The organism is Microbacterium oleivorans NBRC 103075, from assembly GCF_001552475.1.
Lineage (GTDB): Bacteria > Actinomycetota > Actinomycetes > Actinomycetales > Microbacteriaceae > Microbacterium > Microbacterium oleivorans.
This window is the reverse complement of the sequence record NZ_BCRG01000005.1, coordinates 55987-111699: the sequence shown is the minus strand read 5'-3', so window position 1 is coordinate 111699 and position 55713 is coordinate 55987. Positions and strand designations below refer to the sequence as shown.

Sequence of the window (55713 nt, the reverse complement as noted above, 5' to 3'; positions counted from 1 at the left end):
TCAGCGTCATCTCGCTGGGTGCGGAGAACGGCGATTACGTGACGCTGACCGCCGACGGCGCGAACGCCGAAGAGGTGCTCGATGCCCTCACCGAACTTCTGACCACCGACCACGACGCCTGAGGGACACATGACTGAGCTTCGAGGAGTAGGAATCGGCCTGGGCGTGAGCCACGGCCCCGTCGCACGGATGGCGGAGCCGCTGCCCGCGCCGAAGGACGAGAAGAGCACGCTGAGCGGCGACGAGGAGACCACGCGCGTCCGCGCCGCGATCGAGGCCGTCGCACGCGAGCTCGAGCAGCGCGGCGAGACCGCCGGCGGAGCTGCGCAGGAGGTGCTCGAGGCGCAGGCGATGATGGCGGAGGACCCGGCCCTCGAAGAGGAGGTCACGAACCGCATCGCAGCCGGCAAGACCGCCGAGTTCGCCGTGTTCGACGCGTTCGCCTCGTTCCGCGACACGCTCGCGGCGATGGGCGGCTACCTCGGCGAGCGCGCCGCCGATCTCGACGACGTCGCGCAGCGCGTCATCGCACACCTCCGGGGCGTCGCGGCTCCCGGTGTCCCCGACCCGGGGCATCCGTTCGTCCTGGTCGCGAAGGACCTCGCTCCCGCCGACACCGCGCTCCTCGACCTCGACAAGGTCCTCGCCCTCATCACCACCGAAGGCGGACCGACCTCGCACACCGCGATCCTCGCGCGTGAGAAGTCGATCGTCGCCGTTGTCGGTGTCCGTGGCGCAGCTGACCTGGCCGAGGGCGAGACGGTGATCGTGGATGCCGCCGCCGGCGTCGTCACGACGCAGCCGACGGATGACGACATCGCGCAGGTCGAACGCCGCGAGGCCGACCGCGCCGCCGCCGCTGACGCCCCCGTCACTCCGGGCGCTCTCGCCGACGGCAGTGCCGTTCCGTTGCTGGCCAACCTGGGCAAGCCGCAGGATGCCGCGAAGGCCGTCGAGCTCGGGGCGGAGGGTGTGGGCCTGTTCCGCACCGAATTCCTGTTCCTCAGCTCCGCGCAGGCGCCGACCGTCGACGAGCAGACGAAGGCCTACACCGAGCTCCTCCAGGCGTTCCCCGGCAAGAAGGTCGTCGTCCGCGCACTCGATGCCGGGGCCGACAAGCCGCTCGCGTTCCTCAACGACGCCCACGAGGAGAACCCCGCCCTCGGGCTCCGGGGACTCCGCGCGCTCCGCGCCAGCGAGGACATCCTGCGCGAGCAGCTGACCGCCCTCGCCAACGCGGATGCCGCCACCGAGGCCGACCTCTGGGTCATGGCGCCGATGGTGTCGACGGTCGAGGAGACGGAGTACTTCGTCACCCTGGCGAAGGAGTACGGCATCAAGACCGCAGGGGTCATGGTCGAGGTCCCCTCCTCCGCCCTTCTGGCCGACAAGGTCCTCGCCCACGCCGACTTCGCGTCGATCGGAACGAACGACCTCACGCAGTACACCCTCGCGGCAGACCGCCTCCTCGGTTCGGTCTCCTCGTTCCAGGACCCGTGGCATCCCGCGGTCCTTCAGCTCGTCAAGGCGACGGGCGACGGCGGACGCCTCAACGGCAAGCCGATCGGCATCTGCGGTGAGGCCGCGGCCGATCCGCTGCTCGCGGTCGTCCTCGTCGGCCTCGGCGCGACGACCCTCTCCATGGCACCGACGGCGCTCGCAGATGTGCGCGCCACCCTCTTGCACCACAGCCTCGACGACGCCAAGCGCATCGCCGAAGCAGCCCTCGCCGCATCCGATGCGGCATCCGCCCGAGCCGCGGCCCAGGAAGCCGCAGCACAGCACAAGGAGAACCAGTAACCATGACAACGACGTCTCCGGCACAGACCCGGGGAGGAGCCCGCGTCGCCGTCCAGCGATTCGGCACGTTCCTCTCCGGCATGATCATGCCGCTCATCCCCGCGCTCATCGCGTGGGGCATCTTCACCGCCTTCTTCATCGAGAAGGGATGGACGCCGAACGCGCAGCTCGCGACGATCGTGGGTCCTTTCATCCACTACCTGCTTCCGATCCTCATCGCCTACCTCGGTGGCCACCTTGTGTATGCGGTTCGCGGCGGCGTCGTCGGCGCGATCGCAACCTTCGGCGTGATTGCGGGTTCTGACTTCCTGATCGCCCAGGTGAATGCGACGCTTCCGGCAGACAACCAGCTCGGCGAGGTGAACATGTTCATCGGCGCAATGATCATGGCGCCGCTGGCCGCGTGGACCATGAAGATGCTCGACCGTCTGTGGGAGGGCAAGGTCCGCGCCGGCTTCGAGATGCTCGTGAACATGTTCTCGGCCGGCATCTGGGGCTTCGTGATGGCCATCGTCGGGTTCTACCCGCTCGCGTGGCTGATCAACGGCCTCATGAACGTCCTCAGCACCGCGGTCAACTGGCTCGTCGAGACGAACCTCCTGCCCCTGACGAGCATCATCATCGAACCCGCCAAGGTGTTCTTCCTGAACAACGCCCTGAACCACGGTGTCCTGACTCCGCTCGGCCTCGACCAGGCGGCTTCCAGCGACGCCGGCGGATCGATCCTGTTCCTCCTCGAAGCGAACCCCGGCCCCGGCCTCGGTCTGCTGCTCGCGTTCACCTTCTTCGGCATCGGCGCCGCTCGCGCGTCGGCTCCGGGAGCGGCGATCATCCAGTTCTTCGGCGGCATCCACGAGGTGTACTTCCCGTACGCGCTCATGAAGCCGATCCTGATCGTCGCGCTGATCGCCGGCGGCATGACCGGTGTCACCACGAACATGCTGCTCGGCGGCATGCTGCGCGCACCCGCCGCCCCGGGCAGCATCTTGGCGGTCATGGCGCAGGTCGCGAACAACAGCTACGTAGCCGTCATCCTGTCGGTGGTCCTGTCCGCCGCGGTGACGTTCATCGTCGCGTCGATCATCCTGCGGGCCTCGCGCAAGCGCGACCTCGCCGCCGCTGAACTCGGAACGGACTCCTTCTCCGCCGCGGTCTCGCAGACCGAGGCGAACAAGGGCAAGAAGTCCGACGCGCTGTCGGGCCTCCGCGGCTCGGCATCCGCTCCGGTGGCGGAGTCCGCGGCAACCGGCACCGCGGTCGCCGATCGCGAGATCTCGAACGTCGTGTTCGCGTGCGACGCCGGCATGGGCTCGTCCGCCATGGGCGCCAGCGTCCTCCGCAACAAGTTCAAGAAGGCGGGCGTCGAGGGCGTCACGGTCACCAACAAGGCGATCGCCAACCTCGACCCGTCGGCCGACCTGGTCATCACCCAGCAGCAGCTGACCGACCGGGCCCGTGGAGTCACCCCCGACTCCCTGCACGTCTCGGTCGACAACTTCATGAACTCGCCGAAGTATGACGAGGTCGTCGAGATGGTGCGCCGCCAGCGCGGCGACGCCTGATGCACTCCGCTGCGGGGTCGGGAACAATGGTCCCGACCCCGCAGCATCCTTTTTCACCCCCCTCAGAAGGAGAACGTCATGGCTCGCGAAGTCCTCACCCTCGGCCAGATCCGCATCCACACCGGCTCCGTCAGCCAGGAGCAGGCGATGAAGGAAGCCGCCGACATCCTCGAGGCCGCCGGTGCGGTGACGAGCGCGTATTTCGACGCGATGCAGCAGCGCGAGGTCGCCGTGTCGACCTACATGGGTAACGAGCTGGCCATCCCCCACGGTACGAACGAGACCAAGGAAGCGATCCTCGACTCCGCACTCTCGTTCGTCCGCTACGACGGCGGCGTCGACTGGGCGGGTGAGCGGGTGTCGTTCGTCGTCGGCATCGCCGGCAAGGGCGACGAGCACCTCGAGATCCTGTCGCAGATCGCCCTCCTCTTCTCGGAGGACGAAGAGGTCGCGAAGCTCAAGGCCGCCGAGACCCCCGAGGAGCTCTACCAGCTGCTCGCCACGGTGAACAACGCATGAAGGCCGTCCACTTCGGCGCCGGCAACATCGGTCGCGGGTTCGTCGGTCTGCTTCTCCACGAGGGCGGCTACGACCTCGTCTTCTCGGACGTCGCCCCCACCCTCGTCGAGACGATCAACGCGGCCTCCGAGTACACCGTGCACGAGGTCGGCCCGGGTGGCAGCGACAAGACGGTCACCGGTTTCCGCGCACTCGACAGCCGGGCCGACCCGGATGCCGTCGCGGACGAGGTCGCTGCGGCCGATGTCGTGACGACCGCCGTCGGACCGAACATCCTCCCCTTCGTCGCGCCCCACATCCTCGAGGGGCTCGCCCGGCGTGACGCCGATGCGAAGCCCCTGCAGGTGATGGCGTGCGAGAACGCGATCGGCGCGACCGATACGCTCCGCGCCGAGATCGAAAAGCTCGCCGGCGACTCCTGGGGTGACCTCTCGACCCGCGCCGTGTTCGCCAACACCGCCGTCGATCGCATCGTGCCGGCGCAGCCGGCCGGTGCCGGTGTCGACGTCACCGTCGAGCCGTTCTTCGAGTGGGCCATCGAGCAGGGACCGTTCGGCGGCGACCTGCCGAACATCCCCGGTGCGCACTTCGTCGACGACCTCGGTCCGTACATCGAGCGGAAGCTCTTCACCGTCAACACCGGTCACGCCGCGACCGCCTACTTCGGTGCTGCCGCGGGGATCACCCGCATCTCCGACGCTCTGGCGGACCCCGGCATCCGGGAGAAGGTCGAGCAGGCGCTCGGCGAGACCTCCGCCCTGCTCACCGCCGTGCACGGACTGGACGCGGCCGAACTCGCCGACTACCGCGCGACGATCCTCGACCGGTTCGCGAACGAGGCACTCCCCGACACGGTGCAGCGCGTCGGTCGCCAGCCCCTCCGGAAGCTGTCGCGCCACGAGCGCTTCATCGGCCCCGCAGCCGCTGCCGCTGAACGTGGCCTCGCCGTCGACGGTCTCGCCACGGCGATCGCGTCCGCGCTTCGGTTCGAGGACGCTGCGGACCCGCAGGCTGTCGAGTTGCAGGAGCGGATCCGGACCGAGGATGCCGCGGCCTTCACGGCATCCGTCACCGGTCTCGAGGCGTCTCACCCGCTGTTCGCCCGCGTGCAGGAGGAAGTCGGCCACCGGCAGACCGAGCTCGGCGTCTACAGCGCGTGACCTCACCGAAGCGGCCCCACTCGCGCGCACGGCGGATCATCACGATCACGCTGCTGTCGCTGGTGGGGCTGCTCGTGGTCGGTGGGGTGGGGATCGTGATCTGGAGCCAGGTGGGCGTGATGGATGCCGAGGCCGGCCCTCTCGCCCCGGTGAACCAGGACGACCGCGTGGTCGTTTCCGACGCCGGCGGCAACGTCGTGATGTCGCCGTCATCCGGCGAGAGCACCGTCGGGCTCGTTTTCATCCCCGGGGCGAAGGTCGACGCCGAGGCCTATGAGGCGAAGCTCGCCGGTCTTGTCACGGAGGACGGGATGACGGTCGTCATCACCCGCCCCTGGCTCAACCTTGCGTTCTTCGACCCGCGCCCACTTTCGACGTTCACGGACGCCGTCCCCGGAATCGACACCTGGCTCGTCGGTGGACACTCGCTCGGTGGCGTGCGAGCGTGTCAGCTCGCACCGGATGCCGACGGCCTCGTCCTGTTCGCCTCCTACTGCGCGAACGACCTGTCGGAGTCGGGTCTGCCGACGCTGAGCATCTCGGGCTCGGAAGACGGCTTGTCGACACCGAAGAAGGTTCAGGACGCCCGCAGCCTGCTGCCCGCAGACGCACAGTTCGTCGAGATCCCCGGAGCCTCCCACGCCTCCTTCGGCGACTACGGCCCGCAAGCCGGCGACGGCACCGCCACGATCGACGACGCCGACATGACGGCTGAGATCACGGCATCCGTCGCAGAACTCCTCCCCCGCCTCTAACCGCAGCCGGTAGCCGAGGTCCCACTCGGTCCGGGTACGCGCCCGCGATACCCGGACCGAGTGGGACATCGAGCGTCATGGGGTCCATCCCGTCTCGTGGAGCGCACCCGCGACCATACGAACGGCGGTCTACCCGTCACCGTGCAAGTGATGGCGAAGGATGCGGACCAGCACCCACCCCTGCGCACGGATGTCATGCCACCGGTCGGCGTCCCGCTCGAATTGCGCCCGATCCTCGGCGTGCTGACGCCCGTCGTACTCCACCGCGACCCGCGAGCGTTCGTACGCGAGGTCCAACCGGGCGACGAACCGGCCGTCGGGCGCACGGAGAGTGAGGTTGAGCGCGGGCTCGGGGAGTCCCGCGGCGCAGAGGACGAGCCGCAGCCGGGTTTCTGCTGGCGACTCCGCACCGACCCGCACGTCGGAGAGCGCCGCTTCCAGCGCGGCCTGTCCTCGTCCCGGTCCCCGGGCGACTTCCGCCGCCAGGTCGTCGAGGGTGAGCAGACCGCGTTCCCACACGAGGAAGTCGCCCGCGGCGACCAGGTGCTCGTGATCCCACCAGGACGCCACGTGGCGCCATGCGCGCGCGGGTGCTTCGACCCGCAACCCGCCGACCTCACGAAGGTCAGCCAGGCCCGACGCGAGCCGATGCCCGACGACACCCGCGACCCTCGGTTCACGATCCGGACGATGCGCCGCCACCTGCAGTCGCTGCGAGACGCGATCCGCCGGAAGTGGCGCCCCGTAGAGGGCCAGCGCGGTGCTGTGACTGAAGAACTGCCAGGGCCGCATCCGCTCGGCGAACTGGCGAGCGCGGGCCGCGAGCGACTCGAGGTCGCGCCCCGCGGGCACCCGGACGCCGGAATACGGGATCGCCAGGTCACCGGCATCCAACCGGCCGGCGGTGACCCCGGCCCGCCGGGCGTCGTCGATGTGGAACGCTCGGTCGCGCAGGTTCTCGGGAAGGGGACGCGGTCGCCGCATCCCGGAAGGATGCCGCGCGACGACCGGCGGTCAGTCCCCGATCACATACGCGGCGCAGAATCTGCGCGCGCGACCCGTTGGGGAGAAAAGGTCGAGGTCCTCACCCGCGCCGAATCAGGCCGAGAAGCCCTCGCCGATGAGCTCGATGAGCTCTTCGCGCTCCTCGATCGTGAGGAACGCGGCGGCCGCAGCATTGAGCTGGAACGCTTCGAGGTCGTCGAGCGTGTACTCGAACGCGTCGGCGAGCAGCGACAGCTCCCGCGTCAGCGACGTGCGGCTCATCGTGCGGTTGTCGACGTTCACGGTGACGGCGAAGCCGAGCTGGTAGAGCAGGTCGAACGGGTGGTCCTCCAGCTGCGTCCCCCACGCGGCGACCGCGCCGGTCTGCAGGTTCGACGACGGCGACAGCTCGAGCGGGATCTCCCGATCGCGGACCCAGCGCGCCAGGTCGCCGAAGCGGACCTGCACCTCCTCGCCCTTCTGCTCGACGATGTCGAGGTCTTCGGCGATGCGCACACCATGGCCGAGGCGGAGCGCTCGTCCGTCGACCAGCGCGGAGCGGATCGAGTCGAGCCCGGCAGCCTCACCGGCGTGCACCGTGACGGGGAAGAACGCGGATGCCAGGTGGTCGAACGCGGCGCGGTGGTTCGACGGCGGGAACCCCGCCTCCGGGCCGGCGATGTCGAACCCGACAGCTCCGCGCCCGCGGTGACGGACGGCGAGCTCGGCGATCTCGAGCGACCGGTCAGTGTGTCGCATCGCGGTGATGAGCTGGCCGACGCGGATGTCGCGGCCGCCGGACTCGACGGCATCCTCACCCTCTTCGATGCCCTCCTGGACGGCTTCCACGACCTCGTCGAGGCTGAGGCCGCCGCCGAGGTGCTGCTCGGGCGCCCAGCGCACCTCGCCGTAGATGACGCCGTCTGCCGCGAGGTCCTCGACGAACTCCTTCGCGACGCGACGCAGGCCCTCACGGGTCTGCATGACGGCGATGGTCAGGTCGAACGTCTTCAGGTATTCGACGAGCGAGCCCGAATCCGACTGATCCTCGAACCAGTCGGCGAGGTCGTCCGCCGCGGCCTCGGGAACCTCGACGCCCGCCTCATCGGCGAGCTCGATGATCGTCTGCGGACGCAGCGCGCCGTCGAGGTGGTCGTGCAGCGACACCTTGGGGAGCGAGCGGATCGAGACGCCCTCGAGCTGTGCGTCGCCGTGCTGTTCGATGGCCATAGTCGAGTCCTGTCGTGAGGGGGTCAAGCGGTGATGCGCTCGAGGACGAGTGGGGTGGATGCCGGGGCTTCCGCACCGATCTCCCAGGCGCCCTCGAGCGCCTCGGTGGCCCGCGCGAAGCGCTTCTCATCGTCGGCGAGGAGGGTGAACAACGGCTGACCGGCGGTCACGGTGTCGCCCGGCTTCACGTGCAGGTCGATGCCCGCCGCGTGGATGACGGGGTCCTGCGCGCGAGCGCGTCCGGCGCCGAGACGCCAGGCGGCGATCCCGAACGGCAGCGCTTCGAGGCGCGTGATGACGCCGGACTCGGTCGCGGTCACGGTGTGCGTCTCGCGCGGGGTGGGCAGGGCCGCATCCGGGTCACCGTCCTGAGCGGAGATCATGCGACGCCAGGAATCCATCGCGCGGCCGTCCTTCAGGGCGGCCTCCACATCGGCGTCGGGCTGACCCGCGAGGGCGAGCATTTCGCGAGCCAGTGCGATGGTCAGCTCGACGACGTCGGCGGGGCCGCCGCCGGCGAGCACCTCGACGGATTCGCGGACCTCGTTCGCGTTGCCGATCGCGAGGCCGAGCGGCGTGTTCATGTCGGTCAGGAGCGCGGTGGTCGCCACGCCCGAGTCGGTGCCGAGCGCCACCATCGTGCGAGCGAGCTCGCGCGCCTTGTCGACGTCCTGCATGAAGGCGCCGGAGCCGAACTTCACGTCGAGGACGAGCGAGTCCGTACCCTCGGCGATCTTCTTCGACATGATGCTCGACGCGATGAGCGGGATCGCCTCGACCGTGCCGGTGACGTCGCGGAGCGCGTAGAGACGCTTGTCAGCCGGTGCGAGGCCCGACCCGGCGGCGCAGATCACGGCGCCGACGCCCTGCATCTGCGCGATCATCTCGTCGTTGCTGAGGGCGGCGCGCCAACCGGGGATGGCCTCGAGCTTGTCGAGCGTCCCGCCGGTGTGCCCGAGACCGCGTCCCGAGAGCTGCGGCACCGCGACGCCGAAGGCGGCGACGAGCGGAGCCAGCGGGAGGGTGATCTTGTCGCCCACGCCGCCGGTGGAGTGCTTGTCGACGGTCGGCTTGCCGAGACCGGCGAAGCTCATCCGCTCCCCCGACGCGATCATGGCGTCGGTCATGACGCGGATCTCGTCGCGGTTCATCCCGTTGAGCAGCACGGCCATCGCGAAAGCGGCCATCTGCGAGTCGGCGACGTACTCACGGGTATAAGCGTCGATCATCCAGCGGAGGGCGTCCTCGGGGACCGCACCGCCGTCGCGCTTCGTCCTGATGACGTCGACGGCGTCGAACGCCTCGACCGCGCTCATCGGGCGGCCTCCAGATCGCGGGGACCGAACGCATCGGGCAGGACCTCATCGATGGTGCGGATACCGGACACGGTCTCCAGCAGCATCCCGGGGATCGCGAACTCGTTGAGCAACTGTCGGCACCGGCCGCACGGCATGATCGTCTCGCCGTCGTTGTTGACGCAGACGAACGCAACGAGTTCGCCGCCGCCTGTCATGTGGAGGTTGCCGACGAGGCCGCACTCCGCGCACAGCCCAACGCCGTAGGACGCGTTCTCGACATTGCAGCCGGTCACGATCCGCCCGTCGCTCACGAGCGCCGCGGCGCCCACTCGGTAACGGGAGTACGGCGCGTACGCCTTCTCCATGGCCTCGACGGCTGCGGAGCGCAGCTCGTCCCAATCGATGTCGGTCACGACTTCTTCCTCTGTAGATCGACGGATGCCGCAGGTCGCGGCATCCGTATCAGCCCTTGATGTAGGGCTTGCCGGATGCGGCGGGCCCGCGGATCTGACCGGCGAAACCGGCGACCGCGAGGATCGTCACGACATACGGCAGCATCAGCATGAACTCGCTGGGGATCGGGGTGTCCAGAACCGTCAGCTGGTTCTGCAGGTTCGTCGCGAACCCGAACAGGAGCGCAGCGAGCGTCGCGCGGATCGGGTCCCAGCGGCCGAAGATGACGGCCGCGAGTGCGATGAAGCCGAGACCCGCCGTCATCTCCTTGCCGAACTGCGGCACCGAGACGAGCGTGAAGTAGGCACCACCGATGCCGGCGATCGCACCCGCCAGCGAGACGTTCCAGAACCGGGTCGCGTTGACCTTGATGCCGACGGTGTCCGCGGCCTGGGGGTGCTCGCCGACCGCGCGGAGCCGGAGTCCCCAGCGGGTGCGGTAGAGACCCCACGACACGATGGCGACGGTGATGTACATCAGGTAGACGATGATGGTCTGGTTGAACAGCACCGGTCCGATGATGGGGATCTCGCTCAGGAACGGGATCTCGATGCGGCCGAAGCGCTCGGGACGATTGAGCGTGTCCTCGTTGGGCACGAGTAGCGCGCCGTAGAGGAATCCGGTGAGACCCGTCACGAGGACGTTCAGCACGACGCCGACGATGACCTGATCGACGAGGTATTTGATGGCGAAGGCCGCGAGGACGAACGACACCAGGACGCCGCCGACCATGGCTCCGACGAGGCCGATCAGCGGGTTGCCGGTGATGCTCGAGAGGAGCGCCGCGGAGAACGCACCGAGAAGGAGCTGTCCCTCGATGGCGACGTTGACGACGCCGACGCGTTCGCCGATGACACCGCCGAGCGCGCCGAACACGAGCGGGACCGACAGCGATACGGCGCCGAACAGGAGACTCGTCACGGGGAAGGTGCCGCCGGCAGCGGCCCACACGATGAAGGCGACGACTGCGAGGATTGCGAACACCGTGGTCAGCCAGAGCGGGGTCTTGCGGTAGTTCCAGGCGTTCCACGCCGCGAGGGCCGCGAGGACGACGAGCACGACGACCATCAGCCAGCTCGTCAGGCCCGTGGGCACAGCCAGGTTCGGCACGGCGATCGACGACGTCGCGTCACCGAGGCGGAACGTCGTGGTGCCCCCTCGCGGGACGAGGAGGAACAGCACCGCCATCAGGACGACGACAACGCCGAAGACGACAGGCGTCTTGAGGTGCCGGGTCTTGACGACGCTCAGCTGGATCGTGCCGTCGGACTCGAGCGCGGGAGCAGGAGCGCTCATGCCGCCACCGCCTTCTTCGCGGCCTTGGCTCGCGCCTTGTCCGCCTTCTCGATCTCGGTCTTGGGGAGGAAGAACACGGCGCGCAGGAGCGGCGGTGCCGCGATGAACAACACCACGAGCGACTGCACGACGAGCACGATGTCGACCGGGATGCCCTGCGCCTGCATCGAGAACGATCCGGCCTTGAGAGCGCCGAACAGGATGCCGGCGGCGAACGTCCCCCACGCGCGGCTGCGGCCGAGCAGGGCGACGGTGATCGCGTCGAAGCCGATCCCGGCGTCGATGGTCGCGGCGAAGCCCGTGGTGACGTTGCCCTGGATCTGGTTCATGGCGGCGAGGCCGGCGAGACCACCGGCGAACACCATGGCGTAGATGTAGATGCGCTCTACGTTGATGCCGCCGGCGCGGGCCGCGTGAGGGTTCTCGCCCACGGCGCGCATCCGAAGTCCGAGGCTGGAGCGCTCGATGAGCCACCAGACGAACAGGGTCGCGATGACGACGATGACGAATCCCCAGTCGAGCTGCGGGAACAACGGTCCGAAAAGGTCGGGGAACTGGGCCGACGCGGGCGTCGGCTGCGACTGCGGCTGATTCGTTCCTTCCGCCTGCAGAAGGCCGGGGGTGCGCAGCATCCACAGCAGCAGGTAGTAGGCGACGTAGTTGAGCATGATCGTGAGGATCACCTCGTGTGCGCCCGTCCGCGCCTTCAGGAGACCGACGAGGCCACCCCAGATCGCTCCGCCGAGGATGCCGGCGAGCAGCGTGAGCGGCAGGTGCAGGAAGATCGGCAGATCGAGGTTGAACGCGAAGAACCCGGCGAAAAGTGCGCCGACGAGCATCTGACCGCGGGCGCCGATGTTGAACAGACCCACGCGGAACGCGAGGGCGACACCGAGGCCGGCGGCGATGAGCGGCGCCGCGAACCCGAGCGAGTTCGTGAGAGGACGGATCTGCGTGGCGAAGTCGGTCACCCGCGGGTTGAAGACGGCACCGCGGAAGAGCGCCTCGTACCCGTTGTAGATCGCGGTCCAGGCCGCGCCGAGCATGTCGGTCGGGCGAGCGAAGAAATAGCCGCTCGTACGCTGCACATCGTCGTTGGTCACCGCGATGAGTACACCGCCGATGATGAAGGCGAGGACGACTGCGAGGATCGTGGTGACCGCGCTGCCGCGCAGGAGTTCGCGGAGGAAGACGTCGGTTCGTGACGGTTCCTTCGGAGCGCTCTCCCCCGTCAGCGGTCCGCTTGCAGCGGGCAGCTGGTCGGCGGGTCGCGCCGCGTCGGCGGCGCCGGGCGTCGTGCCGCTCATGCAGCCACCTCCGGGTCGGTTGCGCCGGCCATCATGAGGCCGAGGGTGTCGCGAGGCGTGTCTCCGGGAACGATGCCGACGATGCGTCCGCGGTACATGACGGCGATGCGGTCGGCGAGGGCGGTGACCTCGTCGAGCTCGGTCGACACGACGATCACGGGGATGCCCGCGTCACGGGTCTCGACGATGCGCTTGTGGATGAATTCGATGGACCCGACGTCGACGCCACGGGTGGGCTGAGCGGCGACGAAGAGCTTGAGGTCGCGGCTCATCTCGCGGGCGATGACGACCTTCTGCTGGTTGCCGCCCGAGAGCGTGCCGGCGGGGGTCTCGGGGCCGCGGGTGCGGATGTCGTATTCCTCGATGCGGGCCCGGGCGAACGCGTCGAGCTCCGCGCGGCGGATCGTGCCGCCCCGCGAGAATGCGGGGTCCGTCGAACGATCGAGGATGAGGTTCTCGGCCACGGAGAAGCCGCTGACGAGGCCGTCTTCCTTGCGGTCCTCGGGGACGAAGCCGACACCCGCGTCGAGGATGCTGCGCACGCTCTTGCCGACCAGCTCCGAGCCGTCGAGGCGGATGGAGCCTTCGGTGCGGGCCGCGAGGCCGACGATCGCCTCGACGAGCTCGGTCTGGCCGTTGCCCTGCACACCCGCGACGGCGAGGATCTCGCCCGGGCGGACGTCGAACGACACCTCGTCGACGACGATCGCGCCGCCGGAAGTCAGGACGCGGAGGTCGCGGACCTCGAGCCCGCCGTCGCGGACCTGTGCGGCATCCTTCTGCACCGTGAGTTCCACGGCGCGACCGACCATGAGCGACGCGAGCTCGGCATTGGTCGCCGTGGGCGAGGCCGTGCCGACGATCTTGCCGAGACGGACGACGGTGATGCGATCCGCCACTTCGCGGACCTCACGGAGCTTGTGGGTGATGAAGACGATCGAGGTGCCCTCATCGCGGAGCTGCCGCATGATCCCCATGAGCTCGTCGGTCTCCTGCGGGGTGAGCACGGCGGTCGGCTCGTCGAAGACGAGGACCTTCGCGTCGCGGGAGAGCGCCTTGATGATCTCGACCCGCTGCTGAACGCCGACGGGGAGATCGCCGACGAGCGCGTCGGGGTCGATCTGGAAGCCGAACCGATCCGCGACAGCGCGGACGTGTTCACGGGCCTGCGCCAGGTCGAGTCGGCCGAGACCCTTGGTCTTCTCGTGCCCGAGCATGACGTTCTCGGCGACGGTGAAGACCGGGATGAGCATGAAGTGCTGATGGACCATGCCGATGCCGGCTTCCATCGCGTCGCCGGGACCCCGGAAGTTCTGGACGGCGTCGTCCAGGAGGATCTGGCCTTCGTCGGCACGGTACAGGCCGTACAGGACGTTCATGAGGGTGGATTTGCCGGCGCCGTTCTCACCGAGGAGAGCATGGATCTCCCCCGGCTCGACCACGAGGTCGATGTGATCGTTGGCGACGAGGCTGCCGAATCTCTTGGTGATTCCGCGGAGCTCGAGCTTCATACAAGAACCCTATCCGGCGGGTGTATGGAAGTACCCGCCATAAAAAACGTTGAGCGAACGGCACTCGGGGCGGGCAGCGTCACGCTGCCCGCCCCGAGTGGATGTCGTTCAGATCACGGCGAGTTCTTGGACTCGACCTTGATGTCGCCCGAGACGATCGACTCCTGGAGCGCAGCGAGCTCGTCGGTCAGACCGGCGGGCAGCTTCGACTCGAAGTCGTGGAAGCTCGAGAGCTTCACGCCATCGTTTTCCAGGGTGCCGACGTACGGGGCGGCGTCGAAGTCACCGGTGGACGCTGCAACCGTCGTGTCGTACACGGAGACATCGATTGCCTTCATGATCGAGACGAGGGTGACGTCGGTCACCGAGGTATCGGCGACAGCCAGGTCGCTGTCGACACCGAGGATGAGGGTGTCATCACCGGCATCCTTGATGGCGGCTGCAGCGCTGGTGTAGATCGGGCCACCGACGGGGAGGATGACGTCGACGCCCTGGTCGAGCACGGACTGCGCCGTCTGCTTGGCGGTGTCGTTCGCGTCGAAGCCACCGGTGAAGGCGCCCTTCTGCGCCGCGACGTCCCAGCCGAAGAGCTTGACGTCGGCGCCCTTGTCCTCGTTGTACTTCTCGACGCCGAGCGCGTAACCGTCCATGAAGACGGCGACAGACGGGATCTGGATGCCGCCGAAGGTGCCGACCTTGTTCACGCCGTCCTCAGCCGACCATGCCGCGGCCGCGTAGCCGCCGAGGTAGGCCGCTTCCGCCGTGTTGAACACGAGCGGCTTGATGTTCGGGGCGTCGGTCTTGCCATCCTGATCCGTGTCGGCGAAGTCGTCGATGATCGCGAACTGCAGGTTGGGGTTGGCCTTGGCCGCCTCGACCGTGGCGGCCGCGAGCTTGAAGCCGACGGAGACGATGAGGGTGCAGCCCTCGGAGATCGCCGTGGTCATGTTGGGCGCATAGTCGTTGTCGTTCGTCGACTCGAACTCGAGGGGCTTGATGCCGAGCTCGTCGGCGGCCTTGTCCATGCCGTTCTTGGCGGACTCGTTGAACGACTTGTCGTTCCAGCCACCGGCGTCGGAGATGAGGCAGGGCTTGAAGCCGTCGACGACGGTGCCGGCACCAGCGCCGGCGGAGGACGACGGGTTGGCCTCAGGTGCGGTGCCGCAGCCAGCCAGCGCGGCGATGAGAAGCGCGGCACCGGCGATGCCGGCGAGCTTCTTCGGGTTCGAGATGGTCAAGTGTGCCTCCACGGAAGAGAACCCGCGGACTTCGCGGGTGTGCGCAACCGAAGTTACCTACTGTGACGTCGACCGGGCACCCTGATGAGGCCGTTCCTCCGAATGGTTACAAAGCCGCAATGAACCCGTCACGGGAGCGGCATCCTGCTCAACGCCGAAGAGGTCAGAGGACGTCGCCGCGACCCGTGACCTTCAGGGCGTCGACGACGCTCTTGACGCGCTGCGCGTGCTCGGCGGTCGTGACCAGCAGCGCGTCGTCCGTGTCGACGACGACGATGTCCTTCACGCCGATGATGCTGATGACCCGGCTCGTCTGCGAGACGACGATGCCGCTCGCGGCGTCCGAGAGGACGCGGGCATTCTGCCCCAGGATCGCGAGGTCGGTGCGACCACCGGAGTTGAGCTTCGCGAGGCTCGCGAAATCGCCCACGTCATCCCAGTCGAAGTGGCCGGGGACGACGGCGAGCTTGCCTTTCTCCGCAGCGGGCTCCGCGACGACGTAATCGATCGCGATCTTCTGCAGGGTCGGCCAGATGCGGTCGACGGCGGGGCCGCGACGCTCGCGGTCGTCCCACGCTTCGGCGAGTTCGAGCAGGCCCGCGTGAAGAGTGGGGTTGTTCGCCTCGATCTCGGCGAGGAGGACGTCCGCGCGCGAGATGAACATGCCGGCGTTCCAGAGGTAGGACCGGTCGGCCACGTACGCCTTCGCGGTCTCGAGGTCGGGTTTCTCGACGAACCGCTCGACCAGGGAGGCATCCCGAGCGCCCTCGACGATGAGCTCGCCGCCCCTCTTGATGTACCCGAACCCGACGGCCGGTTCGGACGGAGCGATGCCGATCGTGCAGATGTATCCCTCGCGCGCGACCTCGACGGCGTCGCGCACCGCGAACTCGAAGACGCGCGAGCCGCGGATGACATGGTCTGCGGCGAACGATCCGATGACGACATCCGGATGCCGTCGGTGCAGGATCGCGGCGGCGAGGCCGATGGCGGCAGCCGAGTCGCGGGGCTCGGACTCGAGGATGACGTTCTTGTCCGGGATGCCGGGAAGCTGCGCCTCGACGGCGGCGCGGTGCGCGCGCCCGGTGACGACGGCGATACGGTCCGGACCGGTGAGCGGCTCGAGCCGGTTCCACGTGTCGCGCAGGAGCGAATGACCCGAGCCTGTCAGGTCGTGGAGGAACTTCGGCGCATCGGCACGCGACAGCGGCCACAGGCGCGATCCGACGCCGCCCGCAGGGATGACAGCATAGAAATCCTCGATGTGTTCGACCATGGTCCGAACCCTACCGGCCGACCATGACGCCCCCGTTCCGGACCGATGACGACGAGAGACTCCGATCGACCGCTGCTCGTAAGGTTGCCCTTCCTCGCCCACCCCCTTCAGGGCCGCTTAGGATGGTCGATGCGCCCGCTTGCGACGATGGGCGACATTCCCTGGGATGCCGTGATCTCGCCGCAGGAGCGCCACCCATCTCACCCAAGGGAGGACGACCGTGTCTGCACCAGCACGCGTCACGCCGTCGGTAGCTGAGACCACGTCCAAGACCCCGCGCGGCACGCTGTACCGCGGCAACGAGGGCATGTGGTCGTGGGTTCTGCACCGCATCACCGGTATCGCCATCTTCTTCTTCCTGCTCGTGCATGTCCTCGACACCGCGCTGATCCGGGTCTCCCCCGAGGCGTACAACGCGGTCATCGGCACGTACAAGAACCCGATCATGGGCCTGGGCGAAGTCGCCCTGGTCGCGGCGATCGTCTACCACGCGTTCAACGGCCTCCGCATCATCGCGGTCGACCTGTGGCCGTGGGCCACGCGTCACCAGCGCCAGCTCTGGTGGGGCGTGCTGGCCGTCTGGGCCGTCACCCTCATCGGGTTCGCCGCCCGTCACCTTCCGAACGTCTTCTCGCACATGGGAGGCGAGCACTGATGACCGCCGACACCCTCCTTCCCCCGCGCACCCCGCAGGGCAAGGCCTCCGTTCGCCGGAAGGGCCCGAACCTCGAGCAGTGGGGCTGGGTCTTCATGCGCGTCTCCGGCGTGCTGCTGATCGTCCTCATCTTCGGCCACCTGTTCGTCAACCTCATGGTCGGCGAGGGCATCTCGGCGCTGGACTTCGCGTTCGTCGCGGGCAAGTTCTCGACCCCCTTCTGGCAGGTGTGGGACGTCCTCATGCTGTGGCTGGCGTTCATCCACGGGACGAACGGCATGCGGACGATCGTCAACGACTACGTCACCAACGCGAAGGTCCGCCGAGTCCTCGTCACCAGCCTCTGGGTGGTGGCCGGATTCATGATCATCCTCGGCACCCTCGTCGTCTTCACCTTCGACCCCTGCATCCCCAACCTCAGTGACGGCAGCGTCGTCGCCGAGGTCTGCAAGGCACAGGGCTGAGCCGGCTCGACCGGCACGCAAACGCAGAGAGCAGAGGCAACCGTCACGTGAGCACCCAGACCGCGGACTCCGTCGTCAAGGACGGCGTCCACTACCACCAGTTCGATGTCGTCATCGTCGGCGCCGGTGGCGCCGGCATGCGCGCGGCCATCGAGGCCGGGCCCGGCGCGAAGACCGCCGTCATCACGAAGCTCTACCCGACGCGCAGCCACACCGGCGCGGCGCAGGGCGGCATGGCGGCAGCGCTCGCCAACGTCGAAGAGGACTCCTGGGAATGGCACACCTTCGACACCGTCAAGGGCGGCGACTACCTCGTCGACCAGGACGCGGCGGAGATCCTCGCGAAGGAAGCCATCGACGCGGTCATCGACCTCGAGAACATGGGTCTGCCCTTCAACCGCACGCCCGACGGCAAGATCGACCAGCGCCGTTTCGGCGGTCACACCGCAGAGCACGGCAAGAACCCGGTTCGTCGGGCGTGCTACGCCGCCGACCGCACCGGCCACATGATCCTGCAGACGCTGTTCCAGAACTGCGTCAAGCTCGGCATCAACTTCTTCAACGAGTACTACGCGCTCGACCTGATCACGGTGAAGGATGCCCTGGGTCGCACCGGCATCGCCGGTGTCGTCGCGTACGAGCTCGCCACCGGCGACCTTCACGTCTTCCACGCCAAGGCCGTCATCTTCGCGACCGGCGGTTTCGGGAAGATCTTCAAGACCACCTCGAACGCCCACACCCTCACCGGTGACGGTGTCGGGATCGTCTGGCGGAAGGGCCTGCCTCTCGAGGACATCGAGTTCTTCCAGTTCCACCCGACAGGCCTCGCCGGCCTCGGCATCCTCCTGACCGAGGGCGCCCGCGGTGAGGGCGCCATCCTCCGCAACGCCTCGGGTGAACGCTTCATGGAGCGCTACGCCCCCACGATCAAGGACCTCGCCCCGCGTGACATCGTCGCGCGATGCATGGTCAAGGAGGTGCTCGAAGGCCGCGGTGCCGGTCCGAACAAGGACTACGTCTACCTCGACTGCACGCACCTCGGTGCGGAGGTCCTGGAGACCAAGCTCCCCGATATCACCGAGTTCGCCCGCACCTACCTCGGCGTCGACCCGGTCGTCGAGCCGGTGCCGGTCATGCCGACCGCGCACTACGCGATGGGCGGCATCCCGACCAACATCAAGGGTGAGGTGCTCGCCGACAACGACACCGTCGTTCCCGGTCTCTACGCCGCCGGCGAGTGCGCCTGCGTCTCGGTACACGGCGCCAACCGTCTCGGCACCAACTCGCTCCTCGACATCAACGTCTTCGGCAAGCGGTCGGGCCAGAACGCTGTCGAGTACGTGCAGACGGCCGAGTTCATGCCGCTGCCGGAGGACCCCGCCAAGGAGGTCCGCGAGATGATCGAGGGCCTGCGCAGCAACGCCGGCACCGAGCGCATCTCGACGCTTCGCAAGACGCTCCAGGAGGAGATGGACGCGAACGCCCAGGTCTTCCGCACGGAAGAGACGCTCACGAACGTCATGGGCACGATCAACGATCTGCGCGAGCGTTACAAGAACGTCCACGTCGACGACAAGGGCAAGCGGTACAACACCGACCTGCTCGAGGCCGTCGAGCTCGGATTCCTCCTCGACATCGCCGAGATCGTCGCCTACGCCGCCCGCAACCGGCGCGAGAGCCGCGGCGGTCACATGCGCGAGGACTACCCCGACCGCAACGATGACAAGTACATGCAGCACACGATGGCCTACCTCACGGGTGACCCGCACTCCGCGAACCCTGAGGACCACATCCGTCTGGACTGGAAGCCGGTCGTGTTCACCAAGAACGAGCAGGGCGAGTACAACTACCCGCCGATGGAGAGGAAGTACTGATGACGATCGTCGACAGCGGCGCACCTGCGGACACGCAGGAGGCGAACGACTCCGGCATCCAGTCGTACCTGGTCACTTTCATCATCCGGCGCTTCGATCCCGAGGTGGATGCTGAGCCGCGTTGGGTCGATTATGACGTGGAGATGTACCCCACCGACCGCGTCCTCGACGCGCTGCACCGGATCAAGTGGGACGTCGACGGCACGCTGAGCTTCCGTCGCTCCTGCGCACACGGCATCTGCGGCTCCGACGCCATGCGCATCAACGGCCGCAACCGCCTCGCCTGCAAGACGCTGATCAAGGATCTCGACATCTCGAAGCCGATCTACGTCGAAGCGATCAAGGGTCTTCCGCTCGAGAAGGACCTCATCGTCGACATGGACCCGTTCTTCGAGTCCTTCCGCGACGTGCAGCCCTTCCTGCAGCCCAAGTCCGCTCCGGAGCCCGGCAAGGAGCGCTTCCAGTCGATCAAGGATCGCGCGGTCTACGACGACACCACGAAGTGCATCCTCTGCGCCGCGTGCACGTCCTCGTGCCCCGTGTTCTGGACCGACGGTCAGTACTTCGGCCCTGCTGCGATCGTCAACGCGCACCGCTTCATCTTCGACTCGCGCGACGATGCCGCCGATGTGCGCCTCGACATCCTCAACGACAAGGAAGGCGTGTGGCGCTGCCGCACGACCTTCAACTGCACCGAGGCGTGCCCCCGCGGCATCGAGATCACCAAGGCCATCGCCGAGGTGAAGCAGGCGGTCCTCCGCGGCTGATCTACCCCGATAGCCTCGAGGCGTGACCTCGGACGACACGACGCCTCCCCTGCGCGAGCGGTGGGAGGCGTCTCGTCTGCGTGAGCGCCTCGATCAGCCGTTCGAACGTGCCACGGTGCTGACCCGGAAGACAGTGGCGTCGTTCCCGGTGCGGGTGTGGCGACGATTCCTGAGGCGGAACGGCTTCCTGCTGGCGGCGAGCATCAGTTACCAGTCGCTGTTCGCCATCTTCGCGACGCTCTACACCGCCGTCGCCGTCGTCGGCTTGTGGCTCGGTGGCTCGCGCGCCGCGATCGACGGGCTGATCGCAGTCGTGAACTCCTACCTTCCCGGATTCATCGCTGTCGGCGGCACGCTCGACCCGTCGGACGTCGCCGACATCGCCCGGGACAGCGGCAGCCTTTTCGCCGTGACGGGTGCGATCGCCGTCGCCATTGCGATCTGGACCTCGATCGGATTCGTCACCTTCACCCGTCGCGCCGTACGCGGCATCTTCGGCCTCCCCTTCGATGCCCGCAGCTTCGTCCTCCTGAAGCTGGGCGATCTCCTGGCCGCGCTCCTGTTCGGACTCGCTCTCGTCCTCGGCGCTCTGCTCGGACTCGTGGCCGGCGGCCTCGTCGCCGTCGTCCTGGACTGGGCGGACGTGTCCTACGAATCGACGGTCGTCGACGTGACGAGTCGTATCTCGTCGGTCCTCGTCAGCGTTCTCCTCAACACGGCCGCGCTGGCGTGCCTCATCCGCTTCCTCACCGGGACGTCGTTGCCCTGGCGGTCGATACTTCCCGGAGCGACCGCCGGCGGCGGCGTCCTCGCGCTGCTGCAGCTGGGCGGCGGATTCCTCGCCGTGTACTCACCGACGAACCCCCTCCTCGCGACGTTCTCCGTCGTCATCGGCCTGCTGCTGTGGCTCCGCCTCGCGGGAATCGTGATCCTGGTCGCGGCATCCTGGATCGCCGTCGCGGCGGACGACGCCGACATCCCGCTGGTCGAGACGACCGCGGCAGAGCAGCTCGCGCAGGAGCGGCGGGCACTCCGGGTCGTGGCCGAGGCTGGAGTCCGCGAAGCGCGGCAGGCGCTGGCGGACGCCTCGTGGTGGCAGAAGCCGGGCGCCCGGCGCGATCTGCGTCACGCGGAGGAGCTCCTCGGCCGCGTCCACGGGTGACTCGATGTCGGCGGCCGTCGATACGCTGGAGAGCGTGCCTCGAACGCTCCGCATCGCCTCCGTCAACGTCAACGGCATCCGCGCCGCCGCCCGAAAGGGGATGCACGACTGGCTCGAAACCGCCGATGTCGACATCCTGACTCTGCAGGAGGTGCGGGCCGAGGCATCCGATCTCGCCGCAGCCTTGCCGGGGTGGCACGTCGTCAACGACGAGGCCCTCGCGAAGGGGCGCGCGGGGGTCGCGATCGCCGCGCGTGAACCGCTCGACGTGTGGCGCGTCGACCTTGGCGACGAGGCTCTCGATTCGAAGGGGCGCTGGGTCGAGGCCGACATCGAGGTCGATGGCGAGCTCCTCACCGTCGTGAGCGCGTACGTCTTCACGGGCGAGGTCGGCACCGAGAAGCAGGTGGCGAAATACGCCTTCCTCGACGCGATGGAAGAGCGGATGCCGCACCTCGGCGACCTCGCGCTCATCACCGGCGACCTGAACGTCGGACACCGCGAGTTCGACATCCGGAACTGGAAGGGCAACGTCAAGAAGGCCGGCTTCCTCCCCCGCGAGCGCGCCTACTTCGACCGATTCACCGCACCGCACGGTGAGACGGTCGCGACAATCGACGGCGAGAGCGGGATTGGCCTCGGCTGGGTCGACGTCGGCCGCAGCTTCGCCGGCGAGGTCGACGGTCCGTACACGTGGTGGTCCAACCGCGGCAAAGCGTTCGACAACGACACCGGCTGGCGCATCGACTACCACCTCGCGACCGCGGAACTCGCGACCCGGGCGACCGACTACCGCGTCGTCCGCGCGCCGTCGTGGGACACCCGGTGGAGCGATCACGCGCCGGTCGTGGCGGACTACACGCTCGGCAGCTGAGCACGGGCGGCGGAGGCGCGGCATCCGTTCGCGCCTAGGATCGTAGGGTGAGCAAACCCCGCCTGTACTCCGGAATGCAGCCCTCCGCCGACTCCCTTCAGATCGGTAACTACATCGGGGCGCTCATGCAGTGGCGGGACCTGCAGGAGTCCTACGACGCGTTCTTCTCCGTCGTCGACCTGCACGCTCTCACCCAGCCGAACGATCCGTCGGAGCTTCGTGAGAAGACCCGCCGGACCGCTGCCCAGTACATCGCGGCCGGCATCGAACCCGCCAAGTCGACCCTGTACGTGCAGTCGCACGTCCGCGCGCACGCCGAGCTGGCCTGGGTGCTGTCGACCATCACCGGCTTCGGCGAGGCGGGTCGGATGACCCAGTTCAAGGACAAGTCGGCGCGCTACGGCACGGATGCCACGAACGTCGGCCTGTTCACCTACCCGGTCCTCATGGCCGCCGACATCCTGCTGTACCAGACCGACATCGTGCCCGTCGGCGATGACCAGAAGCAGCACGTCGAGCTGACCCGCGACCTCGCGGAACGCTTCAACAGCCGCTTCGGCGAGGCGTTCCGCGTGCCGAAGCCGGTCATCCAGAAGGACACAGCGCGCATCTACGACCTTCAGAACCCGACGTCGAAGATGTCGAAATCCGCCGAATCGGATGCCGGGGTCCTGTGGCTCCTCGATGACCCGTCGAAGTCGGCGAAGAAGGTCATGCGGGCGGTCACCGACTCGGAGGGCGTGGTCCGCTACGACCGGGACGAGAAGCCCGGCGTCTCGAATCTGCTCGTCATCTACGCAGCCCTCACCGGCCGCGAGATCACGTCCATTGAGGACGAGTACGCAGGACGCGGGTACGGCGACTTCAAGAAGGGGCTGGCCGAGGTCGTCGTCAGCGAGTTCGAGCCCGTGCGCGAGCGTGCGCTCGAACTGCTCGACGACCCCGCCGAACTCGATCGCGTGCTCGCGGCGAACGCCGCGCGTGCCGAGGAGGTCGCCGACCGTACCCTCGGCGACGTCTACGACAAGCTCGGACTGCTGCGTCGTGTCTGATCCCTCCGCCTCGCAGCTCGATCCTGACGCAGCCCTCGTCGCCGCCATCGACGCCGCGGCGGGACCCTCTATGGCGGCGCCCGACGACCGCGAGGCGCAAGAGCGACTGTGGCGAGCGGTCTTCGCTTTAGACAAGTGGATCTTCATCGCGCGCGGAACCGACGACCAGCCCACCCCGTTCGCCGCGGCGACCGAGCAGGGCCCGGCGATCTTCGCGTTCTCGACGCCGCAGCGCGCGCAGGACGCGGCGGCGGGCTTCGGCATCCCGAAGGAAGAGGTCGACCGCCTGCTGGCCGTCCCCCTGCCGGATGCCGCCGGCTGGGTCGCGTCCTACGCGGAGGCGGGCGTCGAGTCGATGGTGTTCGACGTGCCGGTCATCGGTGCGATGGCTCCGCTGGCCAATCTGGCCGCGATGGCCGTCTGGATCCAGCAGCACCCCGAGGGCTGAGCGTTCGGGGTTCAGCCCCGAGGGCTGAGCGTTCGGGGCGACGGGGCCGGTTGCGTGCCGTTCTCCGGATGAACGGTCGGTGACAGAGCCGAGGTGCCGGGGTGGTGGGATCCATCCGGAGAACGGCACGCTGACGGACTCACACCCGACGCCGGGAGCGGAGCAGGCCGCGAACCGCCGAGGCCACCCGCTCGGGTCGCCACATGATGTCGGCGGCTGTCAGCCGCAGGACGGTGTATCCGCGCTCGGCCAACGCGAGGTCTCGGGTGCGATCGAAACGGTATGCCTCCGACCCGAGGTGATGAGCCTCGCTGTCGCATTCGATCACCAGCCACCCGTTCACCAGGAGGTCGACCCTGCCCACCCCATCGATGCGCACCTGCAGGTCGACATCCCTGGTGATGCCGCGTATGAGAAGTCGAGCGAGCGTTTCCGGCCCGGACTCCGCCCGGCCATCAAGTAGTGGCACCAGCGTCGCGAACCGCTTCGGGAGGAGGGCGAACACCTCCGTCACGTCGCTCGGTCGGATCAGCCCTGTGTGCAGCGAACTGTCCAGCGAGGCCACAGCGGCCCGCGGAGGCTGGCAGCGCACCGCGTGCGCGAGCGTGTCGATCGGGTGAGCGCACGCTCGGCGAGGGAGATGGCCGTCCGACGACGGGAGCCAGTGACGCACGATCCGCTCGTCGGCGGAGGGCTTCAGCCGAGTCGAGTGGGGCGGCACGAGGACGTGGAGACCCCCGCCGTCGAGCACGAAGACTCCCAACAGCCGCAACGCGCTCACGCAACTCAGCACTCCTCCTGCCTCGACGGCGGCGACCAGCGCCGGGTCGGTGCCGGCGGCAAGGTAGTTGCCCCGGCGCGCACGAATCAGCCGCCCCTCCCGGATCGCCGCAGCGATCGCGCGCTTGCTCACCCCTTCTGCCCGGAGCTGCGCAGTGCTCACTACCGGGGTTGCAAGGACATCCGCAGCCCGCTGCCGGAACGCCCGACGTTCGCTCTCCCACATGCCGCCCACCCTGGCCGGTGCGCAATCGACCTCCGGCCCTCTCCACAGGTGACGCCAATCCCGAAGTGGCAATCGGCGAGGTGCAGAAAACGCGGACCGTTCTCCGGAGCAGCGCTGCGGGAAGCGACACCTCCGGCTGCGAGGTGCGTTCCCTCCGGAGAACGGCACATGCCGGACCATCCGGCTTGGCGTGTTGCACCGAGGGCCACCGGGCGGGCAGGTCGCCCACCCGCGTCCCGTTCTCCGGAAGACCGAGCCACGGAGGTGGCATTGACGCTCCGTCACCCGGGATGTCCGGAGAACGGCACACGACCGCCGGTAGCGTGAGGGCATGGAACCGGTGACCCTGCGGACGGAGCGGCTCGAACTGTCGGTGCCCACGGCGGCTGATGTCGATGCCATCACGGCGGCGGCGCAGGATTCTGAGGTGCCGCGCTGGACGACGCTCCCCTCGCCCTACGAGCGGACGCACGCCGAAGAATTCATCGACAAGGCCGCGACGTGGTGGGACGAGGAGAGCGAGCTCACCTGGGGCGTTCGCCACGAGGGCCGCTGGATCGGGATGATCGGACTGCACCGGGTCGAGAAGCAGGGCGCCGCCGAGATCGGATTCTGGCTGGATGCCGCCGCTCGAGGCCACGGCTTCCTCACCGAGGCGGCGGCCGCGGTCGTGGACTTCGGGTTCGCCGAGCCGCTCTCGCTGACGCGGATACAGTGGCGGGCGATCGTCGGCAACCACGCGTCGGCCCGCGGCGCACAGAAGCTCGGCTTCCGCTTCGAAGGCACTCTGCGCCAGGGCCTCTCCGGTCCGCGCGGCCGGGACGACGGCTGGATCGCCGCCGTGCTCGCGACCGACGACCGCGCGCCGCAACCCTGGCCGGTCCTCTGACAACCCCCTGACCCGAGTCCTCCGCCGATGGCAGGATGAGCCCATGCCTGAGATGCCCGAGGTGCAGGGACTGGTCGACTTCCTCGGCGAGCGCGCGACCGGACTGACCGTCACGAAGGTGTCCGTCGCGAACATCGCTGCCCTCAAGACGTACGACCCGCCGATCGACGCCATCACCGGCGCACAGGTCACCGGCGCGTTCCGCCACGGCAAATTCATCGACCTCGAGACCGATGCCGGGGCCCACCTGATCTTCCACCTCGCCAAGGCGGGCTGGCTCCGCTGGTACGAGCAGCTGCCCGCGACGGTCATCCGTCCGGGTAGGACACCGATCGCCCTCCGAGTGGGATTCGACGACGGGTCGGGGTTCGACCTGACCGAGGCCGGCTCGAAGAAGTCGCTCGCCTACTACGCCGCCCGATCCCCCGCCGACGTCCCCGGCATCGCACGGCTCGGACCTGACCCGCTCGATCAGTCGTTCACGCGCGAGACTCTCGCCGGGCTCCTCGCCGGCCGACGCACGCAGATCAAGGGCGTCCTCCGCGATCAGTCGATCGTCGCCGGTATCGGGAACGCCTACTCCGACGAGATTCTGCACGCCGCGAAGATGTCGCCCTACGCTTTGGCTGCGGGGCTGACGGATGCCGAGATCGATCGGCTCTACGCCGCGACGCGGCAGACGCTGACGGATGCGGTGGCCGCGGCGTCCGGCAAACCGCCCGCCGACCTCAAGGACGCGAAACGTCGCGGCATGGCCGTGCACGGTCGCCGCGGCGAGATCTGTCCCGTGTGCGGCGACGAAGTGCGATCTGTCTTCTTCGCCGACAACAGCCTGGAGTACTGCCCGACGTGTCAGACGGGCGGCAAGATCCTCGCCGACCGGCGGCTGTCGCGCCTGCTGAAGTAGGTCAGACGGTGCCGGCGAGCACGCGTGCGTCGTCGTCGACCCAGCCCATGGACTTCTCGACGGCCTTCGCCCACAGGCGGCAGCGACGGTCGCGCTCGTCGGGGTCCATCTGCGGCTCGAACCGGCGGTCTTCCTGCCAGTAGCCGCGGAGGGCGTCCTTGTCCGACCAGACGCCGACGGCGAGACCGGCCGCGTAGGCGGCTCCGAGCGCGGTCGTCTCGACCACCTTGGGGCGGATCACGGGGATCCCGAGGATGTCGGCCTGGAACTGCATGAGCATGTCGTTGCGCGTCATGCCGCCGTCGACGCGCAGCTCGTCGAGGTCACGGCCGGTGTCGGAGATGACGGCCGTGATGACGTCGCGCGTCTGGAACGCGGTGGCCTCGAGGGCCGCCCGCGCGATGTGCGCCTTCGTGACGTAGCGGGTGAGGCCGACCAGCGCGCCGCGGGCATCGGGGCGCCAGTAGGGGGCGAAGAGGCCCGAGAAGGCGGGCACGAAGTAGGCGCCGCCGTTGTCCTCGACGCTCCGGGCGAGACGCTCGACCTCGGCGGACTCCGAGATGATCCCGAGGTTGTCGCGCAGCCATTGTACGAGCGAGCCCGTGACGGCGATCGACCCTTCGAGCGCGTAGTGCGCGGGCTCGTCCCCCAGGCGGTAGGCGACCGTCGTGATGAGACCGGCCTGCGAACGGACGAGCTCGGTGCCGGTGCCGACGAGGAGGAAATTGCCGGTGCCGTAGGTGTTCTTGGACTGTCCGGCGTCGAACGCCGCCTGTCCGAAGGTCGCCGCCTGCTGGTCGCCGAGGATGCCGGCGATACGGATGCCGCGGGCGACCCGCGGCTGCACGACCTCGCCGTAGACCTCCGAGGACGAGCGGATCTCGGGGAGCATCTCACGAGGGATGTCCCACACCTGCAGCATGTCGTCCGACCAGTCGAGGGTCTTCAGATCCATCAGCAGGGTGCGGCTCGCGTTGGTGACGTCGGTGATGTGGATGCCGCCGTCGCTCCCGCCCGTGAGGTTCCAGACGATCCAGGTGTCGGGCGTGCCGAAGAGCAGATCACCGGTCTTCGCCGCCTCGCGGGCGCCGTCGACGTTGTCGAGAATCCACGCGATCTTGGAGGCCGAGAAATACGACGCGAGCGGCAGCCCGGTGACGTCGGCGAACGCGTCGACGCCGTGAGCGTCGATGAGCCGGTCGATCGCGGGCTGAGTCCGTGTGTCCTGCCAGACGAGGGCGTTGTGGATGGGTCGACCGGTCCGCCGGTCCCACACGATCGCCGTCTCGCGCTGATTGGTGACGCCGATCGCGGCGACGTCGGCCGCCGACAGCCCGACCTGGTTGAGGGCGCGAGCGAGTACCCACTCCGTGTTCGTCCAGATCTCCACGGGGTCGTGTTCGACCCGCCCGGCGCGGGGGAAGATCTGCTCGTGCTCCCGCTGCGCGGTGGCGATGAGGGCCCCTTCGCCGTCGAACACGATCGCGCGTGTCGAGGTGGTTCCCTGGTCGATGGCGATCACGTGTTCGGCCACGTCTCGTCTCCTCTTCGAGTGCTCGTCGCCAGGTCGCGGCGACGGAAGTGCCGGAGTCAGCGTCAGACGGCGACGGGATCGGCGGCATGTGCCGCGGCGAGCGCCCGATCGATCTCGAAGCGGCGCGCTGCGGCATCCCACCCCATCACATCGGCGATGGCGTCTGCCACTTCTTCGATGACCTCGACCGTCGCCTCACCGCGGAAAGCGATGTTGGTGCGGCGGAGGAGGATGTCGTCGAGGTGGACGATCGACTCGGTGCGGGCGATGTGACGGAACTCGCCCGAGCTGAACCGCGGAAGCGAAGCGAGCGGCGCATCGGCGTCGTCCTCGCGGATCGACGCCGCGACGGCGAGGGCGTGCGTGCCGTAGCGGTGCAGCATCCGGGTTCCGCGCTCGAGGCCGAAGTCGGACAGGTGCTGGTGCACCCACTCGTCGCGGTCGGCGTCGGTGCGGGGGAACCCGACGGCGCCGCCGATGGGCAGTCCCTTGGTCGAGCGGACGCGGTCGCGACCGATCCGTCCCAACAGCTCGTCGGTGAGACGAGCGGCGACAGCACGGAAGGTCGTCCACTTTCCGCCGACGAGGCTCAGCACCGGGACGCGGTCCGACCCGGGAAGCACGGCCTCTTCGATCCGGTAGTCGCGGGAGACGAATCCCGCGGCGATGTCACCGTGGCCGGGAAGGGGACGGACGCCCGAGTAGCGGTGGACGATCTGCGAGCGGTCCACGGGGATCGTCGGGAAGACGTGACCGATGAGGTCGAGGAAGTAGTCGACCTCCTCCTCGGTGCAGACGGCCGGCTCGGACATGTCGTGCTCGAGGTCGCTCGTGCCGACCAGAACGCGGCCGTTGAGCGGGTAGATGAGGACGATGCGACCGTCGGAGTGCTCGAAGAAGAGCTCCCGACCGCCGGTGGCCTGCATCAGCTCGGGGTGATCGAGGACGATGTGCGACCCCTTGGTGCCGCCCATGAAGTGGGTGGCGTCGCCGAGGGCGCGGTTCGCGAGGTCGGTCCACGGGCCTGCCGCATTGAGGACGACGGATGCCGCAAACGGGAACTCCTCACCGGTCACCTCGTCGCGGAGCACGACCTTGCCGTCCTGGACGCCCGCGGCGGAGACGTAGTTGGCGGCGCGGGCACGGCTGCCGCCCACGGCGACGCCGTCGCGCACCAGGTCGAGGCCGAGACGCTCGGGGTCGCGGAGGGAGGCATCCCAGTAGGTGGCCGTGTACTTCACGTCGGGGTTCAGGTCGGGCAGCGCACGGAGCGACCGGCGGCGACCGTGGAACGTGTGGCGGGGAACCTTGCCGCCACCGCGGGAGAACGAGTCGTAGATGATGAGGCCGACCTTGATCAGCAGGGCACCACGCTCGGTCGAGGCCGTCTTGCGGTGGAGTACCATCCGCAGCGGCGCGGAGAGCAGGCCCGAGAACGTCGAGAAGATCGGCACGGTGGTCCGGAGGGGCCGGACGTAGTGGGCCGCCGTGGTGAGGAGGTCGTTGCGCTCGGTGACGGCTTCGTGGACGAGGCGGAGCTCGCCGTTCTCGAGGTAGCGGATGCCGCCGTGGATCATGTGGCTCGACGCCGCTGACGCGCCGGAGAGGAAGTCGTTGCGCTCGACAAGGGCGACGTCGATCCCCTGCAGGGCCAGGTCGCGGAAGGTCGCGACGCCGTTGATGCCGCCGCCGATGATGAGCACGTCAGCCTGGGGCCGCTCGCGCAGCACCGTCGTCGTCCGTCGGATCTCGGAATCCACGTCACACTCCCACTTCTGCCGGGTGTCGACCCGGTCGCCTCAGACCGCCACCGGAGTGGCTGTTGGGACCAATGATGACATTCGTGGACGGGATTGCAGTTCGCTTGCACATACGTGCACACTGTCCTTCGTGGAAGACACACTCGATCCCGAAGACATCCGTCGCGCGCTCACCGCGGCGCACCTGTACTACGTGCAGGACCGCACGATGGAGGCGATCGCGCGCGAGCTGGGGACCTCCCGCTCGACCGTGTCTCGACTGCTCTCGCGGGCCCGGGCGACCGGCATCGTCGACATCCGCATCCGCTCCCCCTTCGCCGCACCTCAGCTGCTCGAGCAGAACCTGGCCGACCGGTACGGCATCACGGCGCACGTCGTCCCGGTGCCCGACGATGCGAGCGACGTCGAGCGGCTCGAGCGCGTGGCGACCGCTGCCGCTCATTTGCTGGGCGACCTCGTGGTGCCCGATGCCACGGTCGGCATCGCCTGGGGGTCGACCACCGCTGCCGTCAGTCGTCGCCTTGTCCCGAAGGCGGTGCACGGGACGACGTTCGTGCAGCTCAACGGCTCGGGGAACACCCGGACGACCGGACTCCTCTACGCCAGCGACATCCTCAGCCGGTTCGCCGTCGCCTATGGCGGCAGCGCGCAGCAGTTTCCCGTGCCGGCGTTCTTCGACGATCCGCGTACGAAGCACGCCATGTGGCGGGAGCGCAGCACGACCCGCATCCTCGACATGCACGCCGCGATGGACCTCGTCGTCTTCAGCGTGGGCGCGGCGGACTCCCGGGTGCCGAGCCACGTGTACTCCGGCGGTTACCTCGAGCCCGAGGAACTCGCAGCACTCGACCAGGAGGGGGTCGTCGGCGACGTCGCCACCGTCTTCTACCGGCTTGACGGCTCGACCCGAGGCATCGAGCTGAACGACCGGGCGACGGGCCCTCGGTTCGACGTGCTCCGCCGCGTCCCGAGCCGGGTGTGCGTCGTGTCGGGCGTCGACAAGCGCGACAGTCTGCGCGGAGCACTCGCGGCGCGGCTCGTCACCGAGCTGGTCGTCGACGAGGCGACCGCCCGGTCCCTCGCCGAGTGACGCCGGATGTCAAGAGAAGACAGGGAATGAATCGGGCGCAAGACGGTTGATTACACTGCAAGAGCAAGAAACGTGCTCCGGGGTCGGTGAGAATCCGAACCGGCGGTGACAGTCCGCGAGCGGGACCTCTGGTCCTGCTGACCCGGTGGAATTCCGGAACCGACGGTGATGCGACGCAAGTCGCTAGTCCGGATGGGAGGCAGCACGGACGGACGCGCGAGCCCGCGCAGCCGTCTGCAGCGCCCGCGCCCCGGAACACCCCATCGTGAGGATCCGGATGAGTGTCACCGATGCAGAGCGCACCGCGCTCCGTCATGCGTTCGCGCTCGCAACGCGGGGACCGCGAGGGCTGAACCCCCAAGTCGGCGCCGTCATCCTCTCCCCCACCGGTGAGATCCTCGCCGAGGGGTGGCACCACGGTGCCGGCACACCCCACGCCGAGATCGACGCCCTGTCGAAACTGGACCCGGATGCCGCACGCGGCGCGACCGCCGTCGTGACCCTCGAGCCGTGCAACCACACGGGACGCACCGGTCCGTGTGCGGTCGCGCTCATCGAGGCGGGCGTCGCACGAGTGGTCTATTCCGCCAAAGACCCCGGCGCCGTGTCATCGGGCGGCGCCGAACGGCTTCGCGCCGCCGGCATCGACGTCGACGGCGGCGTGCTCCGCGAAGAGGGCGAACAGCTCATCGAGTCGTGGCTGACCGTCCAGCGCCTCGGCCGGCCTCACGTCACCGTGAAGTGGGCGCAGTCGCTCGACGGGCGGGCCGCGGCATCCGACGGCACCAGCCAGTGGATCACCGGGCCGGACGCGCGCGCAGACGTCCACCGTCGGCGATCCCTCGCCGACGCGATCGTCGTCGGAACCGGCACGGTGCTCGCCGACGACCCCGCGCTCACCGCGCGCAGGGAGGACGGTGACCTCTTCGAGGACCAGCCCCGTCCCGTCGTCGTCGGAACGCGCGCCGTGCCGCAGGAGGCGCGCGTGCGCTCGCACCCGCGACCGTTCATGCAGGACGAGGGCGACGACCTGCGCGACCTCCTCGACCGCCTGCGCGAGCTCGGGGCGCACCGCGTGTTCCTCGAAGGCGGTCCGACACTCGCGGCCTCGTTCCTGCGGCAGGGGCTCGTCGACGAGGTCCTCGTCTACATCGCTCCGACCCTGATCGGCGGCGAGCGCGTCGCCGTCGGCGACATCGGCGTCGCGACCATCGCAGAACAGCGGCGACTCGACATCGTCGGTGTCGACAGACTCGGCGACGACATCCTCGTCACCCTGACCCCGAAGGAGAGCTGATGTTCACGGGCATCATCGAAGAGCAGGGCGTCATCACCGCGATCGAGCCGTCCGGCGACGGCGTCCGCCTCGCCGTGCGCGCTCCCCTCGCAGTCTCGGACGCAGCACGCGGCGACTCGATCTCGATCAGCGGCGTGTGCCTCACCGTCACCGAGCAGACCTCTGAAGGCTTCACCGCCGACGTCATGAAGCAGACGCTCGACATGTCGACCCTCGGCACCCTCGCCGTCGGCTCGCCGGTCAACGTGGAGCGGGCACTCGCCGCGCACACGCGCCTCGGCGGTCACATCGTGCAGGGGCACGTCGACGGCACCGGCGAGGTGCTCGAGGTGCGCCCCGGCGAGCAGTGGCGCGTCATCCGTGTCTCGCTCCCGGCAGAGCTCGCCCCCCTCGTCGTCGACAAGGGCTCGATCACGGTGCAGGGCGTCTCCCTCACCGTCTCGGCCGTGTCCGACGCAGACGCCTCGACCCACTGGTTCGAGATCTCCCTCATCCCCGAAACCCTCGAGGTGACCACCCTCGGCGCGCTGACGCCCGGCGACCCGGTCAACCTCGAAACCGACATCCTGGCGCGGCACGTGCAGCGCCTGCTCCGATTCGCCTCGCCCGACGGCATCCCGACCACAGAAGAAGGAGGCTCCCGATGAGCCTTTCCACCATCCCCGACGCCCTGGCAGCCCTCAAGGAAGGCCGGCCGATCCTGGTCGCCGACGACGAGAGCCGCGAGAACGAGGGCGACATCATCCTGTCCGCCGAGCTCGCCTCGCCGGAGTGGCTCGCCTGGACCATCCGCTGGTCCAGCGGTTTCCTCTGCGCACCGATGCCCGCCGACTGGGCCGACCGCCTCGACCTGCCGCCGATGGTGGAGGTCAACCAGGATGCCCGGAGCACCGCGTACACGGTCAGCGTCGACGCCGCCGAGGGTGTCACGACCGGCATCAGCGCCTCCGACCGCGCCCGCACGGTCAACGTCCTCGCGGACCCGAACTCCGTCCCCTCGTCGCTCATCCGTCCCGGTCACGTCCTGCCGCTCCGCGCCGTCGACGGCGGCATCCGCGAGCGCGCGGGCCACACCGAAGCCGCTGTGGAGCTCATGCAGCTCGCGGGCCTCCAGCCCGTCGGTGTCATCGGCGAGGTCGTCGCCGATGACGGCAGCATGATGCGGATGCCGGGGCTCCTCGAGATGGGCGAGCGGGAAGGCATCCCCGTCATCACGATCGAGCAGCTCATCGCGCACCTCAACGCGTCCGACGGCGACAGCACGTCCGCCCACGCCGACGGCTTCCCCAAGCGTCGGGTGAGCCTCCGTGCCGAAGCCACCGTGCCGACCTCGCACGGCGAGTTCCGCTTCCTCGCGTACAAGGACCGGATCACCGGCACCGACCACATCGCGGTCGTCTCCGGCGACCTCACCGAGGACGCACCTCTCGTGCGCGTGCACTCCGAGTGCCTGACGGGCGAAGCGTTCGGCTCGCTGAAATGCGAGTGCGGTCCGCAGCTCGAGGCGGCGCTCGACGCGATCGAGCAGGACGGCGGCATCGTCATCTACATGCGCGGCCATGAGGGCCGCGGCATCGGCCTCATCAACAAGCTGCGCGCCTACAGCCTGCAGGAGCGCGGCCTCGACACCGTCGACGCCAACCTGGCCCTCGGCCTCCCCGCCGACGCCCGCGATTACGCGGCGGCGGCCGGCATCCTGCAGGACCTCGGCGTCGCGCAGATCCGGCTGCTGACGAACAACACCGACAAGGTCTCGCAGCTGCGGGCCCTCGGCCTGTCGATCGTCGATCAGGTGCCCCTCCTCGTCGGAGTCGGCGCCAACAACCACCAGTACCTGGCAACGAAGGCCGATCGCATGGGCCACATCATCGACGCCGACGAGCTGCGCGAGGCTCTCGCGCACAGTGAGGAGCACAAGGCATGAGCGGACACGGAGCACCCCAGACCGAAGCGGTCGACGCGAGCGGAATGTCGGTGGTCGTCATCGCCGGCCAGTGGCACGACGCCATCAGCAACGGGCTGATCGCCGGCGCCGCGCGGCTCCTGGACGCGTCGGGCGCCTCGTGGCGACTCGTGCGCGTGCCGGGCTCGTTCGAGCTCCCCGTCGCATCGAAGGCCGCGCTCGACGCCGGTGCTGACGCGGTCGTCGCCCTCGGCGTGATCATCCGCGGCGGCACGCCCCACTTCGACTTCGTCTCGGCGGCTGCGACCGACGGCCTCACACGGGTCGCCCTCGACACCGGCAAGCCCGTCGGGTTCGGCGTGCTGACCCTCGACGACGAGCAGCAGGGCCTCGACCGGGCCGGCCTCGAGGGTTCGAAGGAGGACAAGGGAGCGGAAGCAGCGGATGCCGCCATCCGCACGGCACTCGTCCTCCGCGACCTCCGCGGCTGAGCACGCGCCCTCCCGGTGCGCAGGATCGCCACCTTCAGGTAGCCTGAGGGCATGGAGATCCTGCGCAGCATCGTCGTCCTCGTTCACCTCGTCGGGTTCGCGACGCTCTTCGGTGCGTGGGTGGTCGAGCTGGTCGGGCAGCGCCGGGTGACCCGGATCATGCACTGGGGTCTCGGCATCGCCCTGGTCGCCGGACTCGCGCTCTCGGCCCCGTGGGGCCTCGATCACGACCTCAACTACGCCAAGATCGGCATCAAGCTCGTCGTGCTTGTTCTCATTGGCGGGCTCCTCGGGGCCGGTGCGGGTCGCCTTCGGAAGTCGGGGTCGGTTCCCGCCGGGATCTTCTGGCCCATCGGCATCCTCACCCTTCTCAACGCCGGGCTCGCCGTCATCTGGCGCTGACCGGGGCTTCCCGCCGCGATGCGCGGGAGTAGGGTGGAGGTTTGCGCGTCGACGACTCCGCCGGCGCCTCGGTGATCCCAGTGCTGTGATGTCCCCGCGACACCCCTGCGAGGCCATCCGCCGCCGACACGTCCCATGAGGACCCACCGCTTCGTTCCGAAGGTCCCCCGCATGTCTTCCGCAGCACCCGCGGCATCCGTCGCACCCGCCAATCCGCGCTCCCGCGTCATCACCGCGAGCCTGATCGGCACGACGATCGAGTTCTACGACTTCTACGTCTACGCGACCGCCGCCGTCCTCGTCTTCCCCATCCTCTTCTTCCCTGCCGGCAACGACACCACGAACCTGCTGCTCTCGTTCAGCATCTTCGGCGCCGCGATGGTGGCGCGCCCCGTCGGCGCCGTGATCTTCGGCCACTTCGGCGACAAGTTCGGCCGCAAAGCCACCCTCGTCGGCTCACTCCTCACGATGGGTGTCGCCACCTTCCTCATCGGCTTTCTGCCGACGTACGGCCAGGTCGGCATCGTCGCACCAATCCTGCTGCTCATCCTCCGACTCGCGCAGGGCTTCGCGCTCGGAGGCGAGTGGTCGGGTGCTGCGCTCGTGGCGACGGAGAACGCGCCGAAGGGCAAGCGAGCCTGGTACGGCACCTTCCCGCAGCTGGGAGCTCCGATCGGGTTCATCATCGCGAACTCCGTCTTCCTCGCGATCTACTTCGCGCTCCCCCACCCCGATGGCCCGGCGCAGCGGAGCGAGGCGTTCCTCGAATGGGGCTGGCGCGTGCCGTTCCTCTTCTCGGCCGTCATGGTCATCGTCGGTCTCTACGTTCGGCTCAAGCTCGTCGAGTCGTCGACGTTCGCCAGGGCGGAGAAGACCGGTGCGATCCGCAAGTTCCCCCTCGGCGAGGTCGTCCGTCGGCACTGGCGGCAACTCATCCTCGGCACCTTCATCATGCTGGCGACGTACGTGCTCTTCTACCTGATGACCGCGTTCACCCTCGCCTACGGCACAAAGGCCACGACAGAGAGCGCCGCCTCAGCGGCTGAGGCGGCCGGCACGGCCTTCGACGCCACGACCTACGTTCCGGGCCTCGGCTTCGGATACACCGACTTCGTCATCATGCAGATCGTCGGCGTGGTCTTCTTCGGCATCTTCACGCTGCTCTCCGGTCCCGTCGCGGACTCCATCGGACGCCGCCGTCTGCTGCTGTGGATCACCGGAGCCATCGGGGTCTTCGGACTTTTGTTCAGCGTGTTCCTGTTGCCCCAGCTCGACCCGAAGTTCACCGGCGCACTGGTACAGGGATTCCTCATCCTCGGGTTCATGCTCATGGGTGCGACGTTCGGACCGATGGGTGCCCTTCTGCCGGAGCTCTTCCCGACGAACGTCCGCTACACGGGGTCGGCGATCTCGTACAACGTGTCGTCGATCCTCGGCGCCGCGCTCGCTCCGATCGTGGCGACCGCACTGTGGGCGGCCGCGGGCGGCTCGCCGTGGCTCGTCGGCATCTACCTGTCGGGCTCCGCCGTCCTCACCTTCATCGCGCTGTGGCTGTCGAAGGAGACGAAGGACGTCGAGTACGAGACGAACATCGGACACGCGGACCTCGGCATCCGCTGACCTCCGCTGAATCGACGGATGCCGCGGCCCACCCCACCGGGAGGGACGCGGCATCCTTTCTGTCAAGAGCTCCCTTCGCACCCGGTGCGGGTCTATCGTCGGCCACACAGGCACGTGAGGAGCGGACGATGGCGATCAAGAAGGTGACCCAGGCATCGGTCGTCGAGTACGACGAGGCCGGCGGACCCGAGGTGTTGCACCTCGTGCAGAGGCCGCTCCCTGAGCCTGGCCAGGGCGAGGTGACCGTCGAGGTCATGACGATGGGCCTCAACCACATCGACGGCTTCGTGCGCTCCGGCGCGGAGAAGGAGTGGGACGACGAGTTCCCGCGCCGATCGGGCAGTTGCTTCGCCGGAACCGTCATCGCGGTCGGGCCCGACACCACCGGCTTTCCGGTGGGGAGCGACGTCGTCGGACACCTGCGCGCAGGCGCCCAGGCGAGCCATGTGACCGTCTCGGTGGACCGCCTGGTCCGCAAGCCCAAGAACGTCACCTTCGAGACCGCGGGCGGCCTCTACCTCGCCGGGACGACGGCCCTCGACATCCTCGACGAGCTCAAAGTGGGCGCGGGCGACACGGTCGTCGTCTCCGCGGCGGCGGGCGGCGTCGGAAGCGTCGAGGCGCAGATCGCGATGCATCGCGGCGCCCGCGTGATCGGTACGTGCGGCGCCCGCAACTTCGACTATCTGCGACAGCTCGGCGTGAAGCCGGTGCAGTACGGCGACGGCATCGTCGACCGCATCCGCGCTCTGGCTCCGAACGGAGTGAGCGCGTACATCGACAACTTCGGACAGGACGGGCAGGACATCGCCGAGGCTCTCGGCGTGCCGGCTGGCAAGTTCCGCTCGAGCGCCGACCGTCGCGACCGTGAGGTCGCCCTGCTCTCCGACGAGCCCGACGCCGTCGCTCACGGGACCGAGCAGCTCCGCAAGGTCGTCGACCTCGCCGAGAAGCGGGCCGTGAACGTGCTCGTCTCGGGCTTCTACCCGCTGGCGGACGTCGCCGAGGCCTACGACGACCTGCTGAAGCTGCACTCCCGAGGCAAGGTCGTGCTCGCGACGCATCCGGTCAATCCCCGCCGCATCCGCAAGGCGCGCGAGGTCATGGAGTCCGGCCGCTGAGCCTCAGTCGAGGAACAGCGCGCGCAGCCGCTTCGTGGTGAAGACGAGCCCGACGGCGATCATCACGACGTAATACAGAACGTGCCACAGCATGTCGACCGACAGGATGCCGAGGGTCAGCCCGCGGATGAGTTCGACGCCGTGCCACAGCGGCAGCGCCATGACGATCGACTGCACCCAATCCGGGTACACCGTGATCGGGTAGAACGTCGCCGAGAAAAGGAACATCGGCAGCAGCACGAAGTTGATCCAGTCCATGTGCTGGAACGTCTTCATGTAGCTCGTGATCGCCATCCCCAGGCTCGCGAAACCGAACGCGATCAGGAGTACTGCCGGAATCGCGAGGATCGCGGTCCAGGCGAGGTTCAGCCCGAGCACCTGCATGACGATCATGAATCCGGTCGCGTAGAGCAGGCCCCGCAGGAGCGCGTAGAGGATCTCGCCGAGGGCGACGTCGAGAGGCCCGAGCGATGTGGCCAGCATCCCCTCATAGAGCTTCCCGTAGTTGAGTTTGAAGAAGACGTTCCACGTGGAGTCGTAGATCGCGCCGTTCATCGCCGAGACGGCGAGCAGTGCGGGCGCGATGAACGCCTTGTAATCGACGTCGATGCCCTGCGAGGTCTGGACGGTGCCGATGAGCGCGCCGAGGCCGAGCCCCATCGACAGCAGGTAGAAGACCGGTTCGAAGAACCCGGAGAGCACGACCGCCCAGCTCGACGAGCGCGCGGCGAGGAACCCGCGCTGCACGACGGCGCCGGGGTTGCCCGCCCAAAGGGCACGCACTCCCCCGCGGCGGGCGGCGCTGTCGACAACGACGGCGCTCACTTGGCGAGCCTTTCGATGAAGACTTTCCGGCCCCAGAGGTACCCCACTCCTGCGAGCACGACGAGATACGCGAGGTGGACGACGATCATCAACGGCGGCACTGCGGCACCGTACGTGCCCAGGCGACCGAGCTCGGCGCCGTGCCAGAGCGGCGAGATCCAGCCGATCCACTGCAGCCAGACGGGCAGCGTATCGAGGGGGTAGAACGTGCCCGAGAACAGGAACATCGGCATGAAGATGAACCGCTGCACGAGAGCGAACTGTCCCTTGTCGTCTTCGATCCAACCGGCATACGCCATGAGCGGGATGCCGAAGGCGAGACCCGCGAGGATGCCCGCCGGGATCGCGATCCATCCGGTCTCGGGATTCGGCACCGTCGTCCACCCGATGCCGAGGGCTCCCAGGAGCCAGATGAACAGGTAGTACGCCGCGACCGCGAACGTCATGCGGGCGGCGGCGCCGATGATGACACCGTTCGCGATCTGGGGACTGGACAGCGCGGACGCGTTGAAGCCGAAGAAGTACCGTCGCCACTTGAACCCGGCCATCACGGGGTAGGTCATCTCCTCGGAGGCGACCGAGATGGCAGCCGTCACGAGCAGCGCGGGCGCGACGAACACGAGGTAGTCGACCTGCACGCCGCGGTCGTCGATGGGTGTCTGGATGAGAGCGGCGAGCCCGGCCGCCAAGCCGAGCAGATAGAGGACGGGCTGTCCGAGCGCGCCGACAACGATGGTCCAGCCGTAGGCTCGCATCGCCCGGACCATGTGCTCGGTGACGTACCAGCTGCCGAAACGGCGGGGTCGCCGGCCCCACTCCATCGCCTCCGCGCGCAGCTGGTCGAGCGTGGGCTGCGCCGCCTGTGTCGTCTCGCTCATTCGATGAGCGACCGTCCGGTGAGGCGGAGGAACACGTCCTCCAGGCTGGACCGACGGACCAGGCTCGTCATCGGCTGCAGGCCCGACGAGGTGACGCGTTCGAGAGCGGCTTCGCCGTCGTGGGCATAGACGAGGATGCGGTCGGGCAGGACCTCGACGCGGTCGCCGATCCCCTGCAGCTGAGCCGCGACCTGCTCATTGCGGTCGGACCCGAAGCGCACCTCGAGCACCTCCCGGCTGGAGTGCTCGCGGATGAGGGAGGACGGGCTCCCCTCGGCCATGATGCGCCCCTTGTCGACGACGACGAGCCGGTCGCAGAGCTGTTCGGCCTCGTCCATGTAGTGCGTCGTGAGGACGAGGGTCGTGCCGCGCTCCTTGAGGCGGAACAGGCGGTCCCAGAGCACATGACGCGCCTGCGGGTCGAGACCGGTCGTCGGCTCGTCGAGGAGGAGGATGCGCGGGTCGTTGATGAGCCCGCGGGCGATCGTGAGTCGGCGCTTCATACCGCCGGAGAGCTGGTCGACCTTGTTCTTGGCCTTGTCCTCGAGCTGCGCGAACGCAAGGAGCTCGTCAGCCTTCTCGGCGCACACCTTGCCGGGAAGGCCGAAGTAACGCCCGTAGATGTAGAGGTTCTCCCGGGCGTTGAGCTCGCCGTCGAGGTTGTCCTGCTGCGGCACGACACCCAGGCGCGAGCGGATTTCGGGACCGTACCGGTCGGGGTCGAGCCCCAGGATCGCAAGGTTGCCGCTCGTCCGCGTCGACACGGCGCCGATCATCTTCATCGTCGTCGACTTGCCTGCGCCGTTCGGCCCGAGCAGACCGAAGGACTCTCCGGGCGCCACCTCGAACGACAGCCCGTCGACGGCGACGAAGTCGGGCTTGCCCTTGCTCTTGTAGGCCTTCACGAGGTTTTCGGCGCGGATCACGGGTTCTGGCACCGGACCACCCTACCGACGGGCTCGGACATCGTGAGGACGGAGGAAGATAGAGGGATGTCCACGCCTCGCCGCGGTCTGCGCCGCCCCTCGAAGGACGACGGCCCCCGCGCCAACCTCCGTCAGCTCGTCCCGTTCCTCCTCGAACACAAGCGCGTCCTCGTGGTCGTCGGCGTCCTCAGCGTGCTCGAAGCCGTCGCCACCCTCGTCCAGCCGCTCCTCGTCGGCGACGTCATCGGCCGCGTGCAGGCGGGTCAGGCCCTCGGCATCCTCGTCTGGGTCCTCGTCGGCCTCGTCGTCGTGTCGTCCCTCATCGGCGGCTTCCAGCACTACCTGCTGCAGCGCACCGGCACCGCGGTCGTCTACTCGAGCCGTCGCCGCCTGATCGCGAAACTCCTGCACCTGCCAGTACAGGAGTACGACGCCCGACGGACCGGCGATCTGGTGTCGCGCGTCGGCACGGACACGACCCTGCTTTACGCCGTCCTCACGCAGGGCTTCGCCGACTCGATCGGCAACGCGCTCATCTTCGTCGGCGCGATCATCGCGATGCTCATCATCGACCCGATCCTGCTGCTGCTGATCGTCGTCGTGATCGGCGCCTCGGCGACCGTCGTCGTCGTGCTGAGCGGCCGCATCCGTCGGGCCACGCTCGAGCAGCAGGAGAAGGTGGGCGCCCTCGCCTCGGGCGTCGAGCGGGCGATCGGCTCGATCCGCACGATCCGCGCATCGGGCGCCGAGGCGCGCGAGCAGGACACCATCTCGGCGACGGCCGGCGAGGCCTACGACGCGGGTGTCAAGGTGGCGAAGGCCTCGGCGATCGTCGTCCCCGTCGCCGGGATCGCTCTGCAGGTGTCGCTCCTCGTGGTCCTCGGCGTGGGCGGATTCCGCGTCGCGTCCGGCGCCATCGAGATCGCGCAGCTCGTCGTCTTCGTGATGTTCCTCTTCTTCCTCGTTCAGCCGCTCGCCTCGTTCTTCGGCGCGATCACGTCGGTGAACCAGGCACTCGGCGCGCTCGGCCGCATCCAGGAGGTCCTCGACCTGCCGGACGAGACGGCGGAGGATGCCGCGATCGCCGCCTCCGCTGCGTCAGCCACCTCCGCCTCGACGGCCGCGATCGAGTTCCGCGACGTGCACTTCTCCTACCCCGAGGCGGTCGTCCGCGCACGCCGGAGCGCACAAGACGAGGCGCTCAAGACCCTCGCCGACGCCCGCGCGCCTATCCCTGAGGAGTCCGAACCGGAGCCCGAGGCCACCGTGCTCCGCGGCGTCTCGTTCGAGGTACCGCGCGGAGCGCGCGTCGCCCTCGTCGGACCGTCGGGAGCGGGCAAGTCGACCACCCTTGCCCTCATCGAGCGCTTCTACGACCCGACCGCCGGCGCCATCCTCATCGACGGGATCGACGCCCGCGCGCTCGACCGCCTGTCCCTGCGCGCACGCCTCGGGTATGTGGAGCAGGATGCCCCGACCCTCGCCGGGACGATCGCCGATAACCTGCGCCTCGCCTCGCCGAACGCGACTGACGCGGACTGCGAGCGCGTGCTCGACGCCGTGAACCTCACCGAGGTGCTCGAACGCTCCCCCCTGCGGCTGCAGGCTCCCGTCGGAGAGGCGGGCGTCATGCTGTCGGGCGGCGAGCGTCAGCGTCTCGCGATCGCGCGCGCCCTGCTGGCCGCTCCCCCGATCCTGCTGCTCGACGAGTCGACGTCGTCCCTCGACGGACTCAACGAGCAGCGCATGCGCGACGCGATCGACGCCGTCGCGGCCGGTCGCACGCTCGTCGTCATCGCGCACCGGCTGTCGACCGTCGTCGACAGCGACCTCATCGTCGTCCTCGACCACGGCCGCGTCGTCGGACAGGGTACGCACGACGAGCTGGTGCGCGACGTGCCGCTCTACCGCGACCTCGCCGCCCGCCAGTTACTCGTCTGACGCCCTCCATCCCCGAACGCACGGCGATCCGACGCGAACTGCGACTCCCGGCATCCGGGAACAGCAGTTCGCGTCGGGTCGACGGCGCGTCCGGGCGTCAGACCGTCTGCTGCGTGCGCTGCAGTCGGTAGCGGAGGGCGGCGAGCTCGGCGTACAGCGCTGCCGGGACCTTGCCGCCGAACGTCCGGTAGAACTCCTCGGTGAGGTCGGCCTCGGCGAGCCAGGATGCCGGGTCCACCGCGAACAGCTCGTCGAGATCCGCCTGCGGCACGTCGATCCCCGCGAGGTTCAGGTCGGACGTCTCGGGGAGACGGCCCACGGGGCTGTCCACCGCACCGACCGAGCCGTCGACGCGGCGGATGATCCAGTCGATCACGCGGGCGTTGTCACCGAATCCGGGCCACAGGAAGCGCCCATCGGCGCCCTTCCGGAACCAGTTGACCTGGAAGATGCGCGGGGCACGGTCGAAGCGCAGCTTCTGCCCGACCTTCAGCCAATGAGCGAAGTAGTCGGCCATGTTGTAGCCGCAGAACGGCAGCATCGCGAACGGGTCACGGCGCAGTTCACCGACGAGCCCCTCGGCCGCGGCCGTCCGCTCCGACGAGATGTTGGAGCCCATGAAAACACCGTGGGTCCAGTCGGTGGCCTCGACGACGAGCGGCACGTTGGTGGCACGGCGGCCGCCGAAGAGGATCGCGTCGAGGGGAACGCCCTCGGGCGCATCCCAATCCGAGGCGATCTGGGGGCACTGGCCCGCGCTGACGGTGAAGCGCGAGTTCGGGTGGGCGGCAGGACGATTGGATGCCGGGGTCCAAGGCTTCCCCTCCCAATCGGTGAGCTCGGCGGGCGCCTCGTCGGTGAGGCCCTCCCACCACACGTCGCCGTCGGGACGGAGGGCGACGTTGGTGAAGATCGTGTTGCCCCAGAGAGTGTCGACGGCGGTCACGTTCGTCGACTCGCCCGTGCCGGGAGCGACCCCGAAGAAGCCGGCCTCGGGGTTGATGGCCCAGAGTCGACCGTCTTCGCCGGGACGGAGCCACGCGATGTCGTCGCCGAGGGTCTCGACGCGCCAGCCGGGGATGGTCGGACGGAGCATCGCGAGGTTCGTCTTGCCGCAGGCCGAGGGGAACGCGGCGGCGACGTGGTATGCCTTGCCCGCCGGGTCGATGACTCGGATGAGCAGCATGTGCTCGGCCAGCCAGCCCTCGTCGCGGCCGATGACCGACGCGATGCGGAGGGCGAAGCACTTCTTGGCGAGGATCGCGTTGCCGCCGTAGCCGGAACCGAACGACCACACCTCGAGGGTCTCGGGGAAGTGGACGATGTACTTCTCGTCATTGCACGGCCACGCCTCGTCCTGCTGCCCCGGCGCCAGCGGTGCGCCGACCGAGTGCACGGTCTTGACCCAGGGTTTGCCGTCGGCGATCTGCTCCAGCACCTCCGTGCCGACGCGCGTCATGATGCCGATCGAGGTGACCGCGTAGGCACTGTCGGTCACCTGCACGCCGATGTGCGAGAGGGGCCCGCCGACGGCGCCCATCGAGAAAGGCACGACGTACATCGTCCGGCCGCGCATGCTGCCCTCGAACAGGGGCGTGATCGTGGCGCGGATCTCGTCGGGCGCGATCCAGTTGTTCGTGGGCCCGGCATCCGCTTCACGCTCGGAGGCGATGAAGGTGCGCCCCTCGGTGCGGGCGACGTCGCTCGGGTGCGAGCGGGCGAGGTAGGACCCCGGCCGCCATTCGGGGTTGAGCTTGATGAGCTTGCCCTCGTCGACCTGCTGCCGCAGCAGCGCGTCGTTCTCGGCGGCCGAGCCGTCGACCCAATGGATGCGGGCGGGCTGCGTCAGCGCAGCGATCTCGTCGACCCAGGCGTGGAGAGCGGTCATGCCGTCCCCGGTCGCCGCGGGACGGATGCCGGCCAGCACGGGGGCCGTGTCGGGCGCGACGGACGATCCGGTGCGGGTGGGGCGGGTGAACAGGTCTGCGATGGCCATTCGGCGCTCCTTGGTCGGGGTGGGCGTTCTCCCACTCTGCGCGCCCTCTCGATCACTTTTCGTGCTCGCGTCGACTAAAGAATCGGGATTCTTTCGCTAACATCAAGATCATGGCGACGCTCCTCCAGCTCTCGACGCTCGGTCACCGCATCCGGCACCAGCGCACCGCGCACGGCTACACGCTCGATGAGTTGGGCGAGATCGTCGGCATCGCCGGCAGCCAGCTCAGCCTGATCGAGAACGGCAAACGCGAGCCGAAGCTCTCGGTGCTGCAGGCGATCGCATCGGCGACCGGCACCGATGTCACCGATCTGCTCTCGAACGAGCCGCCCAACCGGCGTGCCGCGCTCGAGCTCGACCTCGAGCGCGCGCAGCAGAGCCCCGTCTTCCGCCGCCTCGGCGTTCCGCCCGTGCGAGTCACGAAGACGATGTCCGACGAGACGATCGAGGGCATCCTCGCCCTCCACCGCGAACTCGAGCGTCGTGAGCGCGAATCGATCGCGACACCAGAGGAAGCACGACGCGCGAACACGGAGCTGCGACTGCGGATGCGGGACCAGAACAACTACCTGCCCGAGATCGAGAAGCTCGCCGAGAAGAAGCTCAAGGCTGCCGGGCACACCACCGGCGCACTCACTCACCGGACCGTGAGCATCATGGCGGAGCAGCTCGGGTTCGAGCTCATCTACGCCAGCGACCTCCCGCACTCGGCGCGTTCAGTCACGGACCTCGAGAACGGGCGCATCTACTTGCCGCCGGCATCCATCCCCGGTGGCCACGGCCTGCGGTCGATGGCGCTCCAGGCGATGGCGCACCGCCTTCTGGGGCACACGCCGCCCACCGATTACGCCGATTTCCTCCAACAGCGCCTCGAGATCAACTACTACGCGGCCTGCTGTCTCATGCCCGAGACCGCGTCGCTCGCGTTCCTGACGCAGGCGAAGAAGGACCGGAACCTCGCGGTCGAGGACTTCCGCGATGCGTTCGGCGTGACCCATGAGGCTGCCGCCATGCGCATGACGAACCTCCTCACCCAGCACCTCGACATCCCGTTGCACTTCCTGCGCGTCGACGGCGCGGGCGCGATCAACCGGGTCTACGAGAACGATGGACTGCCACTGCCGATGGACGTCACGGGGTCGGTCGAGGGGCAAGTGGTGTGCCGGAAGTTCGCGGCGCGGTCCGCGTTCGCGGAACAGAACCGCACGACGGAGCATTACCAGTACACCGACACCCCCGGCGGCACGTTCTGGTGCTCGAGCCAGACCGGTACGACCGGCGAAGGCGAGTTCTCGATCACGGTCGGCGTGCCGTTCGACGACGCACGCTGGTTCCGCGGCCGCGAGACGCACAAGCGCGCGAGCTCGACCTGCCCTGACGAGGCCTGCTGCCGACGCCCGGACGCCGACCTCACCGAACGCTGGCAGGGCAAGGCCTGGCCGAGCGCACGTGTGCACATGCAGATGTTCTCGCCGCTGCCCCGCGGGATGTTCCCCGGGGTGGATGACGGCGAGGTGTACTCGTTCCTGGATCGACACGCCTGAGCCGTGTTGAAGGCGCATGCGTCGCGGGTGTACGCTCACGCGGTGAGGTTCGCCTAACCTAAGCTGCCACGTCACCTCGTCACTTCGGTGTCGTGCAGCCGGTCCCGCGGACGGGCTGCGACGGGGCAGTGGGCACCGGCCTCACTCCCGAACATCCGAGAGATACCCGTGCTCGCCTCGCTCCTCCCTCCCTTCCTCATCGGCCTCCGCGAAGGCCTCGAGGCAGCGCTCGTCGTCGGCATCCTGGTCGCGTACCTGACGCGCATCGGCCGTCGGGACGTCCTGCCGAAGCTCTGGGCAGGCGTGGGGCTGGCCGTTGCCCTGGTCGTCATCATCGGCGCCATCCTCACGTTCGGTGCCTACGCGCTGACCTTCCAGGCACAGGAGCTCATCGGCGGCCTTCTCTCCCTCCTCGCAGTGGGGATGGTGACGTGGATGATCTTCTGGATGCAGCGCACTGCCCGCACGATGCGTTCCCACCTCGAAGGCGGCGTCGATCGCGCGCTCGCGATGAGCGGCTTCTGGGGAATCGTGTTCATCGGCTTCGTGTCCGTGGCTCGCGAGGGGATCGAGACGACGCTGTTCCTGTGGTCGATGGTGCAGTCCGCCGGCCAGGAGAGCCTCGGACTCCTGGGGGCGGTGCTCGGGATTGCGGTCGCCGTCGCCCTCGGCTGGCTGCTCGCCCGCGGTGTCGTCCGTCTCGATCTCCGCCGCTTCTTCGCCTGGACCGGCGGATTCCTCGTGATCGTCGCCGCCGGCGTGCTCGCCTACGCCTTCCACGATCTGCAGGAAGCCGGCGTCCTCCCCGGCCCCTTCTCGGGATCGGCCACGATCGACCCCGCCACGGGCAGCGTCGGCGTCGGGTGGGCCGGTTTCCCGTTCGGCTGGGCCTTCGACGTCACGGCGCAGATCCCGCCCGGCGGCACACTCGCCGCCATCCTGCAGGCGACCGTCGGCTTCATGCCCGACATGACCTGGCTGCAGGTGGTCGCCTGGGTCCTCTACCTCGCCGTCGTCGGCTCGTTCTTCGTCCGCGGTCTGGTCGGTCGCAAGCCCGCGCCGAAGCCGGCCGCTTCCTCTGACACGCTCGCCTCTCGTCACGCCCCCCAAGGAGCATCATGACCCGCACCCGCCGCGCTCGTGCGCACGCATCCCTCGCCCTCGCCGCCGTCGGCATCGTCGCCCTCTCCGGATGCGTCGCGAAGACCGACGTCGCCAGCGCTGATGCGCTCACCGTCACCTCCACGGACACCTCGTGCGACGTCTCGGCGGCCGCCGCGAAGAGCGGGACGCTGACATTCGCGGTGTCGAACAAGAGCTCGCAAGTGAGCGAGTTCTACTTGCTCGCCGAAGACGGGCTCCGCATCATCGGCGAGGTCGAGAACATCTCCCCCGGTTCCGAGCGCACGCTCACCGTGGTGGCTCAGCCGGGCGAGTACAAGACGCTCTGCAAGCCCGGCATGGTCGGTGAGGGAGTGGGTCGCGCCGACTTCAGCGTCACCGGCAAGACGGTCGCTGCGACCGGGGACGACGCCGAACAGAAGCAGAAGGCCGTCGACCTGTACGCAGCATTCGTCAAGGACCAGGTCGAGCAGCTCGTTCCCGCTGTGGAGAACTTCACCACCGCCTACGAGGCCGGACGCGACGACGACGCCCGCGCGCAGTTCCCGCAGGTCCGGGCGTTCTACGAGCGCATCGAGCCGGTGGCGGAATCGCTCGGTGACCTCGACCCGCGCATCGACTACCGCGAAGTGGATGCCGTGGCGGAAGGCCTCGACTGGACCGGCTTCCATCGCATCGAGAAGGATCTCTGGGTCCCGAAGAAGGACGCGCTGAACGCCGACGGCGAGACGCCCGCGTGGAAGGACTGGGCACCCTCGACCCCTGCTGAGCGCGCGACCTACGGCGACAAGCTCATCGCCGACGTCGGCGAGCTCAACGATTACGTCCACTCCGACGCATTCCAGCAGGCTCTTGATGCGCAGGGCGTCGCGGGCATCTCCAACGGCGCCATCGCACTGCTCGACGAGGTCGCGACCGGCAAGATCACGGGGGAAGAGGACTGGTGGTCCGGTACCGACCTCGCGGACTTCGCCGCGAACGTCGAGGGTTCGAAGATGGCGTTCTCGCTCGTGAAGGACTTCGCCTCGGCGACCGGCTCCGACGGCGCGGCGCTGTCGAAGGAGATCACCCGCCGCTACGACGACCTGGACGCGGCCCTCGCTGCCCACGGCTCGCTCACGAAGGGCTTCGTGACGTACCGGACGCTGACGGAGGACGACAAGCGCGAGTTGACCGACCTGATCAATGCGCTCGCTGAGCCGCTGTCCCGCCTTACCTCGACGGTCCTGCAGTGACGGAGGACGAGCCCACCCGCGAAGAATCGGCACCTCCGGCCCTGAGCCGGCGCGGTCTGTTCGGCCTCGCCGCCGGCGTCGGTGCGGCGGGCCTCGCCCTCGGCGCGGGAGCCGGGTCGGCGGCGGGAGTGGCGATCGGTCGCTCTCGGGCCGCGGAGGAAGCGTCACCCGTGTACCCGTTCACCGGGACGCACCAGGCGGGCATCACGACCCCCATGCAGGACCACCTGCACTTCGCGGCGTTCGACATGATGGCCGGCACCACTCGCGAGGATCTGCAGTCGCTCCTGCGGGACTGGAGCTACGCCGCCGCTCGGATGACGCAGGGGCTCGACGTCAGCGCGACGGGCGCGGTCGGTGGATCGCCGGAGGCGCCGCCGGATGACACCGGTGAAGCGTTGGGACTCCCGGCATCCGGCCTGACCGTCACGTTCGGGTTCGGTCCGACCCTCTTCACGGCGGACGACGGCACCGACCGCTACGGGCTGGCCGCGCTCCGCCCCGCGGGGCTTGCGAAGCTCCCCGCTTTCCTCGGCGACGACCTCGACCCCGCCGCGTCGGGCGGCGACCTCTGCATCCAGGCCTGTGCGGACGACCCGCAGGTCGCGATCCACGCGATCCGCAACCTCAGCCGCATCGCCTTCGGACGGGCGCGTCTGCGCTGGTCGCAGCTGGGCTTCGGCAAGACCTCGAAGACGTCGGCTGCGCAGGCGACACCGCGAAACCTGTTCGGATTCAAGGACGGCACCGCGAACATCCTCTCCGACGACACCCAGGCTCTCGCCGACCACGTCTGGGTCGCGTCCGCCGACGAGCCGGCCTGGCTCGCGGGCGGCTCGTACCTCGTTGCGCGCAAGGTCGCGATGCTGATCGAGACGTGGGACCGCGTACGACTCTCCGAGCAGCAGCGCATCATCGGCCGGGACAAGTCCGAGGGTGCTCCTCTGTCCGGTGGCAGCGAGACGACGGCACCCGACTTCGACAAGAAGGATGCCGCCGGCGGCCTCGCGATCGACGCCCGCTCGCACGTGCACCGCGCCCACCCCGACGTGAACAACGGCATCCGGATCCTTCGCCGCGGCTACAACTACGTCGATGGGAACACCGATCTCGGGCGCCTCGACGCAGGTCTGTTCTTCCTGTCTTACCAGCGGAGCCCCGACCAGTTCGTGACGCTGCAGCGAGCCCTCTCGACCGACCTGATGAACGAATACGTGCGTCACATCGGGTCGGGGGTCTGGGCGATTCCGCGCGGGGCGAAGGCGGGTTCCTACGTCGGGGCCGAGCTGTTCACCTGACCGCGGAAACGCGAAAGCGGGGAGCACAGTCCCCCGTGTGCTCCCCGCATGTCTCGCGCTGCCCGAGAGGCGCGAGTGGTGAAGGTCAGTCCTTCTTGAAGGCGTCCTTCACGTTCTCGCCGGCCTTCTTCGCGTCAGCCTTGGTCTGGTCGGCCTTACCCTCGGCAACGAGCTTGTCGTTGTCCGTGGCCTTGCCGATCGCTTCCTTCGCCTTGCCGGCGATGTCCTGAGCGGCGTTCTTGATCTTGTCGTCGAGTCCCATGAGGGTCTCCTTTCCTTGTGGGTGGGTGGGTGTAACCGGTGCCTGGACCGGGGTTCGATGCGGGTCAGCTGACCCGCGGGGCGTCGGAGGCGAGCTTGCTGCGGAGACCTCCGTGGACGGAGATGTACGCGGCGGTCTCGGTACCGGTCACAGCTGCCAGCCCGTCCATCACGCGGTCGACGTAGTCGACGACGCTCCGCGGGTCGGCGCCCTGGCGAGCGATGACGCTCACGTGGAGCACCGGCTCGTCGCGCACGCTGTGTGCCGTGACAGAGGCCGAGAGCACACCGTCCTGACGGGCGAGGGAGTTCTTCACCGCGTCGGCGGCGAATCCCTCCGTGACGGTGACTCGACCCAGGGGGGTCTGCGATCCGCTCGAGCGGAGGACCGTCCGGGAGCGCCGGCTCACGAGCGTCGTGAGGCCCGCGAAGAGGATCACCGCGATGACGATCGCACCTGCTGTCGCTCCGATCACGGCCCAGCTGAGCCCGGTGTCGCCGATCTTCGTGGCATCGCCGGCGGCTCGGAGCCCGTCGAAGGCGGCCTGACCGGACGAGGTCCAGACGTCCCCGACGGCCGGAACTGCTGCTGCGGTGGCCGCCGCTCCCCCGCCGATGAGCAGGACGAGGCCGACGATCAGGAGGACGGTGCGGTTCAGCGCACGGTTGGTGTCGTTCATGCCGCCTTCTCCTCTTCGTCGTGGCGCTCGATCCGAACGCGGGTGCGGACGGGTCGTGCGAGTTTCAGCGAGGCGATCTCCGCCTCGGCCAACGAGGTGACCTGCGCCTTCTCGATCGGGATGCCTGCTCCCGGCCGGACGGTGACGTCGACGCTCCGGTGGGCGACGCCCACGGTCACGCGGTCACGGGCGATGCCCGTCTCGTCACTCACCCGCTGGGCGAGTGCCGAGGCGACCACACCGTTGTCGACGACGGCGACTCGGCCACCGGCATCCATTTCATGCTTGGACAGACGCCCCGGCGACACGGCCAGGACGACGAGCCAGAGCCCGAGTGCAGCCACGACCAACCCGCCGGCGACGCCCGCTGCCACGGGGACGCTCGAGGGGAGGCCGGCCAACCACTGCAGAGCAGCCATCGGCCGCACGAACAGTGCGGGCTGTGCGGCGAGGGCGAGGATGAGTTCGACCGCGACGTACAGGGCCAGGATGATCCCCAGCAGGACGACGACGGCGAAGGCGACGCTGCGCGGCGAGTGCGTCTCGCGGCGCACGACGCGACGGAGCACGGGAGTGGTCATCGCACACGCTTCCTTTCTGGGGTTCGGGCACCAGTCACGGTGAGGTCGATTCGGGCGATGTCGCGCCCGAGGAGGTGGGTCAGTCGCTCACGCAGCTGCTCCTGCATCTGCGCGGCGCGCTCGAGGACGGGAGTGGTGCTCCGCACCGATTCCAGGTCATCGAGGTCGGGGACCGGTAGGGGGCTCGATACCTTCAGAGCCATACCGTCCCGTCGATCAGCGACACCCACGGAGATCTCGCCCCGCGGGACGCCGATGACATCGGCGGACACCGCCCGCGCGACGCCGACGAGCACACGCTCGGCGACCTCGGTGCGGCCGGCGACGCCGGGGGCTGCGGCGGCGAGTCGCGAGGACTCGCCGCCCGCCGTTCCGTCGGTGTCGGTACGCATCAGGAGGTGCGCCGTCCCGTGAAGGCGTCAGTCACCGCGCGAACGTCGAGCTTGCCCGACGCGATGCGGCCGATGACCGCGCCGATCGCCATGAACAGGGCCGTGAGGAGGAATCCCCAGAACCCGAACACGAGGGCGACGACGGCAAGGATGGCGCCGGTCAGTGCGCCGATGATCGTGGTGCTCATGAGACGCGCGACTCCTCGTGCTCTTCGTCTTCGTCACCCGGGATGTGGACGTCGTCGACGGTGACGTTGACTTCGACCACGTCGAGTCCGACGAGGCGGGTGATGGCACCGGCGACGGCGTCACGGACCTGCGCGGCGACCTGGTGGACGGGAGTCGGGTACTCGACCACGATGGTGAGGTCGACGGCGGCCTGGGTCTCGCCCACTTCCACCTTCACGCCCTGACCGAGGTCGGTGGCGTTGATGGCGTTGCGGATCGCGCCGAGGGCACGAGCTCCGCCGCCGCCGAGAGCGTGGACACCGGGAATCTCGCGAGCCGCGATCCCGGCGACCTTCGCGACGACGCCATCAGAGATGACGGTCGTGCCGGCCGTGGCGGCCGTGGTCTCGGCAGCCTTCGGTGCGGTGCGGTCGACGCGCGCGCCGGGAACTGCGGGGGTGGTCGTGGTGGGGGTCTCGTCAGCCATGATTCTCCTCTTTCTGAAACGATCTGGCGGCGCACCCTGCGGTGCGACGTGGGCCGTTGTTGTCGGCCTCGTACATAAGAGGGTGGGGCGTCCCGATTCCTCACAAAAAAGTTCGGAGAATTTTCGACGGGCCTTGCGAGGTCAGTGGATGCGGGCGATCTGGATGCTGATCTGCGCGTCGCCGGGGGTGTTGGCGAGCAACGCGTCCGCTACGCGGCGGGCCGCGGCGGGCGTGTTGTCGTGCGAGGCGGTCGCGATGCGGGCGGCGACCAGCGGCATCCCGTCGCGGACCGTGACGGCGACTTCGGCGACCCGGTCGCCGTCGGCACCTGCAGCGGCGGCGATCAGACCCGGGATGCGGGCGATCGCCGAGCGCGGCGAGTAGACATCGGTCACGCCGTCGACGGCGCGGATGCGCGCGACGAGGTCGGGCTGGTCCTCAGGGGTGCCAGCGGGCTCATGAATGGAGGGCAGACCGGTCATGGTGCTCACTCCTCTCCTTCTGTGCCGTGGAGCTCTTCGACGGCGACGTTGACAGCAGTGACGTTGAGTTCAGTGTGCTCGGCGAGCACGCGGTAGACGAGATCTCGGAGGGCGGAGGTCAGATCGGGGATCGACCGACCCCACGCGACCGAGGCGGTCAGGTCGATGCGCACCGGGGCGCCCGGGGTCTCCGCATCGCCGACGATCTGGGTGCGACCGAGGTAGATGCCGTCGAGTTCGTCGGCGCTCGAGCGGACGAGGGAACGGACCGCGCCCTCCGTCACCGTGATCGTGACTCGGGGGTCAGGGTGGTGGATCGGGAAGCTGCGGCCGGCGCGGAGCTCGGAGTGGATGACGGAGAGGATTCCCTCGAACCAGCTCTCGGGTGGTCGCGGCAGGTGCTCGGCATCGTCGGCGACCAGGTCGCGCGAGAGCTGCCCCACGCGTTCGAGGGCCTCGATGACGTTCAAGCAGTCGGGGCACGACTCGATGTGGCGATCACGGGGAGTGCGACCGGCTTGGACGTAGCTGCTGAGCTCATCGATACTGCGCCCGCACTCGAGCGCGTCGTCGTCGTTCATCGCCACCCCTCCATCTCGATCGCGATGCTCGCCCGGGCCCGTGCGAGCAATCCTCGGACGGTGCTGTCGGTCATGTTCATCTCTTCTGCGATCTCGGCATAGCTGAGTTCTGCGACTTCCCGCAGCAACCAGCAACGGCGTTGATCTTCCTTCAATCGATCGAGCGCCCGCGAAAGGGCGGCTAGGCGGTCGTTCTGGATCGCGGCGCGTTCCGGCTGCGCGTGCGAGGTGGGCGGCAGGACCGCGTCATCGAGAGCATCCTCTCGCGAGTTGCGCGTAGCGAGTGCCAGCGCCTCTCGGCCGGCGATCCGCATGAGCCACGATCGGACGGCCGATGGGTCGCGGAGCGTGGGGAGCTGCTTCCAGGCGGTGACGAAGGCGTCCTGCACGACGTCGTCGGTGTCGGCGACCGACCCGACGATCCGGTACACATAGGCGCGGACGAGCGAGGAATGCCGGCGGACGATCTCGCCGAAGGCGGACGTGTCGCCGTCGACAGCGCGCTGAACGAGGATGCGGTCGGGCACATCACGTGGAGAGTCGATGACACACTCCCTCCGACGGTGCCCACAAGGATCAGGGCGCTTGCAGTGACGCTAACCTCGGCGCGATCTCGTCGAAACTTCTTGCGTGCGAGCGCGTGTATCGCTAAGCGCCGCCGAAGAAGCAGCGCACGCGCGTGAGCGCCGCGGTCACCCCGGCATCCGATTCCCCTTCGAACAGGGTCGCGGTCGGGATGCCGCTGCTCCCCGCGGCGAGCGACAGGCTCCACGTACCGACCGCGACGCCGCGGCGCACGATGACGGGGCGCACCATCCCGTTCGCGGTCGGGCCGATCGTGGTTCGGTCTCCCGCGCCCATCGCGAGCGATCGGTCGGCGTAAGACAGCACGTACTCGTCGAAGGCGGGGAGGGCGATCGTGCCGGCATCCGTGGTCGCCTGCCCGCTGGACGGGAGCATCAGGAGACCGTCGTCCGTGCGCTCGACACGATCAGCAGCGCGTTCCGCGACGGCGCGCGAGGCGCCCGCCGGCAGGCCCGCCCACCAGGCGAAGTCCGCGGACGACGCCGGGCCGTGCCCGCGGAGGTAGGCGAGGAGGAGGTCGACGGCGGGGTCGTCGCCGGTGGGCGCCGCGGGCGGGAGCGGAACGAGGTACTGCTCTCGCGTGACGCCTTGCTCGCGCGGCACGACGGGGCCGAGCGCCACGACGCCGCGAAGGGAGAGGGCTGTGAGGATGCGGCTTCCCGCCGGAACCGAGCCCGCGATGCCCTCGCGTTGCAGCGCCTCGACGAACACCGTCCGGGTGAGGCTGCCCTCATCCTCGAGCGCCGAGCGGAACACACGCTCGCCGCGGTCGAGCACGGCGGCGTCTATCCCGTAGGCACGCAGCTGCCGCTCCCCCGTGACGGCCAGGATCATGGCGGCCGTCGCCGGTTCGACGATGTGCAGGGTGCCGCGCTGCGTCCACGCCCGGACGAGGTGCCCGTCGGTGAAGACCCGGTCGACCTCGTCGACGGTGAGGTCACCGGTGGTGCGGATTCCGAGCGCCCACCGCCCGGCGGCGAAATCCTGCGCCTGCACAGCCACCAGACGCCGGGCGACATCAGTCGGTGCGGCAGCGGGTGCGGCGAGCAGGTGCGCGTGCAGTCTCAGACTGCGGAGCGCGTCGGCATCCATCTGCTCTCCGTCACGCCGTCGCGTACGGTTCGAGCGCGTCGACGACGCTCGCGGCGAAGTCGGCGCTCGCGCCCCAGTCGAAGCGGAACAGCGCGCCCTCGCCGCCGCCCGACCCGCGGAAGACCGCTTTCGTCGGGCCGGCGAGGTTCTCGAGGAGCACCGTCAGCGAGGCCCGACTGCTCGTGCGCATGTAGTACTTCTCGAAGATCAGAAGCGCCGTCTGATGGCCCGCCTCCGTCGCCGTCGCGTGCTGGCCGACGCACTCGACCGTCATCCCCGACGCCTGTACGTGCTCGAGGACGATCCGCGCAGCGTCGAACGGCGTGAGGGAGATCTCCATCGTCTGCAGCATGACCGCAGTGTGCCACGCGGGGCCGCGTCGCGCGCGGATAGACTGAGCGCGTCCAGGAGCGAGACAGGTCCTGGTGCTCGGAAAAGGGGCACGCAGCCACCCGCATCGTCGCGGAGCGCGAGACATATACGGCATCCGTCGTCCCCGTCTCCAGGAGCATCCATGCCCACCGTCGCTTCCCACGTCGCCTCCGCCCTCGCCGCCCACGTCGACCACGTGTTCGGAGTCATGGGCAATGGCAACGCCCTCGTCCTCGACGCGCTCGAACGCCGCGACGATGTGATGTTCACCGCCGTCCGCCACGAAGCCGGCGGTGTTGTCGCCGCCGATGCGCACTTCCGCGCCGGGGGCGGCCTCGCCGCCGCGACCTCGACCTACGGAGCCGGCTTCACCAACACCCTGACGGCGCTCGCCGAAGCCGCCCAGGCCCGCGTTCCGCTCGTGCTCGTGGTGGGCGACGAGCCGACCTCGGGTCCCCGCCCGTGGGACGTCGACCAGCTCTCGCTCGCGTCGGCCGTCGGCGTCCGCACATACACGGTCGGACGAACGGATGCCGCGGCCACCACGGTCATCGCGATCGA

Annotated in this window: 56 protein-coding genes, 1 pseudogene and 1 riboswitch (2 of these 58 cut by a window edge); of the genes and pseudogenes, 30 read left to right on the top strand and 27 right to left on the bottom strand. The window is 68.8% G+C overall.

Annotation, left to right across the window (positions count from 1 at the left end; all coding sequences use genetic code 11):
- From MO1_RS07550 to MO1_RS07525, 6 genes are all read left to right on the top strand, one after another.
- Positions 1-122 carry the 3' end of an HPr family phosphocarrier protein gene (locus MO1_RS07550; protein WP_036312773.1) on the top strand. Its footprint begins 154 nt before the window's first position, so 122 of the gene's 276 nt are visible here — the last part of the coding sequence; the start codon falls outside the window, past its left edge; its stop codon occupies positions 120-122.
- Between the two features lie 7 nt (positions 123-129).
- Positions 130-1800, top strand: a complete 1671-nt coding sequence (gene ptsP / locus MO1_RS07545) for a phosphoenolpyruvate--protein phosphotransferase (RefSeq protein WP_082724387.1) — start codon at positions 130-132, stop codon at positions 1798-1800.
- A gap of 2 nt (positions 1801-1802) precedes the next feature.
- Positions 1803-3362: a PTS mannitol transporter subunit IIBC gene (locus MO1_RS07540; protein ID WP_036312778.1), complete on the top strand. Its 1560-nt coding sequence runs from the start codon at positions 1803-1805 to the stop codon at positions 3360-3362.
- 78 nt (positions 3363-3440) lie between these two features.
- Complete coding sequence (locus MO1_RS14880) at positions 3441-3881, top strand: PTS mannitol transporter subunit IIA (RefSeq protein ID WP_036312780.1); 441 nt, start codon at positions 3441-3443, stop codon at positions 3879-3881.
- The gene (locus MO1_RS07530) at positions 3878-5041 is read left to right on the top strand and encodes a mannitol-1-phosphate 5-dehydrogenase (RefSeq protein ID WP_036312783.1); all 1164 of its coding nucleotides are present in this window, start codon (positions 3878-3880) and stop codon (positions 5039-5041) included. Before MO1_RS14880 ends, MO1_RS07530 begins: the two co-directional genes overlap by 4 nt.
- The gene (locus MO1_RS07525; protein WP_036312786.1) at positions 5038-5796 is read left to right on the top strand and encodes an alpha/beta hydrolase; all 759 of its coding nucleotides are present in this window, start codon (positions 5038-5040) and stop codon (positions 5794-5796) included. The genes MO1_RS07530 and MO1_RS07525 overlap by 4 nt, the downstream gene beginning before the upstream one ends.
- Before the next feature lie 129 nt (positions 5797-5925).
- Here MO1_RS07525 and MO1_RS07520 read toward each other — a convergent pair whose 3' ends face one another.
- The 9 genes and pseudogenes from MO1_RS07520 to MO1_RS07480 form a co-directional block, all read right to left on the bottom strand.
- Positions 5926-6780, bottom strand: coding sequence for a DUF559 domain-containing protein (locus tag MO1_RS07520; RefSeq protein ID WP_060915691.1), 855 nt, complete (start codon positions 6778-6780; stop codon positions 5926-5928).
- A 114-nt stretch (positions 6781-6894) separates the two neighbouring features.
- Positions 6895-8010, bottom strand: coding sequence for an adenosine deaminase (locus tag MO1_RS07515; protein WP_036312789.1), 1116 nt, complete (start codon positions 8008-8010; stop codon positions 6895-6897).
- A gap of 23 nt (positions 8011-8033) precedes the next feature.
- Entirely contained in the window at positions 8034-9326 is a 1293-nt protein-coding gene (locus tag MO1_RS07510; protein WP_060915690.1) for a thymidine phosphorylase, read from the bottom strand.
- A pseudogene (locus MO1_RS07505) lies at positions 9323-9775 on the bottom strand (cytidine deaminase); the annotation flags it as partial. The gene MO1_RS07510 and the pseudogene MO1_RS07505, both read right to left, overlap by 4 nt.
- On the bottom strand, positions 9771-11057 hold the full coding sequence (locus MO1_RS07500; protein WP_060915689.1) for an ABC transporter permease: 1287 nt from the start codon (positions 11055-11057) through the stop codon (positions 9771-9773). The gene MO1_RS07500 and the pseudogene MO1_RS07505, both read right to left, overlap by 5 nt.
- A complete protein-coding gene (locus tag MO1_RS07495) occupies positions 11054-12364 on the bottom strand; it encodes an ABC transporter permease (protein WP_060915688.1) in 1311 nt (436 codons plus the stop codon). The genes MO1_RS07500 and MO1_RS07495 overlap by 4 nt, the downstream gene beginning before the upstream one ends.
- Positions 12361-13875 carry an ABC transporter ATP-binding protein gene (locus MO1_RS07490; RefSeq protein WP_036312803.1) on the bottom strand — a complete coding sequence of 505 codons (1515 nt, stop codon included), beginning with the start codon at positions 13873-13875 and terminating at the stop codon, positions 12361-12363. Before MO1_RS07490 ends, MO1_RS07495 begins: the two co-directional genes overlap by 4 nt.
- A 113-nt stretch (positions 13876-13988) precedes the next feature.
- Positions 13989-15113 carry a BMP family lipoprotein gene (locus MO1_RS07485; RefSeq protein ID WP_060915687.1) on the bottom strand — a complete coding sequence of 375 codons (1125 nt, stop codon included), beginning with the start codon at positions 15111-15113 and terminating at the stop codon, positions 13989-13991.
- 163 nt (positions 15114-15276) lie between these two features.
- Positions 15277-16389, bottom strand: coding sequence for a mannose-1-phosphate guanylyltransferase (locus tag MO1_RS07480; RefSeq protein ID WP_036312809.1), 1113 nt, complete (start codon positions 16387-16389; stop codon positions 15277-15279).
- A gap of 220 nt (positions 16390-16609) precedes the next feature.
- Here MO1_RS07480 and sdhC point away from each other — a divergent pair, with 220 nt between their 5' ends.
- From sdhC to MO1_RS07440, 8 genes are read left to right on the top strand one after another with little or no spacing between them, the layout of a single operon-like run.
- Positions 16610-17044: a succinate dehydrogenase, cytochrome b556 subunit gene (sdhC, locus tag MO1_RS07475; protein ID WP_076708757.1), complete on the top strand. Its 435-nt coding sequence runs from the start codon at positions 16610-16612 to the stop codon at positions 17042-17044.
- Positions 17044-17508 carry a succinate dehydrogenase, hydrophobic membrane anchor protein gene (sdhD, locus tag MO1_RS07470; RefSeq protein WP_060915686.1) on the top strand — a complete coding sequence of 155 codons (465 nt, stop codon included), beginning with the start codon at positions 17044-17046 and terminating at the stop codon, positions 17506-17508. The genes sdhC and sdhD overlap by 1 nt, the downstream gene beginning before the upstream one ends.
- Before the next feature lie 47 nt (positions 17509-17555).
- A complete protein-coding gene (sdhA, locus tag MO1_RS07465; protein ID WP_060915685.1) occupies positions 17556-19382 on the top strand; it encodes a succinate dehydrogenase flavoprotein subunit in 1827 nt (608 codons plus the stop codon).
- Positions 19382-20149, top strand: coding sequence for a succinate dehydrogenase iron-sulfur subunit (locus MO1_RS07460; protein ID WP_036312822.1), 768 nt, complete (start codon positions 19382-19384; stop codon positions 20147-20149). The genes sdhA and MO1_RS07460 overlap by 1 nt, the downstream gene beginning before the upstream one ends.
- Before the next feature lie 22 nt (positions 20150-20171).
- Positions 20172-21311: a YihY/virulence factor BrkB family protein gene (locus tag MO1_RS07455; protein WP_060915684.1), complete on the top strand. Its 1140-nt coding sequence runs from the start codon at positions 20172-20174 to the stop codon at positions 21309-21311.
- A 4-nt stretch (positions 21312-21315) separates the two neighbouring features.
- Positions 21316-22185, top strand: coding sequence for an exodeoxyribonuclease III (locus tag MO1_RS07450; protein WP_036312827.1), 870 nt, complete (start codon positions 21316-21318; stop codon positions 22183-22185).
- Between the two features lie 47 nt (positions 22186-22232).
- On the top strand, positions 22233-23237 hold the full coding sequence (gene trpS / locus MO1_RS07445; protein ID WP_082724386.1) for a tryptophan--tRNA ligase: 1005 nt from the start codon (positions 22233-22235) through the stop codon (positions 23235-23237).
- Positions 23230-23685 carry a hypothetical protein gene (locus MO1_RS07440; protein WP_060915682.1) on the top strand — a complete coding sequence of 152 codons (456 nt, stop codon included), beginning with the start codon at positions 23230-23232 and terminating at the stop codon, positions 23683-23685. Before trpS ends, MO1_RS07440 begins: the two co-directional genes overlap by 8 nt.
- 139 nt (positions 23686-23824) lie before the next feature.
- Here MO1_RS07440 and MO1_RS14745 read toward each other — a convergent pair whose 3' ends face one another.
- Positions 23825-24628 (bottom strand): type IV toxin-antitoxin system AbiEi family antitoxin domain-containing protein, encoded by an 804-nt coding sequence (locus tag MO1_RS14745; RefSeq protein ID WP_167542027.1) that lies wholly within the window; start codon positions 24626-24628, stop codon positions 23825-23827.
- A 394-nt stretch (positions 24629-25022) separates the two neighbouring features.
- Between MO1_RS14745 and MO1_RS07430 the strand changes: the two genes are divergently transcribed.
- Both MO1_RS07430 and MO1_RS07425 read left to right on the top strand, forming a co-directional pair.
- Positions 25023-25580, top strand: a complete 558-nt coding sequence (locus tag MO1_RS07430) for a GNAT family N-acetyltransferase (protein ID WP_060915680.1) — start codon at positions 25023-25025, stop codon at positions 25578-25580.
- A 43-nt stretch (positions 25581-25623) separates the two neighbouring features.
- On the top strand, positions 25624-26487 hold the full coding sequence (locus MO1_RS07425; RefSeq protein WP_036312836.1) for an Fpg/Nei family DNA glycosylase: 864 nt from the start codon (positions 25624-25626) through the stop codon (positions 26485-26487).
- A 1-nt stretch (position 26488) separates the two neighbouring features.
- Here MO1_RS07425 and glpK read toward each other — a convergent pair whose 3' ends face one another.
- Positions 26489-28021: a glycerol kinase GlpK gene (gene glpK, locus MO1_RS07420; RefSeq protein WP_060915679.1), complete on the bottom strand. Its 1533-nt coding sequence runs from the start codon at positions 28019-28021 to the stop codon at positions 26489-26491.
- A gap of 62 nt (positions 28022-28083) precedes the next feature.
- Entirely contained in the window at positions 28084-29781 is a 1698-nt protein-coding gene (locus tag MO1_RS07415; protein ID WP_060915678.1) for a glycerol-3-phosphate dehydrogenase/oxidase, read from the bottom strand.
- A 130-nt stretch (positions 29782-29911) separates the two neighbouring features.
- Between MO1_RS07415 and MO1_RS07410 the strand changes: the two genes are divergently transcribed.
- The 8 genes from MO1_RS07410 to MO1_RS07375 all read left to right on the top strand — a co-directional run bounded on the left by MO1_RS07410 (position 29912) and on the right by MO1_RS07375 (position 37705).
- Positions 29912-30871: a sugar-binding transcriptional regulator gene (locus MO1_RS07410; protein ID WP_036312843.1), complete on the top strand. Its 960-nt coding sequence runs from the start codon at positions 29912-29914 to the stop codon at positions 30869-30871.
- Between the two features lie 69 nt (positions 30872-30940).
- Positions 30941-31080: riboswitch (FMN riboswitch) on the top strand.
- A 68-nt stretch (positions 31081-31148) separates the two neighbouring features.
- Positions 31149-32168: a bifunctional diaminohydroxyphosphoribosylaminopyrimidine deaminase/5-amino-6-(5-phosphoribosylamino)uracil reductase RibD gene (ribD, locus tag MO1_RS07405; RefSeq protein WP_060915677.1), complete on the top strand. Its 1020-nt coding sequence runs from the start codon at positions 31149-31151 to the stop codon at positions 32166-32168.
- Positions 32168-32815, top strand: coding sequence for a riboflavin synthase (locus MO1_RS07400; RefSeq protein WP_036312847.1), 648 nt, complete (start codon positions 32168-32170; stop codon positions 32813-32815). The genes ribD and MO1_RS07400 overlap by 1 nt, the downstream gene beginning before the upstream one ends.
- On the top strand, positions 32812-34092 hold the full coding sequence (locus MO1_RS07395; protein WP_036312849.1) for a bifunctional 3,4-dihydroxy-2-butanone-4-phosphate synthase/GTP cyclohydrolase II: 1281 nt from the start codon (positions 32812-32814) through the stop codon (positions 34090-34092). Before MO1_RS07400 ends, MO1_RS07395 begins: the two co-directional genes overlap by 4 nt.
- Positions 34089-34562, top strand: a complete 474-nt coding sequence (ribH, locus tag MO1_RS07390) for a 6,7-dimethyl-8-ribityllumazine synthase (RefSeq protein WP_060915676.1) — start codon at positions 34089-34091, stop codon at positions 34560-34562. Before MO1_RS07395 ends, ribH begins: the two co-directional genes overlap by 4 nt.
- A gap of 51 nt (positions 34563-34613) precedes the next feature.
- On the top strand, positions 34614-34964 hold the full coding sequence (locus MO1_RS07385; protein ID WP_060915675.1) for a hypothetical protein: 351 nt from the start codon (positions 34614-34616) through the stop codon (positions 34962-34964).
- Positions 34965-35135: 171 nt separating this feature from the next.
- A complete protein-coding gene (locus MO1_RS07380) occupies positions 35136-36584 on the top strand; it encodes an MFS transporter (RefSeq protein WP_060915674.1) in 1449 nt (482 codons plus the stop codon).
- Between the two features lie 128 nt (positions 36585-36712).
- Positions 36713-37705, top strand: coding sequence for an NADP-dependent oxidoreductase (locus MO1_RS07375; RefSeq protein ID WP_060915673.1), 993 nt, complete (start codon positions 36713-36715; stop codon positions 37703-37705).
- 3 nt (positions 37706-37708) lie between these two features.
- Here MO1_RS07375 and MO1_RS07370 read toward each other — a convergent pair whose 3' ends face one another.
- Genes MO1_RS07370 through MO1_RS07360 form a run of 3 tightly spaced genes read right to left on the bottom strand, consistent with a single transcriptional unit; the run spans position 37709 to position 40346 of the window.
- On the bottom strand, positions 37709-38530 hold the full coding sequence (locus tag MO1_RS07370) for an ABC transporter permease (RefSeq protein WP_060915672.1): 822 nt from the start codon (positions 38528-38530) through the stop codon (positions 37709-37711).
- Positions 38527-39408: an ABC transporter permease gene (locus tag MO1_RS07365; RefSeq protein WP_036312868.1), complete on the bottom strand. Its 882-nt coding sequence runs from the start codon at positions 39406-39408 to the stop codon at positions 38527-38529. Before MO1_RS07365 ends, MO1_RS07370 begins: the two co-directional genes overlap by 4 nt.
- On the bottom strand, positions 39405-40346 hold the full coding sequence (locus tag MO1_RS07360) for an ABC transporter ATP-binding protein (RefSeq protein WP_060915671.1): 942 nt from the start codon (positions 40344-40346) through the stop codon (positions 39405-39407). Before MO1_RS07360 ends, MO1_RS07365 begins: the two co-directional genes overlap by 4 nt.
- A gap of 54 nt (positions 40347-40400) precedes the next feature.
- On the opposite strand from MO1_RS07360, the gene MO1_RS07355 reads away from it, so the two are divergent.
- Positions 40401-42275 (top strand): ABC transporter ATP-binding protein, encoded by a 1875-nt coding sequence (locus tag MO1_RS07355; RefSeq protein ID WP_060915670.1) that lies wholly within the window; start codon positions 40401-40403, stop codon positions 42273-42275.
- Between the two features lie 97 nt (positions 42276-42372).
- Here MO1_RS07355 and MO1_RS07350 read toward each other — a convergent pair whose 3' ends face one another.
- On the bottom strand, positions 42373-44271 hold the full coding sequence (locus tag MO1_RS07350) for a phosphoenolpyruvate carboxykinase (GTP) (RefSeq protein WP_060915669.1): 1899 nt from the start codon (positions 44269-44271) through the stop codon (positions 42373-42375).
- A gap of 110 nt (positions 44272-44381) precedes the next feature.
- Here MO1_RS07350 and MO1_RS07345 point away from each other — a divergent pair, with 110 nt between their 5' ends.
- The 4 genes from MO1_RS07345 (at position 44382) to efeB (ending at position 49470) form a co-directional block, all read left to right on the top strand.
- Positions 44382-45815 (top strand): helix-turn-helix transcriptional regulator, encoded by a 1434-nt coding sequence (locus MO1_RS07345; RefSeq protein WP_060915668.1) that lies wholly within the window; start codon positions 44382-44384, stop codon positions 45813-45815.
- A 168-nt stretch (positions 45816-45983) separates the two neighbouring features.
- Positions 45984-46937: an iron uptake transporter permease EfeU gene (gene efeU, locus MO1_RS07340; protein WP_060915667.1), complete on the top strand. Its 954-nt coding sequence runs from the start codon at positions 45984-45986 to the stop codon at positions 46935-46937.
- A complete protein-coding gene (gene efeO / locus MO1_RS07335) occupies positions 46934-48172 on the top strand; it encodes an iron uptake system protein EfeO (protein WP_036312886.1) in 1239 nt (412 codons plus the stop codon). Before efeU ends, efeO begins: the two co-directional genes overlap by 4 nt.
- Positions 48169-49470, top strand: a complete 1302-nt coding sequence (efeB, locus tag MO1_RS07330) for an iron uptake transporter deferrochelatase/peroxidase subunit (RefSeq protein WP_060915666.1) — start codon at positions 48169-48171, stop codon at positions 49468-49470. The genes efeO and efeB overlap by 4 nt, the downstream gene beginning before the upstream one ends.
- A gap of 85 nt (positions 49471-49555) precedes the next feature.
- Here efeB and MO1_RS07325 read toward each other — a convergent pair whose 3' ends face one another.
- The 11 genes from MO1_RS07325 to MO1_RS07275 all read right to left on the bottom strand — a co-directional run bounded on the left by MO1_RS07325 (position 49556) and on the right by MO1_RS07275 (position 55132).
- Positions 49556-49732, bottom strand: a complete 177-nt coding sequence (locus tag MO1_RS07325) for a CsbD family protein (protein WP_018188814.1) — start codon at positions 49730-49732, stop codon at positions 49556-49558.
- A gap of 64 nt (positions 49733-49796) precedes the next feature.
- Entirely contained in the window at positions 49797-50411 is a 615-nt protein-coding gene (locus tag MO1_RS07320) for a hypothetical protein (RefSeq protein WP_060915665.1), read from the bottom strand.
- The gene (locus MO1_RS07315) at positions 50408-50992 is read right to left on the bottom strand and encodes a DUF6286 domain-containing protein (RefSeq protein WP_036312896.1); all 585 of its coding nucleotides are present in this window, start codon (positions 50990-50992) and stop codon (positions 50408-50410) included. The genes MO1_RS07320 and MO1_RS07315 overlap by 4 nt, the downstream gene beginning before the upstream one ends.
- Positions 50989-51384, bottom strand: coding sequence for a hypothetical protein (locus tag MO1_RS07310; protein ID WP_060915664.1), 396 nt, complete (start codon positions 51382-51384; stop codon positions 50989-50991). Before MO1_RS07310 ends, MO1_RS07315 begins: the two co-directional genes overlap by 4 nt.
- Positions 51384-51572, bottom strand: a complete 189-nt coding sequence (locus tag MO1_RS07305; protein WP_036312902.1) for a DUF2273 domain-containing protein — start codon at positions 51570-51572, stop codon at positions 51384-51386. The genes MO1_RS07310 and MO1_RS07305 overlap by 1 nt, the downstream gene beginning before the upstream one ends.
- Positions 51569-52039 (bottom strand): Asp23/Gls24 family envelope stress response protein, encoded by a 471-nt coding sequence (locus MO1_RS07300; protein ID WP_060915663.1) that lies wholly within the window; start codon positions 52037-52039, stop codon positions 51569-51571. Before MO1_RS07300 ends, MO1_RS07305 begins: the two co-directional genes overlap by 4 nt.
- Before the next feature lie 141 nt (positions 52040-52180).
- A complete protein-coding gene (locus tag MO1_RS07295; protein ID WP_060915703.1) occupies positions 52181-52522 on the bottom strand; it encodes a hypothetical protein in 342 nt (113 codons plus the stop codon).
- Positions 52523-52527: 5 nt separating this feature from the next.
- Positions 52528-53103, bottom strand: coding sequence for an Asp23/Gls24 family envelope stress response protein (locus tag MO1_RS07290; protein ID WP_255209239.1), 576 nt, complete (start codon positions 53101-53103; stop codon positions 52528-52530).
- Positions 53100-53630: an RNA polymerase sigma factor gene (locus tag MO1_RS07285; RefSeq protein WP_235186133.1), complete on the bottom strand. Its 531-nt coding sequence runs from the start codon at positions 53628-53630 to the stop codon at positions 53100-53102. The genes MO1_RS07290 and MO1_RS07285 overlap by 4 nt, the downstream gene beginning before the upstream one ends.
- Before the next feature lie 121 nt (positions 53631-53751).
- On the bottom strand, positions 53752-54780 hold the full coding sequence (locus tag MO1_RS07280) for a winged helix DNA-binding domain-containing protein (RefSeq protein WP_036312911.1): 1029 nt from the start codon (positions 54778-54780) through the stop codon (positions 53752-53754).
- A gap of 10 nt (positions 54781-54790) precedes the next feature.
- Positions 54791-55132: a DUF6054 family protein gene (locus MO1_RS07275; RefSeq protein WP_036312914.1), complete on the bottom strand. Its 342-nt coding sequence runs from the start codon at positions 55130-55132 to the stop codon at positions 54791-54793.
- 162 nt (positions 55133-55294) lie between these two features.
- On the opposite strand from MO1_RS07275, the gene MO1_RS07270 reads away from it, so the two are divergent.
- Positions 55295-55713: the start of a thiamine pyrophosphate-binding protein gene (locus tag MO1_RS07270; RefSeq protein ID WP_060915661.1), read on the top strand. It continues 1240 nt past the right edge of the window; the window shows 419 of its 1659 coding nt (coding positions 1-419); it begins with the start codon at positions 55295-55297; its stop codon lies beyond the right edge, outside the window.

What these genes read in the sequence shown, in the direction of transcription:
- ptsP (WP_082724387.1), top strand. Translation starts at nt 130, where the DNA reads ATGACTGAGCTTCGAGGAGTAGGAATCGGCCTGGGCGTGAGCCACGGC.
- MO1_RS07540 (WP_036312778.1), top strand. Translation starts at nt 1,803, where the DNA reads ATGACAACGACGTCTCCGGCACAGACCCGGGGAGGAGCCCGCGTCGCC.
- MO1_RS14880 (WP_036312780.1), top strand. Translation starts at nt 3,441, where the DNA reads ATGGCTCGCGAAGTCCTCACCCTCGGCCAGATCCGCATCCACACCGGC.
- MO1_RS07530 (WP_036312783.1), top strand. Translation starts at nt 3,878, where the DNA reads ATGAAGGCCGTCCACTTCGGCGCCGGCAACATCGGTCGCGGGTTCGTC.
- MO1_RS07520 (WP_060915691.1), bottom strand. Translation starts at nt 6,780, where the DNA reads ATGCGGCGACCGCGTCCCCTTCCCGAGAACCTGCGCGACCGAGCGTTC.
- MO1_RS07515 (WP_036312789.1), bottom strand. Translation starts at nt 8,010, where the DNA reads ATGGCCATCGAACAGCACGGCGACGCACAGCTCGAGGGCGTCTCGATC.
- MO1_RS07510 (WP_060915690.1), bottom strand. Translation starts at nt 9,326, where the DNA reads ATGAGCGCGGTCGAGGCGTTCGACGCCGTCGACGTCATCAGGACGAAG.
- MO1_RS07500 (WP_060915689.1), bottom strand. Translation starts at nt 11,057, where the DNA reads ATGAGCGCTCCTGCTCCCGCGCTCGAGTCCGACGGCACGATCCAGCTG.
- MO1_RS07495 (WP_060915688.1), bottom strand. Translation starts at nt 12,364, where the DNA reads ATGAGCGGCACGACGCCCGGCGCCGCCGACGCGGCGCGACCCGCCGAC.
- MO1_RS07490 (WP_036312803.1), bottom strand. Translation starts at nt 13,875, where the DNA reads ATGAAGCTCGAGCTCCGCGGAATCACCAAGAGATTCGGCAGCCTCGTC.
- MO1_RS07480 (WP_036312809.1), bottom strand. Translation starts at nt 16,389, where the DNA reads ATGGTCGAACACATCGAGGATTTCTATGCTGTCATCCCTGCGGGCGGC.
- sdhD (WP_060915686.1), top strand. Translation starts at nt 17,044, where the DNA reads ATGACCGCCGACACCCTCCTTCCCCCGCGCACCCCGCAGGGCAAGGCC.
- MO1_RS07460 (WP_036312822.1), top strand. Translation starts at nt 19,382, where the DNA reads ATGACGATCGTCGACAGCGGCGCACCTGCGGACACGCAGGAGGCGAAC.
- MO1_RS07450 (WP_036312827.1), top strand. Translation starts at nt 21,316, where the DNA reads ATGTCGGCGGCCGTCGATACGCTGGAGAGCGTGCCTCGAACGCTCCGC.
- MO1_RS07430 (WP_060915680.1), top strand. Translation starts at nt 25,023, where the DNA reads ATGGAACCGGTGACCCTGCGGACGGAGCGGCTCGAACTGTCGGTGCCC.
- MO1_RS07425 (WP_036312836.1), top strand. Translation starts at nt 25,624, where the DNA reads ATGCCTGAGATGCCCGAGGTGCAGGGACTGGTCGACTTCCTCGGCGAG.
- ribD (WP_060915677.1), top strand. Translation starts at nt 31,149, where the DNA reads ATGAGTGTCACCGATGCAGAGCGCACCGCGCTCCGTCATGCGTTCGCG.
- MO1_RS07400 (WP_036312847.1), top strand. Translation starts at nt 32,168, where the DNA reads ATGTTCACGGGCATCATCGAAGAGCAGGGCGTCATCACCGCGATCGAG.
- MO1_RS07395 (WP_036312849.1), top strand. Translation starts at nt 32,812, where the DNA reads ATGAGCCTTTCCACCATCCCCGACGCCCTGGCAGCCCTCAAGGAAGGC.
- ribH (WP_060915676.1), top strand. Translation starts at nt 34,089, where the DNA reads ATGAGCGGACACGGAGCACCCCAGACCGAAGCGGTCGACGCGAGCGGA.
- MO1_RS07385 (WP_060915675.1), top strand. Translation starts at nt 34,614, where the DNA reads ATGGAGATCCTGCGCAGCATCGTCGTCCTCGTTCACCTCGTCGGGTTC.
- MO1_RS07380 (WP_060915674.1), top strand. Translation starts at nt 35,136, where the DNA reads ATGTCTTCCGCAGCACCCGCGGCATCCGTCGCACCCGCCAATCCGCGC.
- MO1_RS07375 (WP_060915673.1), top strand. Translation starts at nt 36,713, where the DNA reads ATGGCGATCAAGAAGGTGACCCAGGCATCGGTCGTCGAGTACGACGAG.
- MO1_RS07365 (WP_036312868.1), bottom strand. Translation starts at nt 39,408, where the DNA reads ATGAGCGAGACGACACAGGCGGCGCAGCCCACGCTCGACCAGCTGCGC.
- MO1_RS07355 (WP_060915670.1), top strand. Translation starts at nt 40,401, where the DNA reads ATGTCCACGCCTCGCCGCGGTCTGCGCCGCCCCTCGAAGGACGACGGC.
- MO1_RS07350 (WP_060915669.1), bottom strand. Translation starts at nt 44,271, where the DNA reads ATGGCCATCGCAGACCTGTTCACCCGCCCCACCCGCACCGGATCGTCC.
- MO1_RS07345 (WP_060915668.1), top strand. Translation starts at nt 44,382, where the DNA reads ATGGCGACGCTCCTCCAGCTCTCGACGCTCGGTCACCGCATCCGGCAC.
- efeO (WP_036312886.1), top strand. Translation starts at nt 46,934, where the DNA reads ATGACCCGCACCCGCCGCGCTCGTGCGCACGCATCCCTCGCCCTCGCC.
- MO1_RS07325 (WP_018188814.1), bottom strand. Translation starts at nt 49,732, where the DNA reads ATGGGACTCGACGACAAGATCAAGAACGCCGCTCAGGACATCGCCGGC.
- MO1_RS07320 (WP_060915665.1), bottom strand. Translation starts at nt 50,411, where the DNA reads ATGAACGACACCAACCGTGCGCTGAACCGCACCGTCCTCCTGATCGTC.
- MO1_RS07315 (WP_036312896.1), bottom strand. Translation starts at nt 50,992, where the DNA reads ATGACCACTCCCGTGCTCCGTCGCGTCGTGCGCCGCGAGACGCACTCG.
- MO1_RS07310 (WP_060915664.1), bottom strand. Translation starts at nt 51,384, where the DNA reads ATGCGTACCGACACCGACGGAACGGCGGGCGGCGAGTCCTCGCGACTC.
- MO1_RS07305 (WP_036312902.1), bottom strand. Translation starts at nt 51,572, where the DNA reads ATGAGCACCACGATCATCGGCGCACTGACCGGCGCCATCCTTGCCGTC.
- MO1_RS07300 (WP_060915663.1), bottom strand. Translation starts at nt 52,039, where the DNA reads ATGGCTGACGAGACCCCCACCACGACCACCCCCGCAGTTCCCGGCGCG.
- MO1_RS07295 (WP_060915703.1), bottom strand. Translation starts at nt 52,522, where the DNA reads ATGACCGGTCTGCCCTCCATTCATGAGCCCGCTGGCACCCCTGAGGAC.
- MO1_RS07290 (WP_255209239.1), bottom strand. Translation starts at nt 53,103, where the DNA reads ATGAACGACGACGACGCGCTCGAGTGCGGGCGCAGTATCGATGAGCTC.
- MO1_RS07280 (WP_036312911.1), bottom strand. Translation starts at nt 54,780, where the DNA reads ATGGATGCCGACGCGCTCCGCAGTCTGAGACTGCACGCGCACCTGCTC.
- MO1_RS07275 (WP_036312914.1), bottom strand. Translation starts at nt 55,132, where the DNA reads ATGCTGCAGACGATGGAGATCTCCCTCACGCCGTTCGACGCTGCGCGG.